Origin of the sequence: Stenotrophomonas sp. SMYL86, from assembly GCF_036320025.1 — a bacterium.
Lineage (GTDB): Bacteria > Pseudomonadota > Gammaproteobacteria > Xanthomonadales > Xanthomonadaceae > Stenotrophomonas > Stenotrophomonas maltophilia_A.
The window spans coordinates 1-46505 of sequence record NZ_JAWIRU010000005.1 but is presented as its reverse complement, the minus strand read 5'-3'; the positions used below and the strand labels follow the sequence as shown (position 1 = coordinate 46505).

General features: G+C 66.6%; 38 protein-coding genes and 1 riboswitch. Of the genes, 22 read left to right on the top strand and 16 right to left on the bottom strand.

Annotated elements, in window-relative coordinates; all coding sequences use genetic code 11:
• Positions 1-117 precede the first annotated feature (117 nt).
• From V3B64_RS07695 to mdtD, 3 genes are all read left to right on the top strand, one after another.
• Entirely contained in the window at positions 118-357 is a 240-nt protein-coding gene (locus tag V3B64_RS07695; RefSeq protein WP_032127800.1) for a WGR domain-containing protein, read from the top strand.
• Between the two features lie 26 nt (positions 358-383).
• Entirely contained in the window at positions 384-1466 is a 1083-nt protein-coding gene (hemE, locus tag V3B64_RS07690) for a uroporphyrinogen decarboxylase (RefSeq protein ID WP_329913892.1), read from the top strand.
• A 92-nt stretch (positions 1467-1558) separates the two neighbouring features.
• Positions 1559-2968 (top strand): multidrug transporter subunit MdtD, encoded by a 1410-nt coding sequence (gene mdtD / locus V3B64_RS07685; RefSeq protein ID WP_132810625.1) that lies wholly within the window; start codon positions 1559-1561, stop codon positions 2966-2968.
• Between the two features lie 470 nt (positions 2969-3438).
• On the opposite strand, the gene V3B64_RS07680 is transcribed toward mdtD, so the two are convergent.
• Positions 3439-6966, bottom strand: coding sequence for a hybrid sensor histidine kinase/response regulator (locus V3B64_RS07680; protein WP_107431908.1), 3528 nt, complete (start codon positions 6964-6966; stop codon positions 3439-3441).
• 96 nt (positions 6967-7062) lie between these two features.
• Positions 7063-10608 carry an ATP-binding protein gene (locus tag V3B64_RS07675; RefSeq protein ID WP_329913891.1) on the bottom strand — a complete coding sequence of 1182 codons (3546 nt, stop codon included), beginning with the start codon at positions 10606-10608 and terminating at the stop codon, positions 7063-7065.
• Positions 10609-10773: 165 nt separating this feature from the next.
• On the opposite strand from V3B64_RS07675, the gene V3B64_RS07670 reads away from it, so the two are divergent.
• Genes V3B64_RS07670 through V3B64_RS07660 form a run of 3 tightly spaced genes read left to right on the top strand, consistent with a single transcriptional unit; the run spans position 10774 to position 12565 of the window.
• On the top strand, positions 10774-11406 hold the full coding sequence (locus V3B64_RS07670) for a YceI family protein (RefSeq protein ID WP_032127796.1): 633 nt from the start codon (positions 10774-10776) through the stop codon (positions 11404-11406).
• Between the two features lie 10 nt (positions 11407-11416).
• Positions 11417-11989 carry a cytochrome b gene (locus V3B64_RS07665; protein WP_005410672.1) on the top strand — a complete coding sequence of 191 codons (573 nt, stop codon included), beginning with the start codon at positions 11417-11419 and terminating at the stop codon, positions 11987-11989.
• 3 nt (positions 11990-11992) lie between these two features.
• Positions 11993-12565 carry a YceI family protein gene (locus V3B64_RS07660; RefSeq protein WP_010482754.1) on the top strand — a complete coding sequence of 191 codons (573 nt, stop codon included), beginning with the start codon at positions 11993-11995 and terminating at the stop codon, positions 12563-12565.
• Positions 12566-12747: 182 nt separating this feature from the next.
• Here the strand turns inward: V3B64_RS07660 and V3B64_RS07655 are convergent, their stop codons facing one another.
• A complete protein-coding gene (locus tag V3B64_RS07655; protein WP_329913889.1) occupies positions 12748-12978 on the bottom strand; it encodes a glutaredoxin family protein in 231 nt (76 codons plus the stop codon).
• Between the two features lie 100 nt (positions 12979-13078).
• Between V3B64_RS07655 and V3B64_RS07650 the strand changes: the two genes are divergently transcribed.
• Positions 13079-14461, top strand: a complete 1383-nt coding sequence (locus tag V3B64_RS07650; protein WP_049456519.1) for an L-serine ammonia-lyase — start codon at positions 13079-13081, stop codon at positions 14459-14461.
• Positions 14462-14583: 122 nt separating this feature from the next.
• Entirely contained in the window at positions 14584-15579 is a 996-nt protein-coding gene (locus V3B64_RS07645) for an alpha/beta hydrolase (RefSeq protein ID WP_329913888.1), read from the top strand.
• Between the two features lie 48 nt (positions 15580-15627).
• Here the strand turns inward: V3B64_RS07645 and V3B64_RS07640 are convergent, their stop codons facing one another.
• Genes V3B64_RS07640 through V3B64_RS07630 form a run of 3 tightly spaced genes read right to left on the bottom strand, consistent with a single transcriptional unit; the run spans position 15628 to position 18955 of the window.
• The gene (locus V3B64_RS07640) at positions 15628-16695 is read right to left on the bottom strand and encodes a homoserine dehydrogenase (RefSeq protein ID WP_032127793.1); all 1068 of its coding nucleotides are present in this window, start codon (positions 16693-16695) and stop codon (positions 15628-15630) included.
• Positions 16692-17927, bottom strand: a complete 1236-nt coding sequence (locus tag V3B64_RS07635; protein ID WP_285302237.1) for an O-succinylhomoserine (thiol)-lyase — start codon at positions 17925-17927, stop codon at positions 16692-16694. Before V3B64_RS07635 ends, V3B64_RS07640 begins: the two co-directional genes overlap by 4 nt.
• Positions 17924-18955, bottom strand: a complete 1032-nt coding sequence (locus V3B64_RS07630; RefSeq protein ID WP_329913887.1) for a homoserine O-succinyltransferase — start codon at positions 18953-18955, stop codon at positions 17924-17926. Before V3B64_RS07630 ends, V3B64_RS07635 begins: the two co-directional genes overlap by 4 nt.
• Positions 18956-19032: 77 nt before the next feature.
• Positions 19033-19151, bottom strand: a riboswitch (SAM riboswitch).
• Between the two features lie 149 nt (positions 19152-19300).
• Here V3B64_RS07630 and V3B64_RS07625 point away from each other — a divergent pair.
• The 4 genes from V3B64_RS07625 to V3B64_RS07610 all read left to right on the top strand — a co-directional run bounded on the left by V3B64_RS07625 (position 19301) and on the right by V3B64_RS07610 (position 24775).
• Entirely contained in the window at positions 19301-20194 is an 894-nt protein-coding gene (locus V3B64_RS07625) for a M23 family metallopeptidase (RefSeq protein ID WP_329913886.1), read from the top strand.
• A gap of 66 nt (positions 20195-20260) precedes the next feature.
• A complete protein-coding gene (locus tag V3B64_RS07620; RefSeq protein ID WP_014038155.1) occupies positions 20261-21865 on the top strand; it encodes a peptide chain release factor 3 in 1605 nt (534 codons plus the stop codon).
• A 214-nt stretch (positions 21866-22079) separates the two neighbouring features.
• Entirely contained in the window at positions 22080-22718 is a 639-nt protein-coding gene (locus tag V3B64_RS07615) for a hemolysin III family protein (RefSeq protein ID WP_005410682.1), read from the top strand.
• Positions 22719-22801: 83 nt separating this feature from the next.
• Positions 22802-24775: an AsmA family protein gene (locus V3B64_RS07610; protein ID WP_329913885.1), complete on the top strand. Its 1974-nt coding sequence runs from the start codon at positions 22802-22804 to the stop codon at positions 24773-24775.
• 486 nt (positions 24776-25261) lie between these two features.
• Here the strand turns inward: V3B64_RS07610 and V3B64_RS07605 are convergent, their stop codons facing one another.
• The 3 genes from V3B64_RS07605 to mtgA are packed head-to-tail and all read right to left on the bottom strand — an operon-like array spanning position 25262 to position 27479.
• The gene (locus V3B64_RS07605; protein WP_019336409.1) at positions 25262-25693 is read right to left on the bottom strand and encodes a CBS domain-containing protein; all 432 of its coding nucleotides are present in this window, start codon (positions 25691-25693) and stop codon (positions 25262-25264) included.
• Positions 25653-26672 (bottom strand): glycosyltransferase family 2 protein, encoded by a 1020-nt coding sequence (locus V3B64_RS07600; RefSeq protein WP_032130071.1) that lies wholly within the window; start codon positions 26670-26672, stop codon positions 25653-25655. The genes V3B64_RS07605 and V3B64_RS07600 overlap by 41 nt, the downstream gene beginning before the upstream one ends.
• Before the next feature lie 57 nt (positions 26673-26729).
• A complete protein-coding gene (mtgA, locus tag V3B64_RS07595; protein ID WP_032130069.1) occupies positions 26730-27479 on the bottom strand; it encodes a monofunctional biosynthetic peptidoglycan transglycosylase in 750 nt (249 codons plus the stop codon).
• A gap of 77 nt (positions 27480-27556) precedes the next feature.
• Between mtgA and V3B64_RS07590 the strand changes: the two genes are divergently transcribed.
• The 3 genes from V3B64_RS07590 (at position 27557) to V3B64_RS07580 (ending at position 32551) form a co-directional block, all read left to right on the top strand.
• A complete protein-coding gene (locus V3B64_RS07590; RefSeq protein ID WP_032130068.1) occupies positions 27557-28450 on the top strand; it encodes an Hsp33 family molecular chaperone HslO in 894 nt (297 codons plus the stop codon).
• Positions 28451-28566: 116 nt separating this feature from the next.
• Entirely contained in the window at positions 28567-29415 is an 849-nt protein-coding gene (locus V3B64_RS07585; RefSeq protein ID WP_049420960.1) for a hypothetical protein, read from the top strand.
• 382 nt (positions 29416-29797) lie between these two features.
• Complete coding sequence (locus tag V3B64_RS07580; protein WP_049420961.1) at positions 29798-32551, top strand: TonB-dependent receptor; 2754 nt, start codon at positions 29798-29800, stop codon at positions 32549-32551.
• A gap of 137 nt (positions 32552-32688) precedes the next feature.
• Here V3B64_RS07580 and V3B64_RS07575 read toward each other — a convergent pair whose 3' ends face one another.
• Positions 32689-33291 (bottom strand): TetR/AcrR family transcriptional regulator, encoded by a 603-nt coding sequence (locus V3B64_RS07575; RefSeq protein ID WP_006464233.1) that lies wholly within the window; start codon positions 33289-33291, stop codon positions 32689-32691.
• Positions 33292-33432: 141 nt separating this feature from the next.
• Here V3B64_RS07575 and V3B64_RS07570 point away from each other — a divergent pair, with 141 nt between their 5' ends.
• The 4 genes from V3B64_RS07570 (at position 33433) to V3B64_RS07555 (ending at position 37790) form a co-directional block, all read left to right on the top strand.
• On the top strand, positions 33433-34350 hold the full coding sequence (locus V3B64_RS07570) for an alpha/beta hydrolase (RefSeq protein ID WP_032130065.1): 918 nt from the start codon (positions 33433-33435) through the stop codon (positions 34348-34350).
• Positions 34347-36824 (top strand): acyl-CoA dehydrogenase, encoded by a 2478-nt coding sequence (locus V3B64_RS07565; protein WP_032130064.1) that lies wholly within the window; start codon positions 34347-34349, stop codon positions 36822-36824. Before V3B64_RS07570 ends, V3B64_RS07565 begins: the two co-directional genes overlap by 4 nt.
• 75 nt (positions 36825-36899) lie before the next feature.
• Positions 36900-37379 carry a hotdog fold domain-containing protein gene (locus V3B64_RS07560; protein ID WP_121504652.1) on the top strand — a complete coding sequence of 160 codons (480 nt, stop codon included), beginning with the start codon at positions 36900-36902 and terminating at the stop codon, positions 37377-37379.
• 6 nt (positions 37380-37385) lie between these two features.
• The gene (locus tag V3B64_RS07555; RefSeq protein ID WP_121504653.1) at positions 37386-37790 is read left to right on the top strand and encodes a hypothetical protein; all 405 of its coding nucleotides are present in this window, start codon (positions 37386-37388) and stop codon (positions 37788-37790) included.
• Between the two features lie 29 nt (positions 37791-37819).
• Here V3B64_RS07555 and V3B64_RS07550 read toward each other — a convergent pair whose 3' ends face one another.
• Positions 37820-38167 carry a DUF1304 domain-containing protein gene (locus tag V3B64_RS07550; protein WP_121504654.1) on the bottom strand — a complete coding sequence of 116 codons (348 nt, stop codon included), beginning with the start codon at positions 38165-38167 and terminating at the stop codon, positions 37820-37822.
• Between the two features lie 77 nt (positions 38168-38244).
• Positions 38245-39573, bottom strand: coding sequence for an MFS transporter (locus V3B64_RS07545; protein ID WP_121504655.1), 1329 nt, complete (start codon positions 39571-39573; stop codon positions 38245-38247).
• A 286-nt stretch (positions 39574-39859) separates the two neighbouring features.
• Between V3B64_RS07545 and V3B64_RS07540 the strand changes: the two genes are divergently transcribed.
• A complete protein-coding gene (locus tag V3B64_RS07540) occupies positions 39860-41257 on the top strand; it encodes a serine hydrolase domain-containing protein (RefSeq protein WP_032130059.1) in 1398 nt (465 codons plus the stop codon).
• 131 nt (positions 41258-41388) lie between these two features.
• On the opposite strand, the gene V3B64_RS07535 is transcribed toward V3B64_RS07540, so the two are convergent.
• On the bottom strand, positions 41389-42147 hold the full coding sequence (locus V3B64_RS07535) for an SDR family oxidoreductase (protein ID WP_049400632.1): 759 nt from the start codon (positions 42145-42147) through the stop codon (positions 41389-41391).
• A gap of 114 nt (positions 42148-42261) precedes the next feature.
• Here V3B64_RS07535 and V3B64_RS07530 point away from each other — a divergent pair, with 114 nt between their 5' ends.
• Complete coding sequence (locus tag V3B64_RS07530; RefSeq protein WP_121504656.1) at positions 42262-43155, top strand: LysR family transcriptional regulator; 894 nt, start codon at positions 42262-42264, stop codon at positions 43153-43155.
• 119 nt (positions 43156-43274) lie between these two features.
• Here the strand turns inward: V3B64_RS07530 and V3B64_RS07525 are convergent, their stop codons facing one another.
• On the bottom strand, positions 43275-43793 hold the full coding sequence (locus V3B64_RS07525; protein WP_032130057.1) for a hypothetical protein: 519 nt from the start codon (positions 43791-43793) through the stop codon (positions 43275-43277).
• Positions 43794-43976: 183 nt separating this feature from the next.
• Between V3B64_RS07525 and V3B64_RS07520 the strand changes: the two genes are divergently transcribed.
• Positions 43977-44276, top strand: a complete 300-nt coding sequence (locus V3B64_RS07520) for a hypothetical protein (protein ID WP_182266553.1) — start codon at positions 43977-43979, stop codon at positions 44274-44276.
• A 292-nt stretch (positions 44277-44568) separates the two neighbouring features.
• Here V3B64_RS07520 and gcvH read toward each other — a convergent pair whose 3' ends face one another.
• Both gcvH and gcvT read right to left on the bottom strand, forming a co-directional pair.
• On the bottom strand, positions 44569-44964 hold the full coding sequence (gene gcvH / locus V3B64_RS07515; RefSeq protein ID WP_005410701.1) for a glycine cleavage system protein GcvH: 396 nt from the start codon (positions 44962-44964) through the stop codon (positions 44569-44571).
• A gap of 93 nt (positions 44965-45057) precedes the next feature.
• On the bottom strand, positions 45058-46170 hold the full coding sequence (gcvT, locus tag V3B64_RS07510) for a glycine cleavage system aminomethyltransferase GcvT (RefSeq protein ID WP_032130056.1): 1113 nt from the start codon (positions 46168-46170) through the stop codon (positions 45058-45060).
• Between the last annotated feature and the right edge of the window lie 335 nt (positions 46171-46505).

Sequence of the window (46505 nt, the reverse complement as noted above, 5' to 3'; positions counted from 1 at the left end):
GCCGCCCCGTCGACGCGCCGGGGGCGGTTCTGGGGGGCGGGCCCGGGCTGCCCCCCCCCCCGGCCCCCACCACCGCGTTGCGGCCGGGGTCACCCTGGCCCCGCTACAATCGGCGCCATGCACGTCTACCTGCAACATCCCGACGCCGGTGCGCAGGCACCGCGCTTCCTGCGCCTGAGCCTGCAGCCGGATCTGTTCGGCGGCTGGGAACTGCTGCGCGAGAGCGGCCGCGTCGGCAGCCGCTCGCAGCTGCGGCGCGAGCTGTTCCTGCAGGCCGACGAAGCCCGCCATGCCTTCGAGAAGGCCCGCGATGCCGAACTGCATCGCGGTTTCCAGATCCTCTCGCACGGCGACTGACGCCGCTGCCAACTTTCGTCCAAGGAATGCCCATCGTGACCAGCCCTCTCCGCAACGATCGCCTGCTGCGCGCCCTGCGCCGCGAACCGGTGGACTGCACCCCCGTCTGGCTGATGCGCCAGGCCGGACGCTACCTGCCGGAATACCGCGCGACCCGAGCCAAGGCCGGCAGCTTCCTGGCCATGGCCAAGAATCCGGAGATTGCCTGCGAGGTTACCCTGCAGCCGCTGCGCCGCTTCCCGCTGGATGCGGCCATCCTGTTCTCGGACATCCTCACCATTCCCGATGCGATGGGCCTGGAGCTGTACTTCGTCGAAGGCGAAGGCCCGAAGTTCCGCCACCCGGTGCGTGATGAAGCGGCCATCGCCAGGCTGGCGGTGCCGGACATGGAACAGGACCTGGGCTACGTGATGGACGCGGTGCGCCTGATCCGCCGTGAGCTGGACGGCCAGGTGCCGCTGATCGGTTTCTCCGGCAGCCCGTGGACGCTGGCCTGCTACATGGTGGAAGGCGGCGGCAGCAAGGACTTCGCGCGGATCAAGGCGATGGTACTGAACCATCCGCAGGCCCTGCACCGCCTGCTGGAGGTCACCACCGAGGCGGTGATCGCCTATCTCGGCGCGCAGCGCGCGGCCGGTGCACAGGCGCTGCAGGTATTCGATACCTGGGGTGGCGTGCTGTCGCCGTCGATGTACCGCGAGTTCTCGCTGCGCTACCTGCAGCGGATTGCCGAGGGCCTGGAGCGCGGCGAAGGCAACGAGCGCACCCCGCTGATCCTGTTCGGCAAGGGCACCGGCCTGCATCTGGAAGCGCTGTCGCAGACCGGTGCCGATGCGCTGGGCCTGGACTGGACGCTGGATCTGGACGAGGCGATGCGCCGCACCGGCGGCCGCGTCGCCCTGCAGGGCAACCTCGACCCGACCACCCTGTACGCCTCGCCGGATGCGATCGCCGCCGCAGCAGCACGCGTGCTCGACACCTATGCCGCCGGCAACGGTGGTTCGCGCGAGGGCCATGTGTTCAACCTCGGTCACGGCATGTCGCCGGACATGGACCCGGCGCACGTGCAGGTGCTGGTCGACGCAGTGCACGCGCACAGCCAGCGCTGAGCATTGCGCATGCGGTTGCGGCGCGATGTTGATCGCGCCGTGACCCGCAGTGCGCGATCATGACGACCCCCACGCTGCACCGGCCACACCCCATGTCCACATCGCCATCGACCTACACCCGCCAGCGCCCCCTGCTGTGGCTGGTTTCGTTGGCGATCTTCATGCAGATGCTGGACTCGACCATCGTCAACACGGCCTTGCCGGCGATGGCGGCCAGCCTGGGCGAAAGCCCGCTGCAGATGCAGTCGGTGGTGTTCAGCTACGCATTGGCGGTAGCCACCTTCATTCCCGCCTCCGGATGGATCGCCGACCGCTACGGCACCCGCCGCACCTTCCTGGTGGCGATCATCCTGTTCACCCTCGGCTCGCTGGCCTGTGCGCTGGCACAGCACCTGCACCAGCTGGTTGGGGCACGTGTGCTGCAGGGAATCGGCGGTGCGATGCTGCTGCCGGTCGGACGCCTGGCAGTGATGCGTTCGGTGCCACGCGAGGACTTCCTGCGCGCGATGAGCTTCATCGCCATCCCCGCGCTGGTCGGCCCGTTGATCGGCCCGACGTTGGGTGGCTGGCTGGTCGAGATCGCGTCGTGGCACTGGGTGTTCCTGATCAACCTGCCGATCGGCGTGATCGGTTTCATCGCCGCGATGAAGATCATGCCCGACCACTACGCCAGCCATCGCACCCGTTTCGACCTGCGCGGCTACATCATGCTGGCCTTTGCGATGGTGGTGCTGTCGCTGGCGCTGGACGGCATCTCCGGGCTCGGAACGCCACATGCGCTGGTGATGCTGATGACCGTGGCCGGCCTGGCCGCACTGGTCGGTTACTGGCTGCATGCCGCCAACTCCACCGCGCCGTTGTTCTCGCTGGCCCTGTTCCGCGTGCCCAGCTACCGCATCGGCATCCTTGGCAACCTGTTCTCGCGCATCGGCAGCAGCGCCATGCCGATGCTGATCCCGCTGCTGCTGCAGGTCGGCCTGGGCCTTGGCCCGATGAACGCCGGCCTGATGATGGTGCCGGTGGCGGCGGCCGGCATGGTGTCGAAGAAGCTGGCGGTGAAGCTGGTCGAGCGCTACGGCTACCGCCGCGTGCTGATGGTCAACACCGTGCTGGTTGGCCTGGCGATGGCCAGCTTCATCCTGATGACACCCGGCCAGCACCTGGCCTGGCGCCTGCTGCAGCTGGCCTTCTTCGGTGCGGTCAATTCCCTGCAGTTCACCGTGATGAACACCGTGACGCTGCGGGATCTGGACCGCGAATTCGCCAGTTCCGGCAACAGCCTGCTGTCGATGGTGATGATGCTCGCCGCCGGTTTCGGTGCCGCGGCGGCCGGCAGCCTGCTGGCTGCGTTCGGCAATCACCTGGACAGCAACAGCGCCACCGCGGCACTGCATGCGACGTTCCTGTGCGTGGGCGCGATCACCCTGACCTCGACGATGATCTTCTGGCAGCTGCCGGACACCAAGCCCGAACCGCGGCAGGTCGAGCACGTCGCGGAGTGAGGGGGTTCGGCAGGGCTGCACCCTGCACCCGCCGAATCAACGTCAGCGTCAAAAGCGGGCATTCCGTGGAATGGCGGGGCGGTGTCGGATTGCGGGGACGCCACAAGTACGTCCCTGCAGGCTTGGCAGCCGCATCCATGCGGCTGACACCCCGCAATCCGACACCGCCCCACCTCTGACAGATGGGCGCTGCTGTTGGTGGGTGTCGACCTTGGTCGACACATCGGTCAGATATCGAAATGTACATGGGGTCAGATCCATTTTGATATCTGACAGAGATTCGTCCACGCATGGCGTGGATCTACTGGAGACCGCGACGGGTCTGGAGGAGAGCCCCCTGAGTCAGGGGGCGGCCGCGAAGCGGCGGGGGTATGGGCGCTGGTAAAAGGGGCCCGCGTTTCGCGCAGCGAAGCGTGGGAGCGACAGCGCGCATGCGATGGCGTGTACCAGGGCCGCAGGCCCTGCCGAACCTACCTTCCCATCACCCGGGCGATCGCTTCCACCAGCAGTTCCCCGGTCACCGGCTTGCGCAGGAAGCCACCGATGCCGGCCGCCTCCACCTGCTGCTGCAGGTCCGGGTCGGTACGTGCGGTCACCGCCAGCAGCGGCAGCATGTAGCCCTGGTTGCGCAGATGCTGGGCCAGCTCGAAGCCGCTCAGGCCCGGCAGGTCGAGATCCAGCAGGCCGACGTCGAAATCACCGGCACTGATCTCACGCAGTGCCGCCAGCGCATGGCCCGCATGTACCACCTCGTGCCCGCGCGCACTCAGCAGCCCGCGCACCACATCGGCCACAGTCGCGTCGTCCTCCACCAGCAGTACCCGCAATGGCGGCATGTTGGCCGCGTCCTCGCGGTGCGTTTCACCATCTGCTTCGGCATCGGCATCGACCACCATCGGCAACGGCAACGTCACGCCGAAGCAGGTGCCGCGACCGAGCTGGCTCTCCACCTGGATCCGCCCCTGCATCGCATGCGCCAGTTCGCGGCAGATCGCCAGGCCCAGGCCACTGCCGCCGTACTGCGCCGCGGTACGTGCACCATCGGCCTGCTCGAAGCGGCGGAACAGGCGTTGCTGTTGCTCCTGGCTGATGCCGGGGCCGGTGTCGCGCACTTCGAAATGCAGAGATCGCAGCTCGGCGTCGCTGCGCGCGTGCAGGGTGATGGTGCCGCGGCTGGTGAACTTGACCGCATTCGAAAGCAGGTTCAGCAGGATCTGCCGTACCCGCATCGCGTCGCCGGTGGCCTGCAGGCCGGGCGGCAACTGGTTGTCGAGGGTGAAGCGCAGGCCCTTCTGTGCAGCCAACGGGCCCATCAGCGCCGCCAGGTCCTGCAGCAGGCAGCTCAGCGCGAACGGCTTGGACTGCAACTCCAGACGGCCCGATTCGATCCGCGCCAGGTCCAGCGCATCGTTGACCAGATGCAGCAGGTGCTCGCCGGCGTGGCGGATTGATTGTGTATAGCCGCGCTGCTGCGGATCCAGCGGTGAGGACAGCAGCAGCTCGCTCATGCCGAGCACACCGGTCATCGGCGTGCGGATCTCATGACCAAGGTTGGCCAGGAAGCGGGTCTTGGCCGCCGACGCCTGCTCGGCCAGCTCCTGCTTGTGCAGCGCCAGCTGATAGGCGTGGCGACGCTGCAGGCGCCGACGGTACAGCCAGGCGAACCAGCTGGTCAGCAGCAGCGCGAACGAGGCCAGCACCAGCAGGCCGGACAGGCTGCGCCACCACGGTGGCTGCACGCGGAATTCCAGGCTCTGCACCCGTGACCAGACATGGTCGGCCGACCGCGCCTGCACTTCCAGCCGATAGCTGCCCGGTGCCAGCCGCGAGAACAGGCGCTCACCGGCCGGTCCCACTTCCACCCAGTCCGGGTCATAGCCGGCCAACCGGTAACGATAGGTATTGGACGCCGAATCGGCGAACGACAACAGGCGCGCGACGATGCGCAGATCGCGGTCGCCATCGGCGATCTGCAACGGCGTGTCGTGGGTGAGGTCCAGCACCTGCTCGTTGCGGCGCACCTCCACCCGCTCGATCACCAGCGGCGCACGCCGCATCGAGGGCCGCACCTGCTCCGGGTCGAACACCACCACACCGGCCGGCGTACCCGCCACCAGATGGCCGTCTCCCGACATCACCAGCGTGTGCTCGCGGAATTCCTGGCTCGGCAGGCCGTCATGCACGCCATACAGGCGCACGCTCTGGCCATCGGCGCCGATGCGCACCAGGCCACGCGCACTGGTTGCCCACGCCACCCCCTGTGCATCGACCACCAGCCCCGAAGCGGAGATCGCCGGGTAGCCCTGCTCGGCACCGATCACGGCCTGCCGCTCCAGCCGGCCCTGGCTCCAGCGGTAGCGCGACAGGCGGCCATCTTCGGACAGCCAGACCTGGCCATCGCTGCCCACGTGCAGTGCATGGATCGCGGTCGCCGGTGCGCCCGGCACCGGCTGGAAGCGCTCGCTTTCCGGCAGCCACTGCAGCAGGCCTCGGCTGCTGGCCAGCCAGATATGGTCCTGCGGCCCGCATTCCACATCGAGATTGAGCTGGCCCTGCTGCAATCCGCGCTGGCCATTGTCCAGCTGGCGCCGCAGGCGCCCATCCAGATCGCGCTGCTGAAGACCCGATGGCAGCATCAGCCAGAGGCTGTCACCATCACAGGTCATCATCGATTCGATGACCCCTTCCATGGTCGCGTCGGCGCCGGCATCCCGGCCCCAGCGGCGCAGATCACGCCGCTTCGGGTCGTAGCGCAGCAGCGCGTCGTTGGAGCCGATCCAGACCTGGCCGCGGCGATCCTCGCGCACCGAGGTCAGCCAGTGCATGCCGTTGACCCAGGTGCGGTGCTGTTCGATGCGGCCGGTCTTCGGATCGAAGCGGTCCAGCGCGCCGTGGCTGCCGACCGTCCAGATGCCGCCGTTGCTGGACGGGCTGGTACCCAGCACGAAGGCATTGCGCAGCGAGCGCGGGTCGTCCTCCAGCCGCGACAGCACCGAGAACTGCCACCAGCGCGGCAGCAGGTGCCACAGGCCGGCGTTGGTGCTGGCCAGCCAGATGCCCCCCTCGCGATCCTCGTAGGCGCCGGTCCAGTTCGGGCGTACCGGGCCACGCGCCACCGCGCTGTACAGCGGCACGGCCTGGTACTGGCCATCGACCGCGCGGCCAAGGCCGGTGCGGGTGTCCAGCCAGTGCCCGCCCTGCTCGTCGCGCAGCATCATGCCCAGCACCTGTTCGCCTTCGGGCAGCTTCCAGGACGGTGCCTCGAAACGACCATCGGGACGACGCACGATGGCACCGGCCATCGTGCTGATCCAGAGGCTGCCATCGGGCTCGGCCGTCAGGCCATTGATCAGCAGGCTGGGAACAATGCCGGCACCAACCCGTTCAAAGTCCGTGCCGGTCCAGCGCGCGACGCCATGCTTGGTGCCGATCCACAGGCTGCCATCGGCCAGGGTTGCCAGATAGGGCACCGATGCGGCCGGCAGGCTGCGTGGGTTGTTCGCTTCGGGCAGGAAGCGCTGCAGCCGGTCCTGGTTGTCCAGGCGGTACAGACCACCTTCGTGGGTGCCGAACCAGACCGAACCATCCGGCGTGGTGGCCAGGCTCCAGACCGTGTTGGTGCCCATCAACGGCTGGCTGCTGCGGTCGTAGAAATGCAGCTGGCGACGATCGGCCGACATCCGTACCAGGCCCGCGTTCTCGGTGCCGATCCAGAGCTGGTTGCGGGCATCGACCAGCACCGTCCAGATGCGGTTGTCGCGCAGGCCGTCTTCCGAGCGCCAGATCCGGTAGTTGCGCCCGTCGTAGCGGGCCAGACCGTCGTTGGTGGCGATCCAGAGGTAACCGTAACGATCCTCGGCCATGCGGTTCACGGTATTGGACGGCAAGCCGTCGAACACCGTCACCTGACGCGGGCTCGGTGGCACCGGCTGCGCCGCAGCGGGCGACAGGCAGCACAGGAGGACCAGCAGCAGCATCGCCGCCCGCAGATACACCACCGATTGCCTCCTCACGCTGCTTCTGATGATTCCCGCACTACGGGCGTCGGCATGGTAAACCGAAAGTCGCGCCGTTCACGCCCGGCGCTGGCGCATTCAAAGAGCGGTTTGTCGTTTTGCGCGCGCCTGGGCAATGGCAGTCACCAGCATGTCACCGGTCACCGGCTTGCGCAGGAAGCCATCGAACCCGGCCGCCAGGACCTGGGTCTCGGCGTAGGCATCGGAGCGCGCGGTGACCGCCACCAGCGGTAGTTCATAGCCCATGGTGCGCAGCTGGCGAGCGATGGCGGTGCCGTCCAGCGCGGGCAGATCGAGATCGAGCAGGCCCACGTCAAAACCATCGGTGGCAATCTCCGAAAGCGCGCCCAGGCCATGCAGCACGTGCACCACGTCGTGGCCACGGCCACGCAGCAGGCCGGCGATGACCTCGGCCACGGTCGCGTCATCTTCCACCAGCAGGATGCGCAGCGGCGGCAGCACCGGCAGCACCGGCGACTCGCCCGGCGCATTGGCGGCCTGCCGGATCCAGGGCAGCGGCAACCACACCCGGAATCGCGCGCCCTTGCCCGGCTGGCTGTCCACTTCGATGCGTCCGTTCATGGCCACGGCCAGCTCCTGGCAGATCGCCAGGCCCAACCCGCTGCCGCCATAGCGCGACGCGGTGCGCGGGCCGTCCGCCTGTTCGAAGCGATGGAACAGCCGGTCCTGCTGCTCGGCGTTGATGCCCGGGCCGGTGTCATGCACTTCGAAGCAGAGTCCGCCACCGTTCTCTTCCAGGCGCACGGCCAGGCCGACGTGCCCGCGCTCGGTGAACTTGATTGCATTGCCCAGCAGGTTGAGCAGGATCTGCCGCACGCGCATCTCGTCGCCGCTGACGCTGATCGGCCCCAGCGGATCGCCCCCACGCTGGAACCCCAGGTTGCGCTGCTTCGCCATCGGCTCCATCAACGCCTGCACCTGGTCGAGCAGGCCAGCCAGATCGAACGGGCGCAGGTCGAGCTCCAGCCGGCCGGCCTCGATGCGGGCCAGATCCAGTGCGTCATTGACCAGCCGCAGCAGGTGGCTGCCAGCCTGCTGGATCGAGCCTGCATAGCTGCGCTGCACCGCATCCAGCGGGGTGGCCAGCAGCAACTCACTCATGCCGAGCACACCGGTCATCGGCGTGCGCACCTCATGGCCCAGCGTGGCCAGGAACCGGCTCTTGGCCTGGGAGGCCTGCTCTGCCAGTTGCTGCTTGTGCACGGTCAACTGCCATTGCTGGCGGCGGCGCAGGCGCGCACGGATCGACCACACCAGGATAAGCAGCAGCAGCGAGCCGATCAGCAGGTAGCCGAAGATCGCCATGCCGCTGCGCCACCAGGGTGGCAGCACCTTCACCTGCAACCGCTGTGAAGGCGTCCACGTGCCACTGGCCGTTGCCGCCTGGACTTCAATGACGTAGCTGCCGGTCGGCAGCCGCGACAGCGTGCGCTGGCCGTCACCGCCCTGCTCCACCCAGTTCTGGTCGTAGCCCTGCACCCGGAAGCGGTAACGGTTGCCCTGCGGATTGGCATAGGAAAGCAGTCGCGCATCGATCTGCAGATCACGATCATCCGGCCCCAGCAACAGCGTGCCGGTGGTCGGCAGCGGTTGCCAGCCGCGGGCATCATCACGCCGCACGCGGACCTCGGCGATCACCAGCGACGACGGCGGCAGCACCGCATCGGCAGCATTCACATCGAACACGACCAGGCCGGTCTGGGCCACCGCGAGCACGCGACCATCGGCATTCACCGCCGGCGGCCTGCTGGTGAACTCGGCGTCGGGCAGGCCATCGCGTTCGTTGAACTGCTGCAGGCGGCGCGTTTTCGGGTCCCACCGCAGCAGGCCACGTGGCGTGGTCGCCCACAGGCGGCCGTCTTCGGCCAGCGCCAGTCCTCCCATGCTGACCGAGGGCACGCCAGCACTGCCATCGATGCGCTGGATCAGGCGCAGGCTCATGCCATCCCATTGGTAGCGTTCCAGCGCGCCCTGCCGGGCCAGCCACAGCTGCTGTGGATCCACCCACACCAGATCGTAGATCAGCCCGCGCGAAACGCCCGGCACCGCTTCGAAGCGCCCGGCCTGTTCACGCCAGATCCCCATGTCGCCCATCACCCAGGCCTTGCCCTGTGCATCAAAGCGGATCTGCTCGACCGGTGAATCGGCGGTCTTGCGGAGATCCTCCAGCGGGTAACTACGCAGCACGCGGCCATCGGCGCTGCGCTGCTGCAGGCCCAGGTTCATCACCGACAGCCAGACCGTGCCATCGGGGGCCTGCCGCATCAGATCGATGCGCTGGCGCAGATCGGCTCCCCCATCGATATGCCAATCGTGCAGCGCGCGGGTGGCCGGGTCGTACACGCTGATGCGGCCGGCACGCCCCAGCCACAGGCGCCCGTCCGGCCGCGGCAGCACCGACCACACCGCCCCGCTGCCGATCTCGCGATCGCTGGCCAGCAACTTCAGTACTCCCTGCGCGTCCAGCTGGTACACGCCATGCGCTGAGCCGACGTAGTAATTCCGGCCATCACTGGCTGCACTCAGCAGGTACTGGCTGTCCAGCGGCTTGCCGTCAAGCTGGTTCCAGATCGAAAACCGGCGCCAGTCCGGCGGCAGGTAGGCCAGGCCCTGGGTCAGCAGCGCCACCCACAATCCGCCCTCATGGTCCTGCATCAGATCAAGCACACCGCTCTGGGCAGTGAGGAAGCCACTGCCGCGGTCGCCGTCGAGCCGCCGCAGCATGCTGGCATCTCCACGCAACAGGCCATCGGAGGTGCCCGCCCAGTAACCGCCCTGGCGATCGGCCAGCACCAGTGCCGAACGCAGGCGCGCACTGTCGGCCCAGCGCGGACGGCTGACCCGGTCCTGCGCGTCGATACGGTAGAGGCCGTCATTCTGGCTGCCGGCCCAGATCGAGCCATCGGGGTCGCGGCTCAGGCGCAACACACTCAGCGCCCCCAGTTCGCGCGGCGCGACAGCCTCGAATCCAGTCCCGTTCCAGCGCGCAATGCCCGCCTCGGTGCCGATCCACAGTCGCCCCTGCGCATCGACCAGGCTGCTGTAGATGGTATTGCTGGGCAACCCGCCAGGACGGGCCGGATCATGCTCGAAGAAGCGCAGGCTGCCGTCTTCACCGAAACGGCAGACGCCATGGCCACTGGTGCCGATCCACAGTGCATCCTCGGCGTAGGCCAGCGTCCAGAACTGGCTCATGCAGGGGCCGTTGACCGCATCGAAGGTCTTGAAGCGTTCGCGGTCGGCATCCAGCCGGGCCACGCCCTTGCCATTGATGCCGACCCAGACGCGGTCCAGGGGATCGACCAGCAGGGTCTCGATCTCGTTGCCGGGCAGCGAGCCCGGCTGCTCCGTATCATGTTCCCAGACCCGCAGGTTGCCGCCGTCATAGCGCACCAGGCCACCATCGGTGGCCGCCCAGATATGGCCCTGGCGGTCCTCGGCCAGCGCCAGCACCATGCGCGAGGGCATGCCTTCAGCTGCACCGAAACGGCGCAGGCGCGGTGTTTCCGCCATGTCGAGGGCCGTGGCCGCCGTGGCGAACGCCATCAGCAGCAGCCCCATTCCCGCGATGCCTCGGCACCACAGGCGCCAACCGCTCGTCATCCTGAACCCCCTGTCCTGTCCCGATTGTCACACAGGGCCGGGTTCATGGCTGCAACAGCCTGTTTCCACCGGTGGACCCACCACGAACTGTTGCAGCCATGCACGCAACGTTGGCGGGGGGCTGTGCGTATGATCGCAACGTCCCCCTTCCGGAGCCCGCCATCGATGCGTCCCTGCCTGGCCCTGCTGCCGATGCTGCTCGCCACCGCCCCCGCCTGGGCGGATGCAGATACCTATCGCCTCGATCCGGTGCATACGCGTGTGCTGTTCACCATCGACCACGCGGGTTACTCGCAGGCGATGGGGACGGTCTCCGGCAGTGAGGGCCGCCTGCAGTTCGATCCCGACAACTGGCGCGAGGCCACACTGGATGTCGAGGTCCCCGTGTCGCGATTGGACCTAGGTGATGCCAAATGGAACCAGGCCACGCTGGCCCGCAGCCTTCTGGATGGCGAGCGTTTCCCGAAGGCACATTTCGTCTCCAGCCGGGTCGAACCGATCGATGCCAAGCGTGCGCACGTGATCGGTACCCTGACCCTGCGCGGCGTCAGCCAGGAAGTCACCCTGGACGTGACCCTCAACGCCATCAAGCGCTACCCCCTTCCCCCGTTCCGACGCACCGCCGGTTTTTCCGCCAGCACCACGCTGAGCCGGCGCGCGTTCGGCATCACCGCCTGGCCGGGCGTCATCGGTGATGCAGTACAGCTGAGGATCGAGGCTGAAGCCACCCTCGACCGCAGCGACGCCCCGGGAACTCCCGCTCCCGTTCCGCACTCCGACCCCAAGACGGCCCGCTAGAGGACCTTTCATGACCGCCAAGAACACCCCCGCCGCCTGGGGGAGTGTCAGCCAGATCCTGCATTGGTTGATCGCACTGCTGATCCTCGCCCTGGGCGTGGTCGGCCTGACCATGGGCGAACTGCCCAAGACGCCCAAGTACTTCTGGGTCTACACCGCACACAAGTCGATCGGCATCACCGTACTGGCGCTGGTGCTGTTCCGCCTCGGCTGGCGCCTGTACGCCGGCGCCCCCAAGCCGGTGCCGGGCGTGCCCAGCTGGCAGGAGCGCATCGCCAGCGCGACCCATGTCCTGTTGTATGTGCTGATGTTCGCCATCCCGCTGTCGGGCTGGCTGTACGACTCGGCCAGTGGCCTGCGCCCGTTCCGCTGGTTCGGCCTGGTTGATGTGCCCAAGCTGAGTGGCCCGGATCCGCAGGTCGTCGCGGTGTCCCACGCCATCCACGAATACGGCTTCTGGCTGTTGATCGCGGTGGTGCTGGCCCATGCCGGCGCTGCCTTCTACCACCACCTGTTCCAGCGCGATGCAACGTTGTCCCGCATGTTGCCGCGCGGCTGGCTCGCCTCCCCTCAGAAGGACTGACCGATGAACCTGAAACTGACCACTCCGGCCGCCGTGGCCGCCGCCCTGGCCGGCATGCTGGCCACCGCCCCGGCGCTCGCCGCGGACTACGCGCAGGCCCCCGGCGCCGGCTCGATCCTGGTGTTCGCCACCAAGTACGACGGCGAAGTGTTCACCGGCAGCTTCCCGGGCTTTGCCACCAAGCTCAGCTTCGACCCGGCCAACCCGGCCGCCGGTTCGCTGGACGTGGTGATTCCGCTGGCCGGTGCCAAGAGCGGCAACAGCGACCGCGACTCGACCCTGCAGACCGCCGACTTCTTCAACGTCGGCAAGTTCGCCACTGCGCGTTACACCGCCAAGGGCTTCCGTGCGGTGGGCAACGACCAGTTCGCCGCCGACGGCACGCTGGAGCTGCGCGGCGTCAGCAAGCCGGTCACCCTCACCTTCACCTGGAAGCCGGGCACCCAGCCGGTGTTGACCGGCAAGGCCACCGTCAAGCGCCTGGACTTCGGCGTCGGCAGCGGTGACTGGGCCGACACCAAGACCATCCCGGACGAAACCGCGATCAGCACGATCGTGAAGTTCGACGCGAAATGATCAACGGGCCGGGGCACCGCCCCGGCCATCATCTCCGGTGGTGGGGGGGGGGGGGGGGGGGCCCCCCCCCCGCCGGGGGGGGGGGGGGGGCCGGGCGCCCCCCGCCCCCCCCCCCCGCCGGGCGCCCCCCCCCCCCCCCCCCCGCGCGCCGCCCCGCCCGCGCCCCCCCCCCCCCCCCCCCACTACCGATCGACGGCCAGCCAGGCTTGAACCGCAGCCGCGTCGAACGGCCAGTCCAGCTCACGGTCGCCACGCTCGTCGCGCAGCACCGGCACCCGCGCGCCGTAGCGCGATTCCAGCGCTGGCTGGTCATCCAGGAACACCGATTCGAATTCCGGCGCCCGGGCCTTGGCCAGCTCGGCCAGCGCCATGTCGCACAGGTGGCAGTCGTCACGCTGGAACAGAGTCAACACCGGCAGGGTCCCCTTGGTGGAAATGCTGCGCCGCAGCCATTGAAGTGCGGCGTGAACCGCTAGAATAGCGGTCTCTTCCGGTACCCGCAGTACGGCAACCATGGCTGTCAGCACGTTCGACGTTTTCAAGATCGGCATTGGCCCGAGCTCCTCGCACACCGTCGGGCCGATGAAGGCCGCCGAGCGATTCATCCATCGCTGGCTGCTCGATCCGGGCCGCCTGCACGAGGTCGCGCGCATCCGCGCCGATGTCTATGGCTCGCTGGCGCTGACCGGCCGCGGCCATGGCACCGACAAGGCGATCCTGCTCGGCCTGGAAGGCCAGCGGCCGAACCTGATCGACCCGGACATCATCCCGGCCACCCTGGAGCGCATCCGCAGCAGCAAGCGCATCCAGCTGATGGGCCAGCACGAGATCGCCTTCGACGAGAAGCGCGACCTCGGCATGAACAAGCGCCAGAAGCTGCCGTACCACACCAACGGCATGCGCTTCACCGCGTACAACGCCGACGACGAAGTGATCGCCACCCGCGATTACTACTCGGTTGGTGGCGGCTTCGTGGTCAACCAGGACGACGCGGCCGATGACCGCATCGTGCCCGACGAGACCCCGCTGCCCTACCCGTTCAAGAGCGGCGACGAGCTGCTGGCGCAGACCGCACGCAGCGGCCTGAGCATTGCCCAGTTGATGTTCGAGAACGAGAAGTGCTGGCGCAGCGAAGACGAGATCCGCGCCAACCTGCGCGAGATCTGGAGCGCGATGCAGTCGTGCGTTGCGCGCGGCATCCGCGAGGAAGGCGTGCTGCCGGGTGGCCTGAAGGTCGGCCGTCGCGCACCGGCGCTGTACCGCGAGCTGTCGTCGAAGCCGGAAGCGGCGATGCGCGATCCGCTGACCACGCTGGACTGGGTCAACCTGTACGCACTGGCGGTGAACGAAGAAAACGCCGCCGGTGGCCGCGTGGTGACCGCGCCGACCAACGGTGCGGCCGGCGTGCTGCCCGCCGTGCTGCATTACTTCGACCGTTTCTGCCCGGGCGCCAACGAGCAGCGTGTGTTCGACTTCCTGCTGACCTCGGCGGCGATCGGCATCCTGTACAAGGAAAACGCTTCGATTTCCGGTGCCGAAGTGGGCTGCCAGGGCGAAGTGGGCGTGGCCTGCTCGATGGCGGCCGGCGGCCTGGTCGCGGCGCTGGGCGGCAACCCGAGCCAGATCGAGAATGCTGCGGAAATCGGCATGGAACACAACCTGGGCCTGACCTGCGACCCGATCGGCGGCCTGGTGCAGATCCCGTGCATCGAGCGCAATGCGATGGGTGCGGTGAAGGCGATCAATGCCTCGCGCATGGCGATGCGCGGCGACGGCAAGCACAAGGTGTCGCTGGACAAGGTGATCAAGACCATGCGCGATACCGGCCGCGACATGCAGGACAAGTACAAGGAAACCAGCCGCGGTGGCCTGGCGGTGAACGTCATCGAGTGCTGATGGCCGCAGCCAGGCATGGCCTGGCTCTACCCTGCAGCCGGGCATGAGCCCGGCTCAACATCGGACGACACCGTCACCGCGTTCCGGTTAGGCTCGGGGCTCCCCTACCCCGGATTGGCCCCATGCGCGTGATCGCTGCTGCCCTGCTTGCCTGCCTGCCGCTGTCCGCGCTGGCCGCGCCCACTTACGGGCCGCGGCTGGAGGGTTTCGACTACGGCTATCCGGTGAAGACCTTCGGGCTGGAATCGCAGCGGCAGCCGCTGGAGATGGCATACCTGGACATCGCGCCGAAGAAGGCGCCCATCGGCGTGGTGGTGCTGCTGCACGGCAAGAACTTCTGTGCCGCCACCTGGAAGGAATCGATCAAGCCACTGGTCGCCGCCGGCTACCGGGTGATCGCCCCGGACCAGGTGGGCTTCTGCAAATCCAGCAAGCCCGAGCGCTACCAGTATTCGTTCGCGCAGCTGGCCGCCAACACCCATGCCCTGCTGCAACAGCTGCAGCTGGGTGATGTACCGGTGCACCTGGTCGGTCATTCGATGGGCGGCATGCTGGCGGTGCGCTACGCGCTGATGTTCCCGCAGGACCTGCGCAGCCTGTCACTGGTCAATCCAATCGGGCTGGAAGACTGGAAGGCGCTGGGTGTTCCCTGGCGCAGCGTGGACACGTGGTACGCCGGCGAAATGAACATCAGCTATGACAGCATCCGCCGCTACCAGCTGGACGTGTACTACGACGGCAAGTGGAAGCCGGCGTATGAACCGTGGGCGCGGATGCAGTCGGGCATGTACGAAGGGCCTGGCAAGCAGGTCGTTGCATGGAGCCAGGCACTGGCATCGGACATGGTGTTCAACCAGCCGGTGGTCTACGAACTGAAGAATCTGCAGGTGCCGACCACGTTGTTCATCGGCCAGAAGGACCGCACCGCGATCGGCCGCGACCTGGCGCCGCCAGCGGTGAAGGCAACGCTGGGCAACTATCCGGTGCTCGGCAAGTCGGCGGCCGCGACGATTCCCGGCGCGACGCTGGTCGAGTTCGCCGAACTGGGCCATTCGCCGCAGGTGCAGGACCCGAAGCAGTTCAATGCGGCATTGTTGAAGGCGTTGAGGTCGCGTTGAGATTGCGGGCCCGCCGGGCATGGCCCGGCGAGCGCAGCAGCACGGACATCAACCCACGATCCGCAGCACGTCATCCAGCAACGCGGCCGCAGTGACTTCCGCACCCGCGCCCGGCCCCTGGATCAGCAACGGCTGGCGGCGGTAGCGATCACTGTGGATGGCCACGCGGTTGTCGGTGCCCGCACCCTGCGCCAAGGGGTGATCGGCCGGCAACTCGCGCAGGCCTACCTGCGCACCCTCGCCATCAACGCGGCCGACGAAACGCAGCACACGACCATTGTCGCGTGCCTGCTGCCAGCGCGCCTGCAGCGGCGCATCCAGCTGCTCGAGCGCAGCCACCGCATCCTCCAGCGGCAGCGCTGCCAGCGCTTCAGGCACCAGTGAATCCACCTGCACCTGCGAAGCATCCAGCGCCAGCCCGCTGCTGCGCGCCAGGATCAGCAGCTTGCGGCGCACGTCCTCGCCGGACAGATCCAGACGCGGGTCCGGTTCGGTATAACCGGCCGCCAGCGCCTCGCGCACCGCCGCCGAGAACGGCGATTGGCCGTCATAGCGATGGAACAGCCACGCCAGCGAGCCGGACAGCACGCCCTCGATGGCGTGGATGTGGTCGCCACCGGCTACCAGCGCGCGCAGGCTGCTCAGCAACGGCAGGCCGGCACCGACGGTGGCGCTGTCGCCATAGCGTGCGCCACTGTCTGCGCAGCTCTCGGCGATGGCCGTGGCACGTGCCAGCTGCGCACCGCGGCCCAGCTTGTTGGCGGTGACCACGTGCACCCCACGCGCCAGCCACTGCACGTGACGTGCGGCCACATCTTCGCTGGCAGTGGCATCGACCACCACGTCACCCCGTTCCAGCCCTTCGGCGCTCGCCCATGGCGGTGAGCTGAGACCGTCACGCGGTGCGCGTCGTGCCAGCTCCAGCGGCAACGCCAGATCACGGTCGATCGCCAGTGCGGTGCGCGAATTGGCCAGCCACTGCACGCTGGGCAGTTCCAACCCGCGTGCCTGCAACGCCTGGTAGCGCTGCACGAAGGCAGAGCCCACCGTGCCGGTGCCGAGCAGCGCCAGGCGTCCCACGCCCAGCGCAGGAATGTCAGCGGCGAGCGCGCTCATGCATCCACCACCTGTTTGCGGCGCGCAGCCGCATCGATCACGGCTTCGGCGCGCTGCAGCGCTGCGCCGAGATCAGCCAGCAGGTCACGCTCGGCCTCGATGCCGACCGACAGGCGCAGCAGGCCTTCGCTGATGCCGGCGGCCGCGCGCGCTTCAGCGGTCATCGCCGCATGGGTCATGGTGGCCGGGTGCGCGATCAGGCTTTCGACGCCACCCAGCGATTCGGCCAGGGTGAAGCAGCGCAGGCCATCGACGAAGGCACGCACTGCGGCATGCGGATCATCGCCTTCGCAGTCGGCCAGTTCGAACGACAGCATCGCGCCGAAGCCGCTTTGCTGGCGCGCGGCGATGGCGTGGCCCGGGTGATCGGCCAGGCCCGGGTAGTACACCGTGCCGACCGCCGGATGCTGGTCCAGCAGGGCGACGATCGACGCGGTGTTTTCCTGGTGCACGCGCAGGCGCGCATCCAGCGTGCGCAGGCCGCGCAGGGTCAGGAACGCATCGAACGGCGAGCCGGTCAGGCCCAGCGCGTTGCCCCACCACACCAGCTGCTCGTGCAGCGCCGGATCGCGCGCGACCACCGCCCCACCGACCACATCGCTATGGCCATTGATGTACTTGGTGGTGGAATGCAGCACAAGGTCCGCGCCGAACGACAGCGGCTGCTGCAGTGCCGGCGACAGGAAGGTGTTGTCGACTACCACCAGTGCACCGGCCTTGTGCGCGGCCTCGATGACGAAGCGCAGGTCGGTGATGCGCAGCAGCGGGTTGGACGGCGTTTCCACCAGCACCAGCTTCGGCTGCGTGGCCAGCGCCTGCGCCAGTGCGCGCGGATCGGTCAGGTCGGCGGTGACCAGTTCGAAGTGGCCCTTTTTCGCCAGCGCATTGAACAGGCGCCAGCTGCCGCCGTATGCATCGTGCGGCACCACCAGGGTGTCGCCCGGCTGCAGCAATGCGTTCAACACCAGGTTGATCGCACCCATGCCGGTGGCGGTGATGACGCCGCCGGCGCCGCCCTCCAGTTCCGCCAGCGCCTCGCCGAGCAGGTCACGGGTCGGGTTGCCACTACGCGTGTAGTCGTACTGGCGCTTGTTGCCGAAGCCTTCAAAACTGAAGTTCGACGACAGCACGATCGGCGGCGTGACCGCACCATACGCGGTGTCCCGATCGATGCCGGCACGGACGGCGGCAGTGGTGCGACTACAGGACGGCTCGTTTGCGTGCAGGCTCATGCGGACTCTCCAGAAGTGCGGAAGGCGGTGGCGAGGATCGCGTCGATGCGATCGGTTTCTTTGAGGAAGGCGTCGTGGCCGTAGGGCGAGCGCAGCACGCGCAGACTGCCGCGCGGGCCCAGCCCTTCGACCAGACCGACCAGGTCGGCCAGCGGCACCAGGCGGTCACCCTCCACCGCGACAACTACGGTGGGCGGCAGGATCGCGGTGGGGTCGACGCGGTGCAGGTCGATCGATTCGGACAGGCGCAGGTAAGCAGTCACCGGCGTGCGCGCGACGTACTGCGCACCGGCAGCGTCGAGATAGTCTTCGGCGGCCACGCGCACGCGGCCATTGATCACTTCCGGCGCGGCATCGAAGCGCTCGCCGAACTCTTCCGGGGTGCGGTAGCTGAGCATGGCGAACTGCCGGGCCAACGCCAGACCGTGGTCTTCGCCGCACTGCAGCTGGCCCAACGCGACCGCGCGGCGCTGCAATGCGCGCCAGGCGGCGGCATACGGATGCGGGCGATGCGCGCCACTGGCCACCACCAGCTGGCGCACGCGTGCACGGTGGCGGATCGCGAACTGCTGGCCGACCAGCGCCCCGTAGGAGTAGCCCACGAACGCCTTCAGCGTGCGGATGCCGAGATGGTCCAGCAGCAGCGCCAGTGCATCGGCCTGGTCGGCGGTATCGATCGGCACATCCAGTGCACCATCGGCGCCGATGAAGTCGAAGGCCAGTACACGCAGCTGCTGCGGATCCAGCGCGCGCCCGCTGCCGACCAGGTCTTCGGCCCAGCCTTTCTCGCTGAACTGTGCATTGGACGCCACGTGGCGATGGGCGGAAATGCCACCGGCCAGCACCACCACCGGCGCATTGGCCGGGCCGACCCACTCATAGCGCAGGCGCACCGGGCTGGGGCCGGCGTGACGCATCGACAGCACCGCGGCGAACTCACCGCGCTCGGCATGCACGCGGTCTTCGACCGGCACGCTGACGGGGACAAAGGGTTCGGGGCGAAGCGCGGTACTGGCGGCGAAGCTCATGGCGGGATCCGGTTGGGGAATCGGCCATCGAGCCTTCGCGGGGCCCGCGTTCGAGATGCACGTGGGGTGCATGGTTCGAACCATCTTTCGGTGGACGCCACGGTCCCCGCAGGATTTGGCACCTACGCAGACGCTTTCGCATCCGCGGGCTGCCCCGGCTTCAAAGGGCCTGTCCCTCTGCCGGTCTCGATGGTGGAGCCACGATGCCAGCCCTTTCCGGCACTGTCAATCCCTTCATGCGGATAAAGCGATGAATATTTTCAACGCGACTATGCGAAGGCGGTCGCGGTCGTCCTGTTCAGGATCGGCTACAGTCCCGGCGGTCCCTACCCTCTGGAACCACTGATGCTGCGCCTGCCTCTGACCTGCCTGCTGATGTCCCTGCTGGCGAGCACGACGGCCAGCGCCGGTGACTGGCGCCAGGGCTGGGGACTGGTGCCCAAGGCCGCCCCGGCCGCTCCGCCCTCCCGTGGCGAGACCGCGCAGAGCGCTGCGCCGATGGCCCAGCTGCGCCTGCAGCCGCTCGGCGAGCACTGGCAGGCCCGGGTCGACAACGCACTGGCCGGTCCGCTGCAGGTCGAACTGCGCGCCGCGCCCGGACGCCCGGTCGAAGGCCTGCCGGTGCAGTCGCTGATCCAGGGCGACAGCAGCCTGGTGGTCGGCCACCTGCCCGCCCCGTCCAACGGCCGCCCCCTGGATCTGCGCCTGCAGTCGGTGCCGGGCAACCCGGCCGCACAGGCCGAAGATGTCGCCTATCGCCTGCCTTTCGATGCGGCCCGTCCGCGCGTGGACCAGGCGCCGCAGGGCCGGTTCAGCCACGATGACGAGGAGAACCGCGACGCGGTGGACTTCGCACTGCCGGAGGGCACGCTGGTGCTGGCCGCGCGCGAGGGCACGGTGATGCAGATCCAGGATGGCTTCCGTGGCAACGGCCAGGACCGCGAGCGCGATGGCGGCCGTGCCAACTTCATCCGCGTGCTGCACAGCGACGGCAGCATGGCGCTGTACGGCCACCTGCAGGCCGGCGGCATGCGCGTGCGTCGCGGCCAGGCGGTGGGGGCCGGGCAGCCGCTCGGCCTGTCAGGCAACAGCGGCTTCAGCAGCGCGCCGCACCTGCACTTCGTGGTGCAGGTCAACCGCGGCATGGGCCTGCGCTCGGTGCCGGCACGCATCTTCGCCGAGCAGGGCCAGCTGCAGTTCGCCCGCCAGGGCGAGGCCGAGGGCGGCATCGGGCGCTGAACGGCCCCGGCCGGTATAATCGGGCGCTTATCTCTTTGAAAAGCGCCCCGGGCGGGCGCCACTGCCATGTCCGAAGTCGCCAACGAAGCGTCGCGTCGCCGCACCTTCGCCATCATTTCCCATCCTGACGCCGGCAAGACCACGCTGACCGAAAAGCTGCTGCTGTTCGGAGGCGCGATCCAGATGGCCGGTTCGGTCAAGGGCCGCAAGGCCGCCCGACACGCCACCTCCGACTGGATGGCGCTGGAAAAAGAGCGCGGCATCTCCGTCACCTCTTCGGTGATGCAGTTCCCGTACGAAGGCAAGATCGTCAACCTGCTCGACACCCCCGGCCACGCCGACTTCGGCGAGGACACCTACCGCGTTCTGACCGCGGTGGACTCGGCGCTGATGGTGATCGACGTGGCCAAGGGCGTGGAAGAGCGCACCATCAAGCTGATGGAAGTCTGTCGCCTGCGCGACACCCCGATCATGACCTTCATCAACAAGCTCGACCGCGAGGGCAAGGACCCGATCGAGCTGCTGGATGAAGTGGAAACCGTGCTGGGCATCCAGTGCGCGCCGGTGACCTGGCCGATCGGCATGGGCCAGCGCCTGAAGGGCGTGGTCCACCTGCTGACCGGCGAAGTGCACCTGTACGAACCGGGCCGCAACTTCACCCGCCAGGACTCGACCATCTTCCCGTCCATCGATGCGCCCGGCCTGGCCGAGAAGATCGGTGCACAGATGCTGGCCGACCTGCGCGACGAACTGGAACTGGTGCAGGGCGCCAGCCACCCGTTCGACCTGGACGCCTACCGCGCCGGCAAGCAGACCCCGGTGTTCTTCGGCTCGGGCGTGAACAATTTCGGCGTGCAGCCGCTGCTGGACTTCTTCGTCGAACATGCCCCGTCGCCGCAGGCGCGTTCCACCACCGGCCGCGAGATCGCCCCGGAAGAGAACAAGCTGACCGGCTTCGTTTTCAAGATCCAGGCCAACATGGACCCGCAGCACCGTGACCGCGTGGCGTTCATGCGGGTCTGCTCGGGCCGCTTCAGCGCCGGCATGAAGACCTTCCACGTGCGCACCGGCAAGGAAATGAAGCTGGCCAACGCGCTGACCTTCATGGCCAGCGACCGCGAGATCGCCGCCGAGGCGTGGCCGGGCGATGTGATCGGCATCCACAACCACGGCACCATTTCCATCGGCGATACCTTCACCGAAGGCGAAGCGGTCACCTTCACCGGCATCCCCAACTTCGCCCCGGAACTGTTCCGCCGCGCACGCCTGCGCGATCCGCTCAAACTCAAGCAGCTGCAGAAGGGCCTGGCCCAGCTGTCCGAAGAAGGTGCGACCCAGTTCTTCCGCCCGCTGACCAGCAACGACCTGATCCTGGGTGCGGTCGGCGTGCTGCAGTTCGACGTGGCCGCCTACCGCCTGAAGGACGAGTACGGCGTGGAAGCCACCTTCGAGCCGGTCAGCGTGACCACTGCGCGCTGGGTCCACTGCAGCAACGAGAAGAAGCTGGAAGAGTTCCGCGAGAAGAATGCGCTGAACCTGGCGCTGGATGCGGCCGGCCACCTGGTCTACCTGGCACCGACCCGGGTCAACCTGCAGCTGGCCCAGGAACGCTCGCCGGACGTGCGCTTCTCGGCCACCCGCGAAGCGGCGCATACGGTTTCGGTGGGCTGATGCCAGCGGGCCGGATCCCTTTCCGCAAGGAAAGGGCTCTGTCCCCGGCCGTCGCGGGTGGTTCATCCACGCATGGCGTGGATCTACCGCTCACGGATTCATCGGCGCAACGCAGGGATTCACCCACCATACGGTGACGGGCGTGCACACGGCGGCCATCGCGGCGATGATAGGGGGACGCGGGTCCCCCTCCCCGTGAACGATGCCCATGCCCATGTCCACGACGTCCATTGCTTCGATCCGTGAAGAAATCGCCAGCGCCCTGACCCATGGCCTGGGCGCGGTGTTCGCCCTGGCCGCCAGCGCGGTGCTGATCACCCTGGCTGCGATCTACGGCGACGGCTGGCAGCTGGCCAGTGCGATCGTATTCGGTATCGCGCTGTTGCTGCTGTACACCGCCTCCACCCTGTATCACGCCATCCAGCATCCGGTCGCCAAGGGCCGCTTGAAGGTGTTCGACCACTGCGCGATCTACGTGCTGATCGCGGGCACCTATACCCCGTTCACCCTGATCGGCCTGCGTGGTCCGTGGGGCTGGGGCCTGTTCACCGCGATCTGGGCGCTGGCGCTGGGCGGCGTGGTGTTCAAGCTGTTCTACACCGGCCGCTTCAAGGTGCTCTCAACGGTGATCTACATCGCCATGGGCTGGCTGGTGGTCGTGGCGATCAAGCCGATGTGGGCTTCGATCGACGGCGGCACCCTCACCTGGCTGTTCGCCGGTGGCCTGTCGTACACGCTGGGGACCTACTTCTACCACCGTGAATCGATCCCGTATTCGCATGCGATCTGGCACCTGTTCGTGATCGGTGGCAGCGTCTGCCACTTCGTCGCGGTCACCATGCAGGTGCTGTAAACCAGCGTTCGAACGCGGCGTGTGCACACCACGCACATGGACGCTTCGCGCCCTGTCCACGAAGAGGGGGCAACCATGGCGGCGTGAATGCTGCCGCCTCCCCTGCCGCAAAGCGCACGACCCGCTGGCGCCTCCGCCGCCCCGGCCCACGAGGCCGGCGCTGGCTCACGATCCTGATCTTCCTGCTGGCGGCACTCCTGCTGCTGATCGCGCTGTGGGACTGGAACTGGTTCAAGGGGCCGGTTGAGCGCGCGGTGCAGGCACGCACCGGCCGTGCGCTGCACATCGGGAACCTTGATGTCGACCTCGGCCGCACCAGTACGATCCGCGCCGATGCGATCACCTTCGCCAATGCCAGCTGGGCGAAGCAACCCGATATGGCCACCGCAGACCGCGTCGAGATCGACGTGCGGGTGTGGCCGCTGCTGCGCGGCAGCGTGCAGCTGCCCGAAGTACGCCTGACCCGGCCGGACGTGCTGCTGGAAACAGCGCCGCGCAAGGGCGACCCGGGCAATTGGGATTTCCTCGGTGACAGCGCCGGTGGGACCAGCCCGCAGCTCAAACGGTTGCGCATCGATGACGGTCGCCTGCAGTTCCTCGACGCGCTCGGCCGTACCGATATCCGCGTGGACGTGCGCAGCGGCCAGCCGAAACAGGCCGATGCGGCGCCACCGCTGCTGGTACAGGGCAAGGGACACTGGCAGGGCAATCCGTTCACCCTGCGTGGCGGCACGGAATCACCGCTGGAGCTGACCGACAGCGACCATCCGTTCCGCATCCATCTCGATGGCCGAGCAGGCGCCACCCACGCGGTAGCCAGTGGCACGCTGACCAATCCCTTCCAGCTGCGCGTGTTCGATCTGCAGTTTGCGCTCAGCGGCCAGGACCTCGCCGACCTCTATCCGCTGCTCGGCATTGCCATTCCGCCGTCGCCACCCTATGCGTTGAACGGCCGGCTCAAGCGTGACCACAACGTCTGGCGCTACGACGCCTTCACCGGCAAAATCGGCGACAGCGACCTCGGTGGCAATCTGCAGTTCGAAGTGGGCGGTGCGCGGCCGCGGCTGACCGCCACGCTGGAATCCAAGCGCCTGGACTTCGATGACCTTGCCGGCTTCGTCGGTGCCCCACCGAAAACCGGCGGCGGCGAAACCGCCAACGCCGAACAGAAGGCCGAGGCCGCACGGGTTGCCGCCCGCGCACGCGTGCTGCCCGACACGCCCTACAACCTCGGCAAGCTGCGCGCGATGGATGCCGACGTGCGCTGGAAAGCCCACCGCATCAACGCGCCATCGCTGCCATTGGATGACATGGATGCGCACCTGTTGCTGGATGACGGCGTACTGCGGCTGGACCCGCTGAACTTCGGCGTGGCCGGAGGCGATATCCGCAGCACGATCCGCATGGACGCGCGCCGTCCGCAGATCAGCACCGCCCTGAAGGCCAGCGTGCGCGGCGTGCAGCTCGGCCAGCTGTTTCCGGACGCGAAACTGGCCGAGCAGGCCAAGGGCGGCATCGGCGGCGAGGTGGACCTGAGCGGCCGCGGCAACTCGATCGCCGCGATGCTCGGCAGCAGCAGTGGCAAGGTCGGCCTGGCGATGGGCCGCGGCCATGTCGGCAACCTGGTGATGGAACTGGCAGGGCTGGACATCACCGAATCACTGAAATTCCTGGTGACCGGCGACAAACAGATTCCCCTGCGCTGCGCCTTCGCCGACTTCGGCGTGCGCGACGGCCTGATGACCAGCCAGGCGCTGGCGGTGGACACTACCGATACGATCCTCATCGGCGAAGGCACGGTCAGCCTGCGCGACGAGACCCTGGACCTGCTGCTGAAACCGCGCCCGAAGGACAAGAGCATCCTGGTACTGCGCTCTCCACTGCACATCAGTGGCACGTTCAAGGACCCGTCCTTCCGCCCGGACTTCAAGGCGTTGGGGATTCGTGGCGCGGTGGCCCTGGTACTGGGCAGCATTGCCCCGCCGGCGGCGTTGCTGGCGACCATCGAACTGGGGCCGGGCAAGGATGCCGACTGCGGGGGGCAGTATGCGAAGTAGAGTTACAGCGTTGTTCGCGGCGCCTCTTTTCCCGCGCGTAGAGCCGGAGCAAGGCGACAGGCAGGACACGCCGTAAATACGTCCCTGTAGGCTCGGTCGGCGCATCCATGCGCCTCACGGTCCTGCCTGCCGCCTTGCTCCGGCTCCGGACAGGTTCCTGCGCGCGCGGAACGAGAGCGAAATTCAAAGTCAGAAGAAAAAAGCAAATTCAAAAGCTGTTGCCAACCAAGGTTGGCAGCTACCAAAAGCAGATCGTCTGCGGCGAATCTCACCGCGCTCGCGGCAATGTATCCAGAGGCAGAGGGCATGGGCGTGCAGGACCGTTGGCGCCATGGATGGCGCCATCGAGCCTACAGGGACGTACTTGCGGCGTGTCCTGCACGCCCATGCCCTCTGCCTCCCGGCGTACCAGGAAGGCGCTGCCCTCAGCTCTGGCTCTGGCTTCGAAAAGCGGGCCGGCGGGCCGCAGGCCCGCCAGCGAACAACTCACCCTGCCACGATGTACTGCTGCAGCTGATCCAGCTCGCGCCGCTGCGCATCGATCACCGACTTCACCAGGTCGCCGATGGAAATCACCCCCAGCACCTGTGCGCCCTCCACCACCGGCAGGTGGCGGATGCGGTAGTCGGTCACCAGCTGCAGGCAATGCTCTACCTGTTCGCCCGGCGAGACCGTCACCACCTTCGCCGTCATGATCTCGGCCACCGCCGTATCCCGCGACGAACGATCACGCAGCACGATCTTGCGCGCGTAATCGCGCTCCGAAAGGATCCCGACCAGCCGCGGACCGTCCATCACCAGCACCGCGCCAATGCCCTTTTCCGCCATCAACCGGATCGCATCGATCACCGCCGCATCCGGCGCGACCGCATGTACTTCAGGAGACTTGCCGTCCAACAGTTGCCGTACCGTGGTCATCTGCCTGCCCTCCGAGGGTGGGTTGCAGGGCCGAGTCTGCCACGGCGGATGCTAGCCAGGCGTCAACCAGGTACAACGGGCGCTGCTTGGATTCCTCGTACAGCCGTCCCAGGTACTCGCCGATCAGGCCCAGCGCGATCAACTGCACCCCGCCCAGGAACAGGATCACCGCCATCATCGTCGGCCAACCCGCCACCCGGTCACCGTACAGGGCCGCCTTGGCAATCACCCACACGCCGAATACGAAAGCAACCGCCGCCGTTGCCAGGCCCATGTAGGTCGCCGCCCGCAGGGGAACGGTCGAGAACCCGGTGATGCCCTCCAAGGCGAAATTCCACAGCCGCCACAGACTGAACTTGCTGGATCCGGCCACCCGCGCGTGACGGTGGTAGGGCACAGCAATACGCTTGAATCCGACCCAGCTGAAAAGGCCCTTCATGAAGCGGTGGCGTTCACGCATCTCGCGCAGCGCACTCAGCGCGCGTGGCGACAACAGGCGGAAATCACCGGTGTCGGCAGGGATCGGCGTGCGTGACAGGCGACCGATCACCCGATAGAACGCCGCCGCCGTGGCGCGCTTGATCCAGGCTTCGCCATCGCGGGCCATGCGCGTGCCATAGACGTTGTCATGGCCCTCGCGCCAGCGCGCAACGAACTGCGGCACCAGTTCCGGCGGGTCCTGGCCATCGGCATCTAGGATCATCGCCGCGCCGTCGCGCACCAGATCCAGGCCGGCAGTCAGCGCGGCCTCCTTGCCGAAATTGCGCGACAGCTTCAACGCCGATACGCGCGCGTCGTCCTGCGCCAATCCTGCGATCACCTGCCAGGTACCGTCGTGGCTGCCATCGTCCACATACAGGATGTGGCCATCGATGTCGGGCATTCCGTCCAGCACCGCACACAGGCGGGGATGCAGGCACGGCAGCGCCTGCTCCTCGTTGTAGGCGGCGATGACGACAGTAAGGCGTTCGCGGTTCATGCCCGGATTGTACGTTGCCTGCAGGTGCATGGCCTGCCGCCCCGAGGGCAGGTGTCCTCAGTCTTCCGACAGGTAAGCCGCGCCGCCCAGCTGCCGTGCCTGGCGCTGGATCCATGCCGCGCGCCGCTGCACGTACGGCCCTGGCTTTGCCGCGTTGTAGCGCCGCGGTGCCGGCAACACCGCCGCCAGCCGTGCACTCTCGGCCGGACTCAACCGGGACGCATCCTTGCCCCAGAACGTCTGCGCCGCCGCCTGCGCGCCATAGACGCCGTCGCCGAACTCGGCGATGTTGGCGTACATCTCCAGGATCCGTTCCTTCGGCCACAGTGCTTCGATCAGCACCGTGTACCAGACTTCCAGGCCTTTGCGGATCCAGCTGCGGCCCTGCCAGAGGAACAGGTTCTTGGCGACCTGCTGGCTGATCGTGCTGGCCCCCCGCAGGCGTCCGCCCTTGGCGTTGTGGTCGCGGGCCTTCTCGATGGCCTGCAGGTCGAAGCCATTGTGGTCGGGGAAGCGCTGGTCCTCCGCGGCCACCAGCGAGATCGGCAGGCTCGCTGCCATCTGGTCCAGGTCGCGCCACTGGTAATGCAGGCGATAGGACCAGTCGGCCTCCCCCAATGCCTCGCCATAGCGCCACAGCATGACCGTGGATACCGGCGGGTCGATGAACCGCAGCACCAGTACCTGCAGGCAGCTGAAAGCGGCCAGCAGCAGCGGCAGCCAGAGCAGCCGTTTCCAGCGCCAGCGCCTGCGGCGCGGGACTTCCGCGATGGCCTCCACCTTGTGCTGCTCTCCCCCTGCCCCCATTACTGGTGCATCCTTCTTCTATCCGGTTGTCGGCGCATTATCCGGCAACCGCCCTCGTTTACGCGCGATGTGAGCCGATGACCGCCAACCCCGATTCCCTGATCCGCTTCCTGCTTCCCGACGCTGGCGTCCGTGGCGTCCACGTGCGCCTGCAGGCGACCTGGCAGGAGATCCTGTCCCACGCCGAGTACCCGGATACCGCCGCCGAACTGCTCGGCGAGGCCTGCGTGGCCTCGGCGCTGTTCACCGGCCACACCAAGATCGATGGCCGCCTCTCGATCCAGCTGCGCAGCAGCACCGCGCTGCGCACCCTGTTTGCCGAGTGCACCGCCGCCGGTACCCTGCGCGGCATCGCCCAGCTCAGCGACGGCGCCGATGCGCCGCGCGACCTGTCCAGCCTGGGTGATGACGCCCTGCTCGCGATCACCATCGAGAACCCGGGCCTGGACCCGCGCGAGCCGCAGCGCTACCAGAGCCTGGTCGCGCTGACCGCACCGGAGCTGGACGAGGCCTTCGAGGACTACTTCCGCCAGTCCGAACAGCTGCCGACCCGCCTGCTGCTGGCCGCCGACCGCAACGGCGCCGCCGGCCTGCTGCTGCAGAAGCTGCCGGGCGACGAGGGTGACGAGGACGGCTGGGCGCGTGCCAGCGCCCTGTTCGAGACCCTGGGCAAGGCCGAGCTGCTGGCCACCCCGGCCGAGCAGTTGCTGCACCGCCTGTTCCACGAAGAGAAGCCGGAACTGATGGGCGGCAAGCCGCTGTCCTTCGCCTGCTCCTGTTCCCGCGAGCGGGTCGCGTCGATGCTGCAGTCGCTGGGCGAGGACGAGGCCCGTGCCGCAGCCGCGGACACCGGCGCCGTCGAGGTCCGTTGCGAATTCTGCGGGCGGGAGTATCACTTTCCTTTGACGGAGTTCGGCATACTGTTCCACGGTGCCGAGGGGACTGTACCGGCGCCTGAACGGCTTCAGTAAACAGCTTGTCTTGCATCTGGGGGGATCAAGGCTTGTTAAGAATTCATAAACACCCTAGGATCAAGTTCCCGTCTCCGCGGGAACTTCCGTTGTCCGTCCCTGTCTGAACTGGTCCGATGCGTACCTTCCTGCGTCTACCGCTGGCCCTGCTGATCGCCCTTGGCGCGATCACGGGCGTGCACGCGCAGAGCAAGGACACCCGGACCGTGCTGCCGGTATGGAACAAGGGCAGCGGCAAGGTCGAGGCCCTGCTGTATCTGGAGCCCACCGGTGAACAGGCCGCCGGCGCCCGCTGGCACTTCGGCCGCAACTCGCTGGATGCGGCCTTCGGCCTGTCCTCCGGCGATTCGCTGGGCCTGCTCTGCAACAGCAGCAGCGGGACCAGCATGAGCGGCCTGGCCAGTCACTGCATGCTGGCCAGCCTGGGTGACGACGACGACCTCAACAGCCGCCGCTTCACCGGTACCGCCGCGCTGAACCGCGGCAGCAGCCGTCTCGGCATCACCGCCGGCACCGGCCGTGAAACGCTGCCGGCGTGGCTGTCCGGCCCGAACAAGACCCCCTCGCTGCGCGCCGAGCAGAACGACCTGACCGTATTCGCGCAGAAGAACATCGGCCGCGAGGGTTTTGTCTCGATCGCCGGTACCTACGCCAAGGCCCGCCTGGTACCGCTGGCCGACGCCGCACCGTCCATCGTCGACCGCTGGGACAGCAAGAGCCTGAGCATCGGCGCCGGGTACGGCAATTTCACCGGCAGCATCATCGGCCGCGTGATCGATGTGCCGGGCAAGCCCGGCAAGTGGGAGGGCCTGGGCATCGGCCTGACCTGGCGTACCCCGTGGTCCGGCCAACTTACCGTTGGCGCCGAGAACGTGATCAGCCGCGGCAAGAATCCGTTCTCCCCGCGCAATGAAAGCAATGACGACGGCACCGTGCCGTATGTGCGTTACGAACAGGATCTCTGACCCCACCTCCTGGGTCTTCCTGCAGTGACTTCTCCCGGGCGCCGAAAGGCGCCCGTTGCGTATGCGCGTTCGTGATACACGCAGAGCGCTTTTCGACGAATTGGATACCGCGCAATTCACGTCGACATACTGCGATACACATCAACGGAAACTTTTTTCGTCACTTTGCGCTAACAAACGAGACAGAGTGATGTCGCCTGCGATTCAACCCCTTGATTTCGTGCATCAATTTTCATTTTTACCAAAATCATAGACTTGATTAACGCAGCTTTAATTCTTGGCGAACGCCCGCTACTATCGGCTCAGCCTCGCGATTTGGGAGCGCTTTTCGCTCCCCCGCCGGGCATTAACCCAGCCAAGATTTCTTGGAGAGAGAGAGCCAATGAATTTCCAGTCCAACAAGCTGCGCGATGCCGTTCTGGTCGCGCTCGTTGCCGGTGTGGCGTCCACTGCCACCGCCCAGGCCCAGGAAGCGACCAACCTTGACCGCATCTCGGTCACCGGTTCGCGCATCAAGAGCACCGACATCGAAACCTCGCAGCCGGTCCTGAGCCTGACCCGCGCCGACATCGACAAGCAGGGCGTGACTTCGGTCGCCGACATCCTGCAGCGCGTTGCCGCCAACGGCGCCGCCCTGAACCGTACCTACAACAACGGCGGTGACGGTTCGGCCGGCGTCAGCCTGCGCAACCTGGGTTCCGAGCGCACCCTGGTACTGGTCAATGGCCGTCGCTGGACCACCGGCCTGGATGGCAGCGTCGACCTGAACACCATTCCTACCGCGATGATCGAGCGCATCGACGTCCTGAAGGACGGCGCATCGACCATCTACGGTTCGGACGCGATCGCCGGCGTGGTGAACATCATCACCAAGCAGAACTTCGACGGCGCTGAAGTCAATGCCTATAAGGGCCAGTACAGCGCCGGCGACGGTGAGCGTGAAGCGTACGACTTCACTCTGGGTACCGTCACCGACCGCGCTTCGATTACCGTCGGTGCGTCCTACGTCAACGAAAAGTCCGTGATGGCCGGTGACCGCAAGATCTCCGCCGGCGGCCCGCCGTTCTACAGCGGTCAGAGCGCGACCGGCATCCCCGGCAACTACACGCGCAACGACGAGCAGTACATCATCCTCAACGGTGTTGAAACCCCGTTTGATCCGAACATCCATGGCTACAACACCGCGCCGGACAACTACCTGCTGACCCCGAATGAGCGCACCTCGCTGTTCGTGCTGGGTTCGTACAACCTGACTGACAACATCACCTTCCGCACCGAGGCGATGTACAACGAGCGCAAGTCCGAGCAGCTGCTGGCCGCCATGCCGGTCACTGGCATGGACCTGAGCGCGGACAGCATGTACAACCCGTATGGCGTCGAACTGGAGGGCGTCAATCGTCGCTTCAATGAATCCGGTGGCCGTTCGTTCAACCAGAACGTCAAGAACTGGCACTTCTACGGTGGTTTCGAAGGCTTCTTCGAGTTCGCCGGCCGCAACTTCGACTGGGATGTCGGCTACCGCTACGACAAGACCGACCAGAACGATCTGACCTACGGTCTGTTCAATGTGCAGCGCCTGGAAGAAGCCTACGGTCCGTCGGCACTGCGCGATGGCAAGCCCGCATGCTTGAACTCGGCGGGTGCCGTCATCGCCGGGTGCGTGCCGATCAATGCGCTGGGTGGTCTGGGTTCGGTCTCGCAGGAAGCGCTGGACTACGTGTCCTTCACCGCACATGACTCAGCGAGCCTTGTGTCGAAGGGTTACTACGCCAACATCTCCGGTGAGATCGTGCAGCTACCGGCCGGTGCGCTGGGCTTCGCTGCCGGCTACGAGTACCGCAAGGAAACCGGTCAGTTTGATCCGGACGCCTTCATTGCCTCGGGCCTGAGCACCGGCAACGGTGCTGCACCGACCAAGGGTGCCTACGACCTGAACGAGTTCTTCGTGGAACTGTCGATCCCGGTGCTGGCCGATCTGCCGGGCGCGAAGCTGCTGGACTTCAGCGTGGCATCGCGCTACTCCGACTACAGCAACTTCGGCAACACCACCAACAACAAGTTCGGCTTCCGCTGGAAGCCGATCGACGACCTGATGATCCGCGGTAACTACTCGGAAGGCTTCCGCGCCCCGAGCATCAACAACCTGTATCGCGGCGATGCTGACTCGTTCGAGAGCTACATCGATCCCTGCTCCTCCAACGCAGGCCTGCGTACCGGTGCGGTTGCTGCGCAATGTGCCGCACAGGGTGTTCCAGCTGGCTTCGTGCAGCCTGGCGCCGGTGCGGGCCGCAAGCAGACGGTTGTGCCGTTCACCTGGCAGGCCAATCCGAACCTGAAGCCTGAGACGTCGACCAGCAAGACGCTGGGCCTGGTATGGAGCCCGAGCTTCGTCACCGGCCTGAACGTCACTCTGGACTGGTGGCAGATCGAGGTTGAAGACGCCATCACCCGTCCGGCGATCCAGGACATCATGAGCAACTGCTACGGCGGCACACCTCAGCAGCAGGCGGCCTACTGCGGCCTGATCACCCGCGATCCAAACTACGGCAGCACCAACCAGCGTTACACCATCACCAACGTCAACATGCCGCTGCAGAACCTGGCGTCGTACAAGGTGGAAGGTTGGGATCTGGGCATCCTGTACAAGTTGCCGGAAACTTCGATCGGCCAGTTCACCATCACTCTGGACGGCACCTACCTGTCCAAGTGGGACACCAAATCGACCCCGGATTCCCCGGTTGATGGTCGTCAGGGTCGCTACCGCGATCAGGACCCTTACTGGCGCATCCGTTCCAATCTGTATGTCGACTGGTCCTACGGGGACTTCGGGGTCAACTACGGCATTCGTTACAAGTCCGGCATGACCGAACCGTGCCCGTTTGATCCAGTCAAGGAACCGGAAACCTTCGCATACTGCTCTGATGGCGCGAAGGGAACGAACCACATTGGTGCCACGACCTACCACGACATCCAGTTCCGCTACAACACGCCGTGGAAGGGCACCATCATGGTCGGCCTGAACAACGCGTGGGACAAGGGCCCGCCGGTTTCGTACTACACCTCGTACAACATGTTCGACCCGCAGTACGACCTGCCGGGCCGCTACATGTACATGCAGTACAAGCAGAAGTTCTGATCGATCCACTGATCAGCTGATGCAGCAACGGCCCCGCAAGGGGCCGTTGTTTTTTGTGCCTGCCAGATTGCGGCAGCACCAACGGAAAAGGCCGCGGCATTGCCGCGGCCTTTCTGCATTCAACGCAGCAACGACGCTCAACCGTTCGGAATCAGCGTCTCGATGAGATGCTCGACATAGGCCTCGAAATCCTCGCGCGCCTGCTTGGGCTGCTGCAGCTGCAGCGACAGCTGCAGGAAGCCGACATAGGCGGCGTAGGCCAGGCGTGCGCGGTGGCGCGCATCGGTCGAGCTGAGCCCTGCCTGGCGGAACGAAGCGATCAGATAGTCGAGGCGGCGCTGCGACACGCGGTCGATCACCGGACGCACCATCGGATGGTCCAATGCCTTCAGCAGCTCGCTGTAGATGATGTGCGGCTGCACTTCATGCGCCACCATCTGGAACAGCTGGCGCAGGCGCACGCGCGGGTCCGGTACGTCTTCCAGGCTGCCGAACACCTGTTCCTGTTCGAACAGTTCCCAGCGTTCCAGCGCGGCCTGCAGCAAGGCGTCACGCGAGGGGAAATGCCAATAGAAACTGCCCTTGGTCACGCCGAGGCGCCGCGCCAGCGGTTCCACCGCAACGGCGCCTACGCCTTGTTCAGCAATCAGGTCGAGGGCCGCCTGGGCCCAGTCTTCGGCACTCAGGCGGCTGTTGCGGCCGGCGCGCGGTTCGCCGGCGGAAGCGTCAGGTTGATTCATGGGCTGATTTAACCATACGCCGGGGTTCGTTGCAGTACGCCGTTGCGGGCGAAACCGTCAAAGGGCTCTCCTGCAGGGCTGCCGCACCGCACCATACGATGCAGTATTGACTTCCCTCACAAGCGATCCATACTAGCAAGTATGGTTACGTCCCCTACTCCCGCTGCGTTCCATGACCTGCACCTGGAGGCGGCCCATGGTGCCCGCCTCGCCGCCACTGCCAGCGACCACGGTCGTCGTGGCCGGGTGCTGTTCGCGCACGGTTTCGGCCAGACCCGTCACGCCTGGAATGCCACCGCGCGTGCCCTGTCTGCAGCCGGCCTGCAGACGCTGGCTTATGACGCACGTGGTCACGGCGATTCGGACTGGAATGCCGCCGACCTGCCCTATCACGGCGAACAGTTCGCCGATGACCTGATCGTGCTGGCCGGTGAACAGCCGCGCCCGCCGGTGCTGGTTGCGGCCTCGATGGGGGGCCTGTTCGGCCTGCTGGCCGAGTCGCGCTGGCCGGGCCTGTTCTCGGCGATGGTGCTGGTCGACATCACCCCGCGCTGGGATACCGCCGGTGTCGAGCGCATCCTCGCCTTCATGACCGCCCATCCCGACGGCTTCGCCTCGCTGAGCCAGGCCGCCGACGTGATCTCGGCCTACATGCCGCACCGTCCGCGCAAATCCGAGCAGTCGCTGCGCGCGCTGCTGCGCGAAGACGGTCACGGCCGCTGGCGCTGGCACTGGGATCCGCGCCTGGTGGCCGAACTGGCCCGCGACAGCGAACAGCACCAGGACGCACTGGCCGAAGCCGCGCGCCAGGTGAAGTGCCCGCTGCTGCTGGTCAGCGGCGGTCGCAGCGACCTGGTCACGCCGCAGACCGTGGCCGAATTCCTGGCGTTGGCGCCGCACGCGCGTCATGTACAGCTGCCGCAGGCCACGCACATGGTCGCCGGCGATGACAACGACGCCTTTACCGCTACTGTGTTGGACTATCTGGACGTGTTGCCCGCAGCAGACGCTGCGGCTTCGTCCGCCACAAACGAGCACGTCACCGGAGCACGCTCATGAGCATCGTTCTTCCCTTCCTCGCCCTGCTGCTGGCAGGCGCGTTCGTCGCCTACCACCGCATGCGGCTGGTTACCTGGACGCTGATCAGCGTGGCCCTGCTGGCCGCCTGCTGGTTCATTCCGTACGTCAACCAGACCGCCACGATCGTCGCAGCCGCTGTATTGGCCGTCATCGCCGTGCCGCTGCTGCTGCCGTTCATCCGCAAGCCGCTGCTGACCGGCCCGATGATGAAGGTGTTCCGCAAGGTGTTGCCGCCACTGTCGCAGACCGAGCGCATCGCGCTGGAAACCGGCTCGGTCGGTTTCGAGGGTGAACTGTTCACCGGTGATCCGGACTGGAACATCCTGCTCAACTATCCCAAGCCGCAGCTGACCGCCGAAGAACAGGCCTTCCTCGATGGCCCGGTGGAAGAGCTGTGCACCATGGTCAACGACTGGGAAATCACCCACGTCCACGCTGACCTGCCGCCGGAACTGTGGGCCTTCATCAAGAAGAACAAGTTCTTCGGCATGATCATCCCGAAGGAGTACGGCGGCCTGGGCTTCTCTGCGCTGGCCCACCACAAGGTGATCCAGAAGCTGGCGTCGGTGTCGTCGGTGGTCAGCTCCACCGTCGGCGTGCCCAACTCGCTGGGCCCGGGTGAACTGCTGGTGCATTACGGCACCCAGGAACAGAAGGACCAGTATCTGCCGCGCCTGGCCGATGGCCGCGAAGTGCCGTGCTTCGGCCTGACCGGTCCGTTCGCCGGCTCCGACGCCACCTCGATTCCGGACTACGGCATCGTCTGCAAGGGCGAGTGGAACGGCGAGCAGGTGCTCGGCGTCAAGCTGACCTTCGACAAGCGCTACATCACCCTGGCCCCGGTCGCTTCGCTGATCGGCCTGGCCTTCCGCATGTACGATCCGGATGGCCTGATCGGCGATACCCGCGACATCGGCATCACCCTGGGCCTGCTGCCGCGCGACACCGCCGGTGTTGAAATCGGCCGCCGCCACTTCCCGCTGAACTCGACGTTCCAGAACGGTCCGATCCGCGGCAAGGACGTGTTCATTCCGCTGACCCAGCTGATCGGTGGCGCTGCCATGGCCGGCAAGGGCTGGAACATGCTCAACGAGTGCCTGGCCGTGGGCCGCTCGATCACCCTGCCGTCCACCGCCAGTGGTGGTGCCAAGGCCGGTGCCGCGGTGACCGGCGCCTATGCGCGCATCCGCAAGCAGTTCGGCCTGTCGGTCGGCCGCTTCGAAGGCGTGGAAGAAGCGCTGGCCCGCATCGGCGGCAAGGCCTACAAGATCAGTGCGCTGTCGCAGGCCACCGCCGCGGCGGTTGACCGTGGTGACGTGCCGTCGGTGCCGTCGGCGATCGCCAAGTACCACTGCACCAACATGAGCCGCGAAGTGATCTCGGACATGATGGACGTGATCGGCGGCAAGGGCATCATCCTGGGGCCGCGCAACTTCGCCGGCCGCAGCTGGCAGGCCGCGCCGATCGCGATCACCGTGGAAGGCGCCAACATCATGACCCGCAGCCTGCTGATCTTCGGCCAGGGTGCGATCCTCTGCCACCCGTGGGTGCTGAAGGAAATGAAGGCCGCGCAGGATCCGGATACCCGTGCCGGCCTGCAGGAGTTCGATCGCAGCCTGTTCGGCCACATCCGCTATGGCCTCTCCAATGCCGTGCGTTCGTTCTGGTTCGGCCTGACCGGTGCACGCTTCGGTGCTGCCCCGGGTGACGCCTACACCCGCCGCTACTTCCGCAAGCTGGACCGTTACTCGGCCAACCTGGCGCTGATGGCCGACATCTCGATGATGACCCTCGGCGGCAAGCTGAAGTTCAAGGAATCGCTGTCCGGCCGCCTGGGCGATGTGCTGAGCCACGTCTACATGACCAGCGCCATGCTCAAGCGCTACCACGACGAAGGCGCACCGCAGGCCGACCAGCCGCTGCTGGCCTGGGCCTTCCATGACAGCGTGCACAAGATCGAAGAATCGCTGTCGGCCGCGCTGCGCAACTTCCCGATCCGTCCGATCGGTTGGCTGATGTGGGCGTTGATCTTCCCGCTGGGCCGTCGTGCCGAGGCCCCCGGCGACCGCCTGAGCCGCCGTGTTGCCGCTCTGCTGATGGCGCCGAACGAAGCCCGCGACCGTCTGGCCAGCGGCGTGTTCCTGACCCCGTGCGAGAACAACCCGGGCGGCCGTATCAACAGCTACCTGAGCAAGGCGATCATGGCCGAGCCGGTGGAGCGCAAGTTCCTGAAGGCGCTGAAGAGCAAGGGCATCGAAGCGCTGGACTTCAAGAGCCAGCTGGACGAGGCCGTGGCCGAAGGCGTGATCACCCAGGACGAGCGCAGCCTGCTGGAAGAACTGCGTACGCTGACCCTGGACACCATCACGGTGGACGACTTCGACACCCACGAACTGCGCGCGGCCAGCTACTACGACCGCCAGCACAAGGACCCGCATTCGCAGGCGGCCTGATCGCCCGCGACACGCGTTGCCACGACGGCGGGCCTCGGCCCGCCGTCGCTTTATCCGCCGACCGGAACATCAACCATGTCCACGCCCCTGCTCTCGCTTTACCACCGCCTGCAGCGCTGGCCCGCCGGCAACTGGCTGTTCTCGCGCGCGGTGTGCTTCAAGGCGCCCTACTTCGCCAGCATCGCACCTACCATCACCGCACTGGAGCCAGGCCGCTGCGAAGGCGTGATCCGCCAGCACCGCCGCATCAACAACCACATCGGCACGGTACATGCGATCGCGATGTGCAACCTGGCCGAGCTGGTCGGCGGGGTGATGGTGGACGCCAGCCTGCCGGCAGACATGCGCTGGATCCCCAAGGGCATGGAAGTGAAATACCAGGCCAAGGCCTTGGGCACGTTGAAGGCCGTGGCGACGCCCATGTTGTCCATCGTCAGTGCTGCGGACGGCTACGACCTGCCCGTGAAGGTCAGCGTGACCGATGCGGCAGGGACCGAGGTGTTCCATGCGACCATCGCGATGTGGGTATCGCCGCGCCCTCCTCGCACAGGCTGATCAACCATGACGACCGCTGAACTGCTTGTGCGCCTGGCAGGCATTCACAGCCTGGGGTTTGCCGCCTTCCATCTGGCGTTCTGGCGGCTGTTCGGCTGGAAACGCGAGCTCGCCCAGCTCGGCACAGTCAACCGCGCGATCATGCAGATCCTCAATCTGCGCGTGATCTATGTGTTCCTGGGAATGGGGCTGATCGCGCTGATCTTTGCCCCGGACCTGGTCGGCACTCGTCTGGGGTTGGTCCTGCTGGGTTTCATGGCGGTGTTCTGGGTGGGCCGCGCGCTTGAACAATTCGTCTTCCTGCGCATCAACGACTGGCGCGTACACCTGCTGACGGGCCTGTTCGTGCTGGGTTCGGCGCTGCATGCCGTGCCAATGTGGCTGGGCTTCATGCGCGCCATCAGCCGCTGAGCGGCGGCGCCTGCCAGCACGCGCCGACTTCAGAACGCTCGCAACACCAGTGCCAGGATCGCCGGCACCGCCTGGATCATGAAAATGCGCCGACTCACGCTGTAGGCGCCATAGCACCCCGCCACCACAACGCAGGCCAGCGAGAACGTCACCAGCACCGGCTGATCGATCACCAGCCCCACCACGATGCCCGCCGCCAGGAAGCCGTTGTACAGGCCCTGGTTGGCCGCCAGCACGCGCGTGGTCTCTGCCTTCTCTGGCGTGTTGCGGAAGGTCTTCAGGCCCAGCGGGCGGGTCCACAGGAACATTTCCAGCACCAGGAAATAGACGTGCAGCAGGGCGACCAGCAGGGTCAGGGCGAGGGCGATCCAGTACATGGGCGGTTCCTTGGATAGATGGGTGGGGTGATGGGGTCAGAGCCTCTCCGTGGGAGAGGGAGCCGACCCCGCGCGGCTCAGCGGTCGCGCGGCAGCTTCTTTTCTTCGCGCAGCACACCGAATGCGGCGGCGGTCATGCACGCGGCAACCACCACGCCGCCGATGAACACCACGTGTGAACCAAACAGCGACAAGCCCTTGTGCACCCACGCAAAGCTCAGGTCCGCGCCGCGGTACACCACGGTATCGATGGCCGCACCGGCCTTGTAGCGCCACTGCCGGTCCACGCGGGTATAGATGGTTTCGCGTGCCGGCTTGGCCAATGCGAACTCGCTGGCGCGGGTCATCACCTGCACCACTGCGACCATCAACGGCATGGGTGAAGCGGCAAGCACCGAAAAGCCGATCAGGATCGCAAAACCAGGGATCAACAGGGCCGGCGCGATACCGTGGCGCGACAGCAGCCAGCGGGTCAGGCCGAGCTGCATCAGCAGCGCCAGTGCGTTCACCGCCAGGTCGATACGCGAGAAGAAGGCCGTGGCAGCGCCTGCATCGTTGAACGCCGCACGCACGATGCTGGCCTGCTGGTTGTACAGCAGGGTGCCCACGCCCACACCGAACACCACCATGATCGCCAGCCAGCGCAGCAACGGCTCACGCACGATCAGTTTCAGACCGTCCAGCACGCTGCCCCCCATCGGCTGCTCGCCGGATACCAGCTGCTGCTCCTGCTCACGCAGCACCGCCCAGTGCCGTAGTCGCCAGATGCTCAACAGGCAGATGGCGAGGAATCCGGCCGAGACCAGCATCAGGTTGGCGATGCCCACACGCTGCACCAGGGCACCGGTGATGATCGGCCCGAGAAAGGCACCGATGGTGCCGGCCGCGCCGATGTAACCGTAGAAGGCTCGTGCCTGCGCGTTGGAAAACACATCGGCCATGAAGCTCCAGAACACCGCCACCGCGAACAGGTTGAAGACGGTGATCCAGAAAAAGAACGCCATGCCGCGGCCCGGCACACCGCTGTCGAACAGTACGTAGAAACCCAGCAAGGTGACGATGAAGAACCCATACACCGCCGGCAGGAACACCCGCCGTGGGAAGCGGCTGACCAGCCAGCCATACACCGGCTGCAGCACCAGCATGATCACGAACACGCAGGAGAACAGGAACTGCAGGACGAAATCCTTCAGCGCGATGCCATGGCTGGCGAACCAGGCGATCAGCATCGGCGGGAACACCGTTTCCAGGTCGGCCGAGGCGGCCATCGCCTCCCGCACCGGGCGCAGCACGTAGTAGCCGCTGAGCAGGCAGAAGAAGTACAGGAACGACCACCACAGCGCCGGCGACTCACGCAGTGCCGCCGCCAGCCCACGCAACGGCCCCTTGCCCTTCACCGCGCTCACGCGGTGTCCCTCGCCAGAAGACGGCGGTTGGACAGCGGCATGGCAGGCTCCGGGGGCGGTGAAGCGCGTACGTTAGCCAATGCACTGCAACATCGCCAGCAGCAGCCACGCAGAAGGCCGCAACGCAGTGTCACGGCCCCGCCCGGACGACACGTTCCGACACATGCTTTCGGGGCGTCAAAATTCCAACTTTTTCAACGAGATGCGCATTCATCTTCGCTTTGTTTGTGCACAAGGGAAAAGCGGCGCTAGAATCGCCATCAGCAGTCGCGCACGGGTCTCCACGATGAAAAAGAACAGCCTGCGTCGTCCGATCCGTTCGGCGGCCACCGGTTTGCTGGGCATGTTGATGCCCGTTGCCTTGTCCACCACCGCGCAGACCCCGCCGCCATTGCCGCCGATGCCGGCCAACATCGAATCCGCCGCCACCGCCGTCGCCCACACCCAGCCCGCCGCTTACCGCACCGGCCTGGTGCCGCAGGTGCAGCTGCCGGCGGCCGGCTTCAACGTGGCCAACATCGAATCGATGGCGCAGCAGCTCACCTATGGCGAGCGTGTGCCCGGCATGGCCGTGGCCATCGTGCAGGGTGGCCGCGTACTCAGCGCGCGTGGTTATGGCGTTACCGACGTCAACAACCCGCTGCCGGTCGACGCCCACACCGTGTTCCGCCTGGCATCGTTGTCCAAGGCCTTCGCCGGCACCATGGCCGGATTGCTGGTCAACGATGGCACGCTGCGCTGGGACAGCAAGGTCACCGACTACGTGCCGGGCTTCCGCCTGAACTCTCCGGAAGCGACCGATCGCCTGACCGTGGCCGACGTGCTCAGCCATCGCGTCGGCCTGCCGTACAACGCCTACGACCGCGACATCGAAGGCAACGCCGAGTACTACGCACTCACCCAGAAGCTGGCCAATACCAGCCTGAAGTGCCTGCCGGGCGACTGCTACGCCTACCAGAACGTGGCCTTCAGCCTGATCGGCGACGTCGTCTATGCCGCCTCGGGCAGCTTCTACGAGCAGTCGGTCGAGCGCCGCATCTTCAAGCCGCTGGGCATGAACGATGCCAGCCTCGGCCTGGCCGGCATCCAGGCCAGCTCGCGCTGGGCGCGTCCGCACGTGCGCAGCCGCAATGGCTGGGTGTCGCTGACACCGAAGCCGACCTACTACCGCGTCGCCCCGGCCGCCGGCGTCAACGCCAGCGCCAGCGACATGGCGCAGTGGCTGCTGGCCCACACCGGCCATCGCCCGGACGTGCTGCCGGCACCGCTGCTGGCCACCCTGCATTCGAGCCTGATCAACACCCCGGGCGAAATGCGTTCGGGCTGGCGCCGCGAGCGCCTGCATTCGGCCGGCTACGCACTGGGCTGGCGCACCTTCGACTACGCCGGCCACGATGTGGTGTTCCATGCCGGTGCCGTGCAGGGCTATCGCGGCCTGGTCGCGCTGGTACCGGAACGCGATCTCGGCATCGCCATCATGTGGAACGGCGAAAGCGGCCTGCCCAGCGGCCTGCTGCCGACGGTGCTCGATTCCGCGCTCGGCCTGCCGACGCAGCGCTGGCTGGACGTGGACACCGACTTCGGCAGTGACAACCTGATGGCCGAAGGCGCGAGCCCGGCGCAGCAGGACAAGCGCAAGGGCAAGGGTGCTTCGAGCAACCGTGCGGTGGCCTCGCCGCGCTGAGTTGGCGGGCTTCACCGTGTGTGCGAAGGGCGGCCTGCGGGTCGCCCTTTTTATTGGCAGTCGTAGAGTCGAGCCGTGCTCGACTGTTCGGGCAAAGCAGTCGAGCATGGCTCGACTCTACAAACGGAAGGCTAATGCGCGAAGTAGTGCATGCCGCCATCCACCGGAATCACCGCGCCGGTGATGTAGCCGGCCAAGGGCGAGGCAAGAAAGGCCACCAGCGGCGCCACCTCCTCCGGATCACCAAAACGCCCGATCGGAATGTTGCGTTCGATGAACTCACGCCGGCTTTCTTCGGTGGGATGCAGCCGGTCCCGGATCTGAGCACTGTTGATGCGTCCCGGCGCGATTGCATTGACCGTGATGCCCTGTGAGGCCAGCGCCGACGACAGCCCTTTGCTCCACAGATGCAACGCCGCCTTCGCCGCCGTGGCAGCATTCACCGCGCGCGGTTCCATTGAACCGCTGAGGTTGATCACCCGCCCCCAGCCCTGCGCCTGCATCGCCGGCAGCAGTGCCTGGGTCAGGCGTCGTGCCGAAGAGAAGTTCAAGGCCATGGCTTCCTCCCAGACATCGTCCCCCGCATCCACCGTGGTCGGCCGGCCTCCTCCAGCCGCATTGACGAGGATGTCGACACGCGTCAGTGCCGCCGAGGCTGCATCCGCAATGTGGCGTACCTGCTCCGCATCGGTGAGGTCGCCCAGCAGGACGATCGGCGCCGGCGCGCCTGCAGATTCGATCTCTGCCGCCAGTGCATGCAGCGGCTCGGCACGCCGTGCGCTGATCGCAATGCGTACTCCCTGGGCCGCCAGCAGCCTGGCCACACCGGCACCGATGCCACTGCCCGCCCCGGTGACCAGCGCGGTACGCCCTTCAAGCCCCAGATCCATGATGTTCTCCCAATCCGCCAGCCGGTACATCCGGCCCGTGCAGTACATGCTGTTTGATCACCCCTGATTGATAAACTCCGCGCAGGTTTCAGCATTCAACACCCGGGGTGTCAGATGAATCTGCTGGAGAGCATGCAGGTCTACGTGCTGATCGTGGACAAGGGCAGCCTCAGCGCTGCGGCGGCGGCGATGGATATCTCGGCGACGATGGCCGGCAAGCACCTGCGTGCGCTGGAAGCACGGCTGGGGATGCAGCTGTTGAGCCGTACCACCCGGCGCCAGCACATGACGCCCTTCGGCGAGGACTACTACACGCGCTGCCGGGAGATCCTGCGGCTGGTGGAAGAAACGGACGCACAGGCGCAGCACCAGCAGCTGGCACCGGCGGGCACGTTGCGCATCAGTGCGCCGGTGATCTTCGGCACGCACGCACTGGTACCGGCACTGGCCGAATACATGGCGCGCCATCCGGATGTCCGGGTCGAAGTCACGCTGAGCGACCGCGTGGTCGACCTCGCCGAGGAGGGTTTCGAAGCGGCGCTGCGCATCGGCACGCTGGCCGACAGCAGCATGCTGGTGGCGCGTGCGCTGGCACCGTATCGCTTGATGATGTGCGCATCACCGGCGTACCTGGCCAGGCATGGCACGCCTCGCAGCCTGCAGGACCTCGCCCTGCATCAGTGCCTGTCCTTCGAACCGAGCGCACTCGCACAGTGGCTGCAGGCCGATGCTGGCGAACTCGAGCGTGTGCCCGGCGGCCGGCTGCAGATCAACAACGGCGAAGCGCTGCGCACGGCAGCGCTGCACGGGCTGGGCATCGTGCTGCAGTCGGCACTGCTGCTGGCTGCCGACATCGACACCGGACGCCTGGTGCAGCTGTTCCCTGAGTTCGGCCAGACCGGTCGGCCGATGCACGTGGTCTACGCCCACGATCGCTACCACTCGACCCGCCTGCGCAGCTTCCTGGACTTCCTGGTGGAGCGCTTTCCACCGGCGCCGTACCGCTAGCGTCGACCGTCAGAAAAGCAGTCGAGCACGGCTCGACCCTGCAAACGGCCCATAAAAAAACCCCCTCCCCGCTGGGCAGTCAGGGAAGGGGGTTTCAGGATGCGGCTATCGGGAAGTACTTAGATCAGCGGCGCCGGGGTTGCCGGCAGAGCGACCGGAGCAGCCTTCTTCTTGCGGGCGGCCGGCTTGCGCTTGGCAACCTTCTTCGCTGCCTTCTTCGGGGCAGCCTTCTTGGTCGCCTTCTTCGCGGTCTTCTTTACTGCCTTCTTGGCGGTCTTCTTGACGGCCTTCTTGGCAGTTGCCTTCTTCGCGACCTTCTTGGCCGGCTTGCGGGCCGTTGCCTTCTTCGCAGTCTTCTTGGTGGCCTTCTTGGCTACCTTCTTGACGGCCTTCTTCGCGGTCTTCTTGACGGCCTTCTTGGCAGTGGACTTCTTGGCTACCTTCTTCGCCGCCTTCTTCACTGCCTTCTTCGCAGTGGTCTTCTTGGCGACCTTCTTCGCAGCCTTCTTCACTGCCTTCTTGGCGGTCGCCTTCTTCGCGACCTTCTTCACTGCCTTCTTGGCAGCGGCCTTCTTCGCGACCTTCTTCACCGCTTTCTTGGCGGCGGGCTTCTTCTTCGCAGCTTTCTTGGTTGCCATGGGATGGCTCCTCGTCAGTGATAGGGAGTTGAAACGCCCAGGTGGATCAAACCCGCGGATGCTGCGTGCGGGGACCGCCGGCGCGTCAGGCGCGCCGTTACGGATGCGGCAATGCCCGCCTCGATCGGCGGAGCGGACATCGGAACGGGAGTTGCCTTGCATTTCTCCGGGGGAAGCGGGGCCATGTCCACCGTCATCAGGGTCGCGGTGGTCTTGAAGGGGCTGCTTCGCATCGGACGATTGATTCTGCGCACTCGGTTGGGCAGGCAAGGTCTGCTGAGGCGAAACCTAATCACGGTTTTTTTTACTGTCAACAACCCCCGCGAAAAATTTTCACATCCGCGCCATCCCGGACGCCGCCCTCGCCACCGCCGTGCGCGCCCTGCAACGACCATTGAAGCGACGCGCACGCGCGCCGCATACGACGAAGTCGATGCGCTCTCTGAACAAAAAACACTTGAAATAAGCACTCTGCGCAGATAGGCACATGTTCCGGACAACAGCGCACGTGCATCGCCGATGGTCACCCGCACCGTCGCCAACGCCAGCACAACGGGGCCGCAACGGGGGGCGAAAAGTTTTCACATTCGATCGCTTCGGCGCGGGGCGGAAACGCGGATTTGCGCAAAACTGCGCACGCTGATCGGCACCGTTCGTCTGTCGGCTGATGCCACGCCAAGGGTGCAGAGCGAACCCGCCGTCATGAGTCCGACGCACTCGCCAAAACAAGAACGGCCACCCGAAGGTGGCCGTTCCAGAACCCGGAAGTGACGACTCAGTGGTCGTCGTTTTCCAGGGCTTCGGCATACGCGTCCGGATCCAGCAGTTCGTTGACCTCTTCAGCGTTGGTCAGTTCGACCACGAACATCCAGCCTTCGCCGTAGGCATCTTCATTGATGGTTTCCGGCTTGTCGGACAGCGCCGAGTTGACCTCGACGACCTTGCCGCTGATCGGGCTGTAGACGTCCGAGGCGGCCTTCACCGACTCGACAACGGCGATCTGCTCGCCAGCCTTTGCGTCGGCGCCGACTTCCGGCAGTTCGACGTAGACCAGGTCACCCAGCAGGCCCTGGGCGTGGTCGGAAATACCGACGGTGACACGGCCATTGCCTTCGACACGGGCCCACTCATGGGACTTGAGGAACTTGAGGTCGCCGGGGATCTCGCTCATGGGACTGCTCCAGAGATATGCAGGGGTGGAAAAAACGGGGCTAGTGTAACCAACCGGCCGCCACTGCTGTCAGTGACGATCGGCAGTTTCGGATCAGGCGTCGGCGAGCACGCCGGGCTGGGCCTGGCCTTCGCGCACGAACGGGAACTTGACCACGCGCACCGGCACCTGCCGGCCACGGATGTCGACGGTGACCTCGCCGAGTTCACCGGCCGGTACACGGGCGAAGGCGATGCCCTTGGCCAGGGTCGGCGAGAAGGTGCCGGACAGGATCTCGCCCTGGCCGCCGGCGGTGGTCACCGCCTGACCATGGCGCAGCACGCCCTTCTCGTCCATCACCAGGCCGATCATCTGGCGGGCGGTGCCGGCAGCCTTCTGCGCTTCCAGCACGTCGCGGCCGATGAAGTCGCGGCCTTCGTCCAGCGACACGGTCCAGGCCAGCGCCGCTTCGTACGGGCTGATCTCTTCGTCCATGTCCTGGCCGTACAGGTTCATGCCGGCTTCCAGGCGCAGCGTGTCGCGTGCGCCGAGGCCGGCCGGCTTCACGCCCGCCGCCAGCAGGCGGTTCCAGAACGCGACCACGGCGTCCTGCGGCAGCAGGATTTCGAAGCCGTCTTCGCCGGTGTAACCGGTACGGGCGACAAACAGTTCGACGCCGTCATCGGACTGCACCTGCAGGGCGGCGAAACGGCCCAGCTTGGCCAGCGCTGCGCGATCGCTTTCGCGGGCCAGGCCGATGACGATGTCGCGCGCCTGCGGGCCCTGCACGGCGAGGATGGCCAGGTCCGGGCGCTGCTCGACGGTGACGCCGAACGGTGCAGCCTGCTCGCGCAGCCAGGCCAGGTCCTTCTCGCGGGTGGAGGCATTGACCACCATGCGGAAGAAATCGTCGCCCAGGTAGTAGACGATCAGGTCGTCGATGACGCCGCCGCGCGGATTCAGCATGCACGAGTACAGCGCCTTGCCGGTCACCTTCAGCTTGTCGACCGAGTTGGCCAGCAGGCGGCGCAGGAACGGCTTGACCTGGTCACCGCGCAGGTCGACCACAGTCATGTGGCTGACGTCGAACACACCCGACTCGCGACGAACGAGGTGGTGCTCGTCGAGCTGCGAGCCGTAGTGGATGGGCATGTCCCAACCCCCGAAATCGACCATCTTGGCGCCAAGGGCGCGGTGGGTATCGTTGAGCAGCGTCTTCTGGGTCATGACCGGGTCCGGCAGCAGAGGAAACAAGAATCCCCATTATCCCAGATCGGTCGCCCGCAGGTCGCGCCGCAGCGCAGCGGGGTGTTTGGCCGGCCTGCGGCCGGCGCCGCTTTCTACAGCTGGAGCGCAAAGCCTGAGTTCATCGGCTCTGGATTGACTCGGCCTGGGCGGGTCGGAGCGAGTGCTTTTGCTCTTTGCTCTTTTTCTTTTCCGTGGGCTGGACGCGCACGGAAACTGTCGGGGGGGGGGGGGGGGGGGGGGGGGGGGGGGGGGGGGGGGGGGGGGGGGGGGGGGGGGGGGGCGGGGAGGGCGGGGGGGGGGGGGGGGGGGGAGGG

Excerpts from the sequence above, each read along its gene's own strand:
- V3B64_RS07695 (WP_032127800.1), top strand. The coding sequence starts at position 118 with ATGCACGTCTACCTGCAACATCCCGACGCCGGTGCGCAGGCACCGCGC.
- hemE (WP_329913892.1), top strand. The coding sequence starts at position 384 with ATGCCCATCGTGACCAGCCCTCTCCGCAACGATCGCCTGCTGCGCGCC.
- mdtD (WP_132810625.1), top strand. The coding sequence starts at position 1,559 with ATGTCCACATCGCCATCGACCTACACCCGCCAGCGCCCCCTGCTGTGG.
- V3B64_RS07675 (WP_329913891.1), bottom strand. The coding sequence starts at position 10,608 with ATGACGAGCGGTTGGCGCCTGTGGTGCCGAGGCATCGCGGGAATGGGG.
- V3B64_RS07670 (WP_032127796.1), top strand. The coding sequence starts at position 10,774 with ATGCGTCCCTGCCTGGCCCTGCTGCCGATGCTGCTCGCCACCGCCCCC.
- V3B64_RS07665 (WP_005410672.1), top strand. The coding sequence starts at position 11,417 with ATGACCGCCAAGAACACCCCCGCCGCCTGGGGGAGTGTCAGCCAGATC.
- V3B64_RS07660 (WP_010482754.1), top strand. The coding sequence starts at position 11,993 with ATGAACCTGAAACTGACCACTCCGGCCGCCGTGGCCGCCGCCCTGGCC.
- V3B64_RS07650 (WP_049456519.1), top strand. The coding sequence starts at position 13,079 with ATGGCTGTCAGCACGTTCGACGTTTTCAAGATCGGCATTGGCCCGAGC.
- V3B64_RS07645 (WP_329913888.1), top strand. The coding sequence starts at position 14,584 with ATGCGCGTGATCGCTGCTGCCCTGCTTGCCTGCCTGCCGCTGTCCGCG.
- V3B64_RS07640 (WP_032127793.1), bottom strand. The coding sequence starts at position 16,695 with ATGAGCGCGCTCGCCGCTGACATTCCTGCGCTGGGCGTGGGACGCCTG.
- V3B64_RS07635 (WP_285302237.1), bottom strand. The coding sequence starts at position 17,927 with ATGAGCCTGCACGCAAACGAGCCGTCCTGTAGTCGCACCACTGCCGCC.
- V3B64_RS07630 (WP_329913887.1), bottom strand. The coding sequence starts at position 18,955 with ATGAGCTTCGCCGCCAGTACCGCGCTTCGCCCCGAACCCTTTGTCCCC.
- V3B64_RS07625 (WP_329913886.1), top strand. The coding sequence starts at position 19,301 with ATGCTGCGCCTGCCTCTGACCTGCCTGCTGATGTCCCTGCTGGCGAGC.
- V3B64_RS07620 (WP_014038155.1), top strand. The coding sequence starts at position 20,261 with ATGTCCGAAGTCGCCAACGAAGCGTCGCGTCGCCGCACCTTCGCCATC.
- V3B64_RS07615 (WP_005410682.1), top strand. The coding sequence starts at position 22,080 with ATGTCCACGACGTCCATTGCTTCGATCCGTGAAGAAATCGCCAGCGCC.
- V3B64_RS07605 (WP_019336409.1), bottom strand. The coding sequence starts at position 25,693 with ATGACCACGGTACGGCAACTGTTGGACGGCAAGTCTCCTGAAGTACAT.
- V3B64_RS07600 (WP_032130071.1), bottom strand. The coding sequence starts at position 26,672 with ATGAACCGCGAACGCCTTACTGTCGTCATCGCCGCCTACAACGAGGAG.
- mtgA (WP_032130069.1), bottom strand. The coding sequence starts at position 27,479 with ATGGGGGCAGGGGGAGAGCAGCACAAGGTGGAGGCCATCGCGGAAGTC.
- V3B64_RS07590 (WP_032130068.1), top strand. The coding sequence starts at position 27,557 with ATGACCGCCAACCCCGATTCCCTGATCCGCTTCCTGCTTCCCGACGCT.
- V3B64_RS07585 (WP_049420960.1), top strand. The coding sequence starts at position 28,567 with ATGCGTACCTTCCTGCGTCTACCGCTGGCCCTGCTGATCGCCCTTGGC.
- V3B64_RS07580 (WP_049420961.1), top strand. The coding sequence starts at position 29,798 with ATGAATTTCCAGTCCAACAAGCTGCGCGATGCCGTTCTGGTCGCGCTC.
- V3B64_RS07575 (WP_006464233.1), bottom strand. The coding sequence starts at position 33,291 with ATGAATCAACCTGACGCTTCCGCCGGCGAACCGCGCGCCGGCCGCAAC.
- V3B64_RS07570 (WP_032130065.1), top strand. The coding sequence starts at position 33,433 with ATGGTTACGTCCCCTACTCCCGCTGCGTTCCATGACCTGCACCTGGAG.
- V3B64_RS07565 (WP_032130064.1), top strand. The coding sequence starts at position 34,347 with ATGAGCATCGTTCTTCCCTTCCTCGCCCTGCTGCTGGCAGGCGCGTTC.
- V3B64_RS07560 (WP_121504652.1), top strand. The coding sequence starts at position 36,900 with ATGTCCACGCCCCTGCTCTCGCTTTACCACCGCCTGCAGCGCTGGCCC.
- V3B64_RS07555 (WP_121504653.1), top strand. The coding sequence starts at position 37,386 with ATGACGACCGCTGAACTGCTTGTGCGCCTGGCAGGCATTCACAGCCTG.
- V3B64_RS07550 (WP_121504654.1), bottom strand. The coding sequence starts at position 38,167 with ATGTACTGGATCGCCCTCGCCCTGACCCTGCTGGTCGCCCTGCTGCAC.
- V3B64_RS07540 (WP_032130059.1), top strand. The coding sequence starts at position 39,860 with ATGAAAAAGAACAGCCTGCGTCGTCCGATCCGTTCGGCGGCCACCGGT.
- V3B64_RS07535 (WP_049400632.1), bottom strand. The coding sequence starts at position 42,147 with ATGGATCTGGGGCTTGAAGGGCGTACCGCGCTGGTCACCGGGGCGGGC.
- V3B64_RS07530 (WP_121504656.1), top strand. The coding sequence starts at position 42,262 with ATGAATCTGCTGGAGAGCATGCAGGTCTACGTGCTGATCGTGGACAAG.
- V3B64_RS07525 (WP_032130057.1), bottom strand. The coding sequence starts at position 43,793 with ATGGCAACCAAGAAAGCTGCGAAGAAGAAGCCCGCCGCCAAGAAAGCG.
- V3B64_RS07520 (WP_182266553.1), top strand. The coding sequence starts at position 43,977 with ATGTCCACCGTCATCAGGGTCGCGGTGGTCTTGAAGGGGCTGCTTCGC.
- gcvH (WP_005410701.1), bottom strand. The coding sequence starts at position 44,964 with ATGAGCGAGATCCCCGGCGACCTCAAGTTCCTCAAGTCCCATGAGTGG.
- gcvT (WP_032130056.1), bottom strand. The coding sequence starts at position 46,170 with ATGACCCAGAAGACGCTGCTCAACGATACCCACCGCGCCCTTGGCGCC.